Source organism: Paraburkholderia aspalathi (assembly GCF_900116445.1).
In the GTDB taxonomy this organism is placed as follows: domain Bacteria; phylum Pseudomonadota; class Gammaproteobacteria; order Burkholderiales; family Burkholderiaceae; genus Paraburkholderia; species Paraburkholderia aspalathi.
In genome coordinates, this window is the sequence record NZ_FPBH01000018.1 from 114,490 (window position 1) to 171,303 (window position 56,814).

Annotated in this window: 57 protein-coding genes and 1 tRNA gene (2 of these 58 cut by a window edge); 41 read left to right on the forward strand and 17 right to left on the reverse strand. The window is 62.3% G+C overall.

The genetic code is table 11. The features are described 5' to 3' along the window. From purD to upp, 3 genes are all read right to left on the reverse strand, one after another. On the reverse strand, positions 1–243 hold the start of the coding sequence (purD, locus tag BM438_RS25265) for a phosphoribosylamine--glycine ligase (protein ID WP_093639543.1). It extends 1,056 nt beyond the left edge of the window; 243 of the gene's 1,299 nt are visible here — the first part of the coding sequence; its start codon is at positions 241–243; the stop codon falls past the left edge of the window. A 239-nt stretch (positions 244–482) separates the two neighbouring features. After that, positions 483–1,211: a YebC/PmpR family DNA-binding transcriptional regulator gene (locus tag BM438_RS25270; protein ID WP_054035139.1), complete on the reverse strand. Its 729-nt coding sequence runs from the start codon at positions 1,209–1,211 to the stop codon at positions 483–485. Positions 1,212–1,652: 441 nt separating this feature from the next. Further along, positions 1,653–2,303 carry a uracil phosphoribosyltransferase gene (upp, locus tag BM438_RS25275; RefSeq protein WP_012432337.1) on the reverse strand — a complete coding sequence of 217 codons (651 nt, stop codon included), beginning with the start codon at positions 2,301–2,303 and terminating at the stop codon, positions 1,653–1,655. Between the two features lie 236 nt (positions 2,304–2,539). Here upp and BM438_RS25280 point away from each other — a divergent pair, with 236 nt between their 5' ends. The 15 genes from BM438_RS25280 to BM438_RS25350 all read left to right on the forward strand — a co-directional run bounded on the left by BM438_RS25280 (position 2,540) and on the right by BM438_RS25350 (position 18,385). Beyond that, positions 2,540–3,322, forward strand: a complete 783-nt coding sequence (locus BM438_RS25280) for an SDR family oxidoreductase (protein ID WP_093639546.1) — start codon at positions 2,540–2,542, stop codon at positions 3,320–3,322. Positions 3,323–3,398: 76 nt separating this feature from the next. Continuing rightward, positions 3,399–3,788, forward strand: a complete 390-nt coding sequence (locus BM438_RS25285; RefSeq protein WP_093639549.1) for a methylglyoxal synthase — start codon at positions 3,399–3,401, stop codon at positions 3,786–3,788. Positions 3,789–3,841: 53 nt separating this feature from the next. Continuing rightward, the gene (locus BM438_RS25290; protein WP_093639743.1) at positions 3,842–4,816 is read left to right on the forward strand and encodes a quinone oxidoreductase family protein; all 975 of its coding nucleotides are present in this window, start codon (positions 3,842–3,844) and stop codon (positions 4,814–4,816) included. 171 nt (positions 4,817–4,987) lie between these two features. Continuing rightward, positions 4,988–5,101 (forward strand): potassium ABC transporter ATPase, encoded by a 114-nt coding sequence (locus tag BM438_RS25295; RefSeq protein ID WP_093639552.1) that lies wholly within the window; start codon positions 4,988–4,990, stop codon positions 5,099–5,101. Next, on the forward strand, positions 5,098–5,190 hold the full coding sequence (gene kdpF / locus BM438_RS25300) for a K(+)-transporting ATPase subunit F (protein WP_007175651.1): 93 nt from the start codon (positions 5,098–5,100) through the stop codon (positions 5,188–5,190). Before BM438_RS25295 ends, kdpF begins: the two co-directional genes overlap by 4 nt. Beyond that, entirely contained in the window at positions 5,187–6,992 is a 1,806-nt protein-coding gene (kdpA, locus tag BM438_RS25305; RefSeq protein WP_093639555.1) for a potassium-transporting ATPase subunit KdpA, read from the forward strand. Before kdpF ends, kdpA begins: the two co-directional genes overlap by 4 nt. Positions 6,993–7,060: 68 nt before the next feature. Beyond that, the gene (kdpB, locus tag BM438_RS25310; protein WP_054034985.1) at positions 7,061–9,145 is read left to right on the forward strand and encodes a potassium-transporting ATPase subunit KdpB; all 2,085 of its coding nucleotides are present in this window, start codon (positions 7,061–7,063) and stop codon (positions 9,143–9,145) included. 30 nt (positions 9,146–9,175) lie between these two features. Next, positions 9,176–9,754: a potassium-transporting ATPase subunit KdpC gene (kdpC, locus tag BM438_RS25315; RefSeq protein ID WP_093639558.1), complete on the forward strand. Its 579-nt coding sequence runs from the start codon at positions 9,176–9,178 to the stop codon at positions 9,752–9,754. A 146-nt stretch (positions 9,755–9,900) separates the two neighbouring features. After that, positions 9,901–12,735 carry a DUF4118 domain-containing protein gene (locus BM438_RS25320; RefSeq protein WP_093639561.1) on the forward strand — a complete coding sequence of 945 codons (2,835 nt, stop codon included), beginning with the start codon at positions 9,901–9,903 and terminating at the stop codon, positions 12,733–12,735. Then, positions 12,728–13,426, forward strand: a complete 699-nt coding sequence (kdpE, locus tag BM438_RS25325) for a two-component system response regulator KdpE (RefSeq protein WP_093639564.1) — start codon at positions 12,728–12,730, stop codon at positions 13,424–13,426. Before BM438_RS25320 ends, kdpE begins: the two co-directional genes overlap by 8 nt. Before the next feature lie 154 nt (positions 13,427–13,580). Further along, the gene (sugE, locus tag BM438_RS25330; protein ID WP_093639567.1) at positions 13,581–13,901 is read left to right on the forward strand and encodes a quaternary ammonium compound efflux SMR transporter SugE; all 321 of its coding nucleotides are present in this window, start codon (positions 13,581–13,583) and stop codon (positions 13,899–13,901) included. Positions 13,902–14,160: 259 nt separating this feature from the next. Next, a complete protein-coding gene (locus BM438_RS25335; protein ID WP_093639570.1) occupies positions 14,161–14,772 on the forward strand; it encodes a DUF4126 domain-containing protein in 612 nt (203 codons plus the stop codon). Between the two features lie 56 nt (positions 14,773–14,828). Further along, positions 14,829–17,345, forward strand: a complete 2,517-nt coding sequence (locus BM438_RS25340) for an ABC transporter permease (protein WP_234486799.1) — start codon at positions 14,829–14,831, stop codon at positions 17,343–17,345. 28 nt (positions 17,346–17,373) lie between these two features. Further along, a complete protein-coding gene (locus BM438_RS25345; protein WP_093639573.1) occupies positions 17,374–17,787 on the forward strand; it encodes a group II truncated hemoglobin in 414 nt (137 codons plus the stop codon). Further along, complete coding sequence (locus BM438_RS25350) at positions 17,780–18,385, forward strand: DUF924 family protein (protein WP_093639576.1); 606 nt, start codon at positions 17,780–17,782, stop codon at positions 18,383–18,385. The genes BM438_RS25345 and BM438_RS25350 overlap by 8 nt, the downstream gene beginning before the upstream one ends. 52 nt (positions 18,386–18,437) lie before the next feature. Here the strand turns inward: BM438_RS25350 and BM438_RS25355 are convergent, their stop codons facing one another. From BM438_RS25355 to BM438_RS25405, 11 genes are all read right to left on the reverse strand, one after another. Further along, complete coding sequence (locus BM438_RS25355; RefSeq protein ID WP_093639579.1) at positions 18,438–20,384, reverse strand: ArnT family glycosyltransferase; 1,947 nt, start codon at positions 20,382–20,384, stop codon at positions 18,438–18,440. Between the two features lie 252 nt (positions 20,385–20,636). After that, positions 20,637–21,383 (reverse strand): SDR family oxidoreductase, encoded by a 747-nt coding sequence (locus BM438_RS25360; RefSeq protein WP_093639582.1) that lies wholly within the window; start codon positions 21,381–21,383, stop codon positions 20,637–20,639. An 84-nt stretch (positions 21,384–21,467) separates the two neighbouring features. Continuing rightward, positions 21,468–22,052 carry an LOG family protein gene (locus tag BM438_RS25365; RefSeq protein WP_093639586.1) on the reverse strand — a complete coding sequence of 195 codons (585 nt, stop codon included), beginning with the start codon at positions 22,050–22,052 and terminating at the stop codon, positions 21,468–21,470. A gap of 2 nt (positions 22,053–22,054) precedes the next feature. Continuing rightward, positions 22,055–22,780 (reverse strand): TetR/AcrR family transcriptional regulator, encoded by a 726-nt coding sequence (locus BM438_RS25370; protein WP_054034977.1) that lies wholly within the window; start codon positions 22,778–22,780, stop codon positions 22,055–22,057. Between the two features lie 233 nt (positions 22,781–23,013). Beyond that, positions 23,014–23,649, reverse strand: coding sequence for a diacylglycerol kinase (locus BM438_RS25375; protein ID WP_093639750.1), 636 nt, complete (start codon positions 23,647–23,649; stop codon positions 23,014–23,016). A 20-nt stretch (positions 23,650–23,669) separates the two neighbouring features. Then, a complete protein-coding gene (locus BM438_RS25380; protein ID WP_093639590.1) occupies positions 23,670–24,701 on the reverse strand; it encodes a glycosyltransferase family 4 protein in 1,032 nt (343 codons plus the stop codon). A 30-nt stretch (positions 24,702–24,731) separates the two neighbouring features. Continuing rightward, complete coding sequence (locus BM438_RS25385; protein WP_054034975.1) at positions 24,732–25,673, reverse strand: UDP-2,3-diacylglucosamine diphosphatase; 942 nt, start codon at positions 25,671–25,673, stop codon at positions 24,732–24,734. Positions 25,674–25,774: 101 nt separating this feature from the next. Next, positions 25,775–26,296, reverse strand: a complete 522-nt coding sequence (locus tag BM438_RS25390) for an RDD family protein (protein WP_093639593.1) — start codon at positions 26,294–26,296, stop codon at positions 25,775–25,777. Between the two features lie 13 nt (positions 26,297–26,309). After that, positions 26,310–27,068, reverse strand: a complete 759-nt coding sequence (locus tag BM438_RS25395) for a DUF3106 domain-containing protein (RefSeq protein ID WP_093639596.1) — start codon at positions 27,066–27,068, stop codon at positions 26,310–26,312. 16 nt (positions 27,069–27,084) lie between these two features. After that, on the reverse strand, positions 27,085–27,513 hold the full coding sequence (locus tag BM438_RS25400) for a DUF3619 family protein (RefSeq protein WP_054034972.1): 429 nt from the start codon (positions 27,511–27,513) through the stop codon (positions 27,085–27,087). Beyond that, positions 27,510–28,073 (reverse strand): RNA polymerase sigma factor, encoded by a 564-nt coding sequence (locus BM438_RS25405; RefSeq protein ID WP_054034971.1) that lies wholly within the window; start codon positions 28,071–28,073, stop codon positions 27,510–27,512. Before BM438_RS25405 ends, BM438_RS25400 begins: the two co-directional genes overlap by 4 nt. Positions 28,074–28,436: 363 nt before the next feature. Between BM438_RS25405 and BM438_RS25410 the strand changes: the two genes are divergently transcribed. From BM438_RS25410 to BM438_RS25435, 6 genes are all read left to right on the forward strand, one after another. Next, positions 28,437–30,200 (forward strand): acetolactate synthase 3 catalytic subunit, encoded by a 1,764-nt coding sequence (locus BM438_RS25410; protein WP_054034970.1) that lies wholly within the window; start codon positions 28,437–28,439, stop codon positions 30,198–30,200. Positions 30,201–30,312: 112 nt separating this feature from the next. Then, positions 30,313–30,804, forward strand: coding sequence for an acetolactate synthase small subunit (ilvN, locus tag BM438_RS25415; protein ID WP_011487482.1), 492 nt, complete (start codon positions 30,313–30,315; stop codon positions 30,802–30,804). Positions 30,805–30,935: 131 nt separating this feature from the next. Further along, positions 30,936–31,952, forward strand: a complete 1,017-nt coding sequence (gene ilvC / locus BM438_RS25420) for a ketol-acid reductoisomerase (RefSeq protein ID WP_012432364.1) — start codon at positions 30,936–30,938, stop codon at positions 31,950–31,952. Positions 31,953–32,086: 134 nt separating this feature from the next. After that, the gene (locus BM438_RS25425) at positions 32,087–32,725 is read left to right on the forward strand and encodes a phosphatidylserine decarboxylase (protein ID WP_093639600.1); all 639 of its coding nucleotides are present in this window, start codon (positions 32,087–32,089) and stop codon (positions 32,723–32,725) included. Positions 32,726–32,749: 24 nt separating this feature from the next. Then, positions 32,750–33,619 carry a CDP-diacylglycerol--serine O-phosphatidyltransferase gene (gene pssA, locus BM438_RS25430; protein ID WP_093639603.1) on the forward strand — a complete coding sequence of 290 codons (870 nt, stop codon included), beginning with the start codon at positions 32,750–32,752 and terminating at the stop codon, positions 33,617–33,619. 367 nt (positions 33,620–33,986) lie between these two features. After that, positions 33,987–35,534, forward strand: coding sequence for a 2-isopropylmalate synthase (locus BM438_RS25435; protein WP_054034966.1), 1,548 nt, complete (start codon positions 33,987–33,989; stop codon positions 35,532–35,534). 133 nt (positions 35,535–35,667) lie between these two features. On the opposite strand, the gene BM438_RS25440 is transcribed toward BM438_RS25435, so the two are convergent. The 3 genes from BM438_RS25440 to BM438_RS25450 form a co-directional block, all read right to left on the reverse strand. After that, positions 35,668–37,248 carry a SulP family inorganic anion transporter gene (locus BM438_RS25440; protein WP_093639606.1) on the reverse strand — a complete coding sequence of 527 codons (1,581 nt, stop codon included), beginning with the start codon at positions 37,246–37,248 and terminating at the stop codon, positions 35,668–35,670. Positions 37,249–37,336: 88 nt separating this feature from the next. Continuing rightward, positions 37,337–37,972, reverse strand: a complete 636-nt coding sequence (locus tag BM438_RS25445) for a carbonic anhydrase (protein ID WP_093639609.1) — start codon at positions 37,970–37,972, stop codon at positions 37,337–37,339. A gap of 230 nt (positions 37,973–38,202) precedes the next feature. Further along, the gene (locus tag BM438_RS25450) at positions 38,203–38,766 is read right to left on the reverse strand and encodes a hypothetical protein (RefSeq protein WP_093639612.1); all 564 of its coding nucleotides are present in this window, start codon (positions 38,764–38,766) and stop codon (positions 38,203–38,205) included. On the opposite strand from BM438_RS25450, the gene BM438_RS45890 reads away from it, so the two are divergent. From BM438_RS45890 to nuoL, 20 genes are all read left to right on the forward strand, one after another. Beyond that, on the forward strand, positions 38,765–38,953 hold the full coding sequence (locus tag BM438_RS45890) for a hypothetical protein (RefSeq protein WP_208620705.1): 189 nt from the start codon (positions 38,765–38,767) through the stop codon (positions 38,951–38,953). The genes BM438_RS25450 and BM438_RS45890 overlap by 2 nt on opposite strands. Continuing rightward, positions 38,950–40,272: a branched-chain amino acid ABC transporter substrate-binding protein gene (locus BM438_RS25455; RefSeq protein ID WP_093639615.1), complete on the forward strand. Its 1,323-nt coding sequence runs from the start codon at positions 38,950–38,952 to the stop codon at positions 40,270–40,272. The genes BM438_RS45890 and BM438_RS25455 overlap by 4 nt, the downstream gene beginning before the upstream one ends. Positions 40,273–40,466: 194 nt before the next feature. Then, complete coding sequence (rpsO, locus tag BM438_RS25460; RefSeq protein WP_011487489.1) at positions 40,467–40,739, forward strand: 30S ribosomal protein S15; 273 nt, start codon at positions 40,467–40,469, stop codon at positions 40,737–40,739. 338 nt (positions 40,740–41,077) lie between these two features. Next, a complete protein-coding gene (pnp, locus tag BM438_RS25465; RefSeq protein WP_208620706.1) occupies positions 41,078–43,225 on the forward strand; it encodes a polyribonucleotide nucleotidyltransferase in 2,148 nt (715 codons plus the stop codon). 194 nt (positions 43,226–43,419) lie between these two features. After that, positions 43,420–44,436, forward strand: coding sequence for an NAD(P)H-quinone oxidoreductase (locus BM438_RS25470; RefSeq protein WP_093639621.1), 1,017 nt, complete (start codon positions 43,420–43,422; stop codon positions 44,434–44,436). Positions 44,437–44,562: 126 nt separating this feature from the next. After that, positions 44,563–45,342 (forward strand): triose-phosphate isomerase, encoded by a 780-nt coding sequence (tpiA, locus tag BM438_RS25475; RefSeq protein ID WP_093639624.1) that lies wholly within the window; start codon positions 44,563–44,565, stop codon positions 45,340–45,342. 82 nt (positions 45,343–45,424) lie between these two features. Next, a complete protein-coding gene (gene secG / locus BM438_RS25480) occupies positions 45,425–45,802 on the forward strand; it encodes a preprotein translocase subunit SecG (RefSeq protein WP_054034962.1) in 378 nt (125 codons plus the stop codon). A gap of 113 nt (positions 45,803–45,915) precedes the next feature. After that, positions 45,916–46,000: transfer RNA gene (locus tag BM438_RS25485), tRNA-Leu, on the forward strand. Positions 46,001–46,160: 160 nt separating this feature from the next. Continuing rightward, positions 46,161–46,520 carry an NADH-quinone oxidoreductase subunit A gene (locus BM438_RS25490; protein ID WP_007175615.1) on the forward strand — a complete coding sequence of 120 codons (360 nt, stop codon included), beginning with the start codon at positions 46,161–46,163 and terminating at the stop codon, positions 46,518–46,520. A 63-nt stretch (positions 46,521–46,583) separates the two neighbouring features. After that, positions 46,584–47,063 (forward strand): NuoB/complex I 20 kDa subunit family protein, encoded by a 480-nt coding sequence (locus tag BM438_RS25495; protein WP_006052903.1) that lies wholly within the window; start codon positions 46,584–46,586, stop codon positions 47,061–47,063. 21 nt (positions 47,064–47,084) lie between these two features. After that, complete coding sequence (locus tag BM438_RS25500) at positions 47,085–47,687, forward strand: NADH-quinone oxidoreductase subunit C (RefSeq protein ID WP_093639627.1); 603 nt, start codon at positions 47,085–47,087, stop codon at positions 47,685–47,687. A gap of 9 nt (positions 47,688–47,696) precedes the next feature. Next, a complete protein-coding gene (locus BM438_RS25505) occupies positions 47,697–48,950 on the forward strand; it encodes an NADH-quinone oxidoreductase subunit D (RefSeq protein ID WP_093639630.1) in 1,254 nt (417 codons plus the stop codon). Between the two features lie 131 nt (positions 48,951–49,081). Further along, positions 49,082–49,567 (forward strand): NADH-quinone oxidoreductase subunit NuoE, encoded by a 486-nt coding sequence (gene nuoE / locus BM438_RS25510; protein WP_054034960.1) that lies wholly within the window; start codon positions 49,082–49,084, stop codon positions 49,565–49,567. Next, complete coding sequence (gene nuoF, locus BM438_RS25515) at positions 49,564–50,892, forward strand: NADH-quinone oxidoreductase subunit NuoF (RefSeq protein ID WP_093639633.1); 1,329 nt, start codon at positions 49,564–49,566, stop codon at positions 50,890–50,892. The genes nuoE and nuoF overlap by 4 nt, the downstream gene beginning before the upstream one ends. Before the next feature lie 110 nt (positions 50,893–51,002). Beyond that, entirely contained in the window at positions 51,003–53,336 is a 2,334-nt protein-coding gene (gene nuoG / locus BM438_RS25520; RefSeq protein ID WP_093639637.1) for an NADH-quinone oxidoreductase subunit NuoG, read from the forward strand. Further along, positions 53,337–54,401, forward strand: a complete 1,065-nt coding sequence (gene nuoH / locus BM438_RS25525; protein WP_054034958.1) for an NADH-quinone oxidoreductase subunit NuoH — start codon at positions 53,337–53,339, stop codon at positions 54,399–54,401. Between the two features lie 15 nt (positions 54,402–54,416). After that, on the forward strand, positions 54,417–54,905 hold the full coding sequence (nuoI, locus tag BM438_RS25530; protein WP_054034957.1) for an NADH-quinone oxidoreductase subunit NuoI: 489 nt from the start codon (positions 54,417–54,419) through the stop codon (positions 54,903–54,905). Positions 54,906–55,119: 214 nt separating this feature from the next. Continuing rightward, positions 55,120–55,797: an NADH-quinone oxidoreductase subunit J gene (locus BM438_RS25535; RefSeq protein WP_093639640.1), complete on the forward strand. Its 678-nt coding sequence runs from the start codon at positions 55,120–55,122 to the stop codon at positions 55,795–55,797. A 20-nt stretch (positions 55,798–55,817) separates the two neighbouring features. Further along, positions 55,818–56,123, forward strand: coding sequence for an NADH-quinone oxidoreductase subunit NuoK (nuoK, locus tag BM438_RS25540; protein WP_013339863.1), 306 nt, complete (start codon positions 55,818–55,820; stop codon positions 56,121–56,123). A 17-nt stretch (positions 56,124–56,140) separates the two neighbouring features. Continuing rightward, positions 56,141–56,814 carry the 5' portion of an NADH-quinone oxidoreductase subunit L gene (nuoL, locus tag BM438_RS25545; protein WP_093639643.1) on the forward strand. 1,399 nt of this gene lie beyond the right edge of the window, so the window shows 674 of its 2,073 coding nt (coding positions 1–674); the start codon lies at positions 56,141–56,143; the stop codon falls past the right edge of the window.

A 56,814-nucleotide genomic window follows, 5' to 3' on the forward strand; every position in this document is an offset into this window, starting at 1 on the left:
CAGATTGACGATGCCCGCGGCGAGCGGCCCTTCCGGTCCGACCAGCGTGAACGCGATCTGTTCTTTCTCGACGAAATCGGCGAGTTCGGCCGGATCGGTGATGTCGATGTTGCGCAGACGCTCGTCCTGGGCGGTGCCGCCATTGCCGGGCGCAACGTAGACGAGCTGAACCCGCGGCGATTGCGCGAGCTTCCATGCCAGCGCATGTTCGCGACCGCCGGAACCGACGACGAGTAACTTCATGTGAATCCCCGAGACTTAAAAACCATAAACGGCTGAAGCATCACGCCCAGCCGTGGAAAAACAGCGAGGTTTGCAATGGGCCCGCAGCCAGGTAGCGGCGCAGGGCACATAGCGAACCCGGGTGGTGGCGGTGCGGAAGGCCCCAACCAACGCCCGCTCTGCAGCAACGCGAGTGCTAACCGGCGGCGCGGGCGTGTGGTTCGCTGCAGAGCCACGCGCCATGTGCCGCCGGGACACGCTCATTCGTCGGCGATCGCGGCGTTTGTATAGACTTCCTGCACGTCGTCCAGACTCTCCAGCGCGTCGAGCAGCTTCTGCATCTTCACCGCGTCGTCGCCCGTGAATTCGACTTCCGTCTGAGGTTTCATCGTCACCTCGGCCAACTCGGCCTTGAAGCCCGCGGCTTCGAGCGCGGTCTTCACCTTCGGGAAATCGTTCGGCGGGCACAGCACTTCGATACTGCCGTCTTCGTTCGTGACGACGTCTTCAGCGCCAGCTTCGAGCGCGGCTTCCATCAGCTTGTCTTCCGGCGTGCCGGGCGCGAACAGGAACTGGCCGACGTGATCGAACATGAACGACACCGAGCCGTCCGTGCCCATGTTGCCGCCGTTCTTCGAGAACGCGTGACGCACGTCCGCCACCGTACGGGTGCGGTTGTCGGTCATGGTGTCCACGATCACTGCCGCGCCGCCGATGCCGTAGCCTTCGTAGCGGATTTCTTCGTAGTTTGCGCCATCGACACCGCCCACACCGCGCTGGATCGCACGGTTGACGTTATCTTTCGGCATGTTGGCGTCGTACGCCTTTTCGACGGCGAGCCGCAGACGCGGATTCGAGTCGATGTCGCCGCCACCCATGCGGGCCGCTACCTGAATTTCCTTGATGAGCCGCGTCCAGACCTTGCCGCGCTTGGCGTCTGCCGCTGCTTTTTTATGCTTGATGTTGGCCCATTTCGAATGACCCGCCATACTTTTCTCCGTCGCGCGCGCCAGTGGGGCGCACGCATAGTGCAATTGTCGTTGCGATGTCGGGCGCGCGGCGCTGCTGATTGCGGCCTTGCGCCTCGATGTCAAACCGCTCGGCGCCGGACCGCCCGGTGTCAGGCTTTCCTCAGCTTGATCGCGCCCGGCCGGACCCGGCTAGCGGGACCAAAGGTCGGCAGCGCGGTTGGGGCGGGGCAGGACGGTCAGCGGGCGGCTCAGCGGCGCCCCAGGTGCGCCGGTCCCGGCAGACCCGGCGTAAAGGCGTGATGCACCGCGTGGCAGTGCAAGTCGAGCCGCTCTTTGAGCGGATTCGAATTTTATCACGGCGCAGGGGTGCGGCAGAGGAGAGCGTAGTCGGAAATCACGGGGAAACTGCGCGGTGGCGGCGCGTTGCGCGCGCCGCCCGCTGCTTTCTTCAGTCCGCTGTCAGTTTTTCGTGCCGAACAGGCGGTCGCCGGCGTCGCCGAGACCCGGCACGATATACGCGTGTTCGTTCAGGTGCGAATCGAGCGACGCCACGTACAGTTTGACGTCCGGATGCGCGTCCTGGAACACCTGCACGCCTTCCGGCGCGGCCACCAGCGCGAGGAACATGATGTTCTCGCCGGCCACGTTGCGGCGCTTGAGCACGTCCACCGCATGCACGGCCGAGTAGCCGGTCGCGACCATCGGGTCGCACAGAATGAACACGCGGTCTTCCAGATCCGGCAGGCGCACCAGATACTCGACCGGGCGATGGTCTTCGGCGCGATACACGCCGATGTGGCCCACGCGCGCCGACGGCACCAGCTCCAGCAAGCCGTCCGACATGCCGATGCCGGCACGCAGCACCGGCACGATCGCCAGTTTCTTGCCGGCGATCACCGGCGCGTCGATCTCGACCAGCGGCGTGGTGAGGCGGCGCGTGGTCATTGGCAGATTGCGGGTGATCTCGTAGCCCATCAGCAGCGTGATCTCGCGCAGCAGTTCGCGGAACGTGCGAGTCGAGGTGTCCCGGTCGCGCATATGCGACAGCTTGTGCTGGATCAGCGGGTGATCGAGGATGAAAAGATTGGGAAAACGGCTGTCCTGGGTCATGGCGGGGGCGCAAGCGGCGGCTAGAGGGATCGGTTTGGCGCTCCGCACGGCCTGAAACCGGCAGGCGGGCGCGCCACGGCGCAAGTTTACCGAAAGAGTGGCGCCGGAAGATACCGGAGATTGCAGTGGCCCGGCGCAGTCCGGCACCGATTCTTCTAGAATCGGGGGATTCTTTGCCACGATTGGGCAACCGCGGGACCATCCCCGCGCCACGAGTACGTCATGAGGATAGGCACATGGACATGGGAATCGCAGGACGCACCGCGCTCGTTTGCGCGGCCAGCAAGGGTCTGGGGCGCGGCTGCGCGGAAGCACTGGCAGCCGAAGGCGTCAACCTGACGATCGTCGCGCGCACGGCTGAGACGCTGGAGGCGACCGCCGCCGAGATTCGCAACCAGAGCGGCGTCGAAGTGAAAACGGTGGCGTGCGACATCACCACGCCCGAAGGGCGCGCCGCGGCGCTTGCCGCCTGTCCGCAGCCGGACATTCTGGTTAACAACGCGGGCGGCCCGCCGCCGGGCGACTTCCGCAACTTCACGCACGAAGACTGGATTCGCGCGCTGGAGAGCAACATGCTGACGCCGATCGAGCTGATCCGCGCGACCATCGACGGGATGAGCGAGCGTGGCTTTGGGCGCATCGTCAACATCACGAGCTCGGCGGTCAAGGCGCCGATCGATGTGCTCGGTCTCTCTAACGGTGCGCGCTCGGGGTTGACCGGTTTCATTGCGGGACTGGCGCGCAGCAAGGTGGCTGCCTCAGGCGTGACGATCAACAGCCTGTTGCCGGGCCTGTTCGACACCGACCGCATCGCCACCACCTTTGCGGCGCAAGCCAACGCGCAACACATTTCCGTCGACGATGCGCGTAAGCAGCGCATGAAGACGATCCCCGCCGGCCGTTTCGGCACGCGTGAGGAATTTGGCCGCGCCTGTGCGTTCCTGTGCAGCGTGCATGCCGGCTACATCACCGGGCAGAACTGGCTGATGGACGGCGGCGCTTACCCCGGTACGTTCTGAGCGCGTACGTTCTGACGCACCAGCAGCACCTTCACTACAACAACGACAATCACAACGGTTTCAGGAGTCTTACGTCATGAGCACCCGCATTGCGCTGATCGCGCACGATCACAAGAAAGACGACATCGTCAAACTGGCCGGCGAATACGTCGATACGCTCAGGCGCTGCGAGATCGTCGCGACCGGTACGACCGGCACGCGCATTGGCGACGCGCATGGTCTCACGGTCGAGCGCATGTTGTCCGGCCCGCACGGCGGCGACCTGCAGATCGGCGCGCAGCTTGCGGAAGGGCGGGTGGACATGGTGATCTTCCTGCGCGACCCGATGACGCCGCAGCCGCACGAACCGGATATCAATGCGCTGGTGCGTGCCTGCGACGTTCACAACATTCCATGCGCCACCAATATTTCGACCGCGCGAATGATTCTCGACGTGCTGACCTTGCGACTCACGCAGCGGGTCTAGGCGAACGCGGTGGTGTTTCAAGATCGAACGAAACCACAAACCAGGGAGACATGATGGTCAAAGCAATCCGATTCGACAAAACCGGCGGCCCGGAGGTGATGAAATGGGTCGACGTCGAAGTGGGCGAGCCGGTCGCGGGCGAGATCCGCATCAAACAGACTGCGGTCGGGCTGAACTATATCGACGTGTATTTCCGCAAGGGCTTGTACCCATTGCCGTTGCCGGGTGGACTCGGGATGGAAGCGGCGGGTGAAGTCACGGCGGTCGGCCCTGGCGTGACCGGCTTCAAAACGGGAGATCGCGTAGCCTACGTGGCGCGCCCGCCTGGCGCATACGCCCAGGAGCGTGTGTTGCCGGCGGCGCTAGCCGTCAAGGTGCCGGACGCGTTGAGCGACGAGCAGGCAGCCTCCGTGATGCTGCAAGGGCTGACCGCGCAATACCTGCTGCGCCGCACGTATCCGGTGAAGGCCGGCGACACGATCCTGATTCAGGCCGCGGCCGGTGGCGTCGGTCTGCTGGTTTGCCAGTGGGCGAAGGCGCTCGGCGCCACGGTGATCGGCACGGTCGGTTCCGACGAGAAAGCCGAAATCGCCAAAGCACACGGTTGCGATCACCCCATCGTCTATACGCGCGAAAACTTCACCAAGCGCGTGCGCGAGATCACCAATGGCGCGGGGGTGCCGGTGGTGTACGACTCGATCGGCAACGACACGTTTACGGCTTCGCTCGATTGCCTCGCACCGCTTGGCATGTTCGTGAGCTTCGGCAATGCCTCGGGACCGTTGCCGCCGATCGATTCGTCGGAATTCGCCGGACGCGGTTCGCTGTTCTTTACGCGCCCTACGCTCTTCACGTATATCGCCAAACGCAGCGATTACGAGGCGATGTCCTCGGAGCTGTTCGACGTACTGGTGTCGGGCAAGGTGAAGGCGAGCATCAATCAGCGCTATGCGCTGGCTGATGTCGGGCAGGCGCATGCGGATCTCGAAGGGCGCCGCACCACCGGTTCAACGGTTCTGCTGCCGTAAACGCGAAAGACCTCAAACCCATACCCAGCGGGTCAAGGCCGTTCCATCTCCCGATGGAACGGCCTTTTCCGTTTACGCGATTTTTACATTCCATCTCAGATCTTTGACCAGCCCTTTACGCGGATCGGCATAACGTTGCACCTATCCAAAGTCCGTGAATGGGGAATAGAAATGGATGTGCTGTATGTCGGGGGGATGGTGCTGTTTTTCGCGCTGACCTTTGGGTTGATTGCCGGCTGCGAGAAGTTGATGCAGTTCCGGCGTGGCCAGGGAGCTCGCTCATGACCTGGATTCTCTGGTTGTCTGGTGCGGCGACCGCGCTGCTGTTTGTGTACCTGGTCTATGCGCTCTTGCGCGCGGAGGACATTGAATGAACTCGAACAATGTCCTGCAAGCGGGTTTCTTCATCGTCGTGCTGCTGGCTGCCGCGGTGCCGATGTCCCGTTATCTGAGCAATGTGATGGACGGCAGCTCGCGCGTGGTCCGCTTCGGCGGTCCTATCGAACGTTTGCTGTATCGCATCGCGGGCGTCGATCCGTCGGCGGAAATGGGCTGGAAGCACTACGCCATCGCCACGATCGCGTTCAACGCGCTCGGCACGCTGTTTCTTTACCTGTTGCTGCGCGTACAAGGCTGGTTGCCGGGCAACCCGCAGCAGTTCGGCCCGATGACGGTCGACGGCGCGTTCAATACAGCTGTCAGCTTCGTGACCAACACGAACTGGCAGGATTACACGCCTGAGCAAACCGTTGGCTATCTCGCGCAGATGCTCGGCTTCACCGTGCAGAATTTCTTCTCGGCCGCCACCGGCATCGTGGTGGTGATCGCGCTGATTCGCGGCTTTGCGCGTCACACCGCGCAAACCATCGGCAACTTCTGGGTCGACCTGACGCGTGTAACGCTCTACGTGTTGCTGCCGATGTCGGCGATCATCGCTGCGATCCTGATGAGCCAGGGCGTGATCCAGAACTTCAAGTCGTATGAGGACGTGCCGACGTTGCAAACCACGACGTACGCCGCCCCGAAGCTCGATGCACAAGGCAATCCGGTGAAGGACGCCAAGGGCAATGCGGTGACGGTCGATATGCCGGTGAAGACGCAGACCATCGCGATGGGCCCGGTTGCTTCGCAGGAAGCGATCAAGATGCTCGGCACCAACGGTGGCGGCTTCTTTAACGGCAACTCGGCGCATCCGTACGAAAACCCGACGCCGTTCTCGAACTTCGTCCAGATCTTCTCGATCCTGATCATTCCGGCGGCATTGGCACTCGTATTCGGCCGCATGATCATGGACCGCAAGCAAGGCGTGGCCGTGCTCGCGGCAATGACGATCGCTTTCGGCGTATGCGTGTTCGGCGAAATCGGCGCCGAGCAATCGGGTAATCCGGCGTTGACCGCGTTGCACGTCGATCAATCGGCGAATGCGATGCAGTCGGGCGGTAACGCGGAAGGCAAGGAAACGCGCTTCGGTATCGCGCAGTCGGGCATCTTCACGGTGGCGACCACGGCGGCTTCGTGCGGCGCGGTAGCGAATACGCACGACTCGTTGACGCCGATCGGCGGCCTCTATCCGATGCTGCTGATGCAACTCGGCGAAGTGATCTTCGGCGGCGTGGGTTCCGGTATGTACGGCATGCTCGTGTTCGCACTGCTGGCCGTGTTCGTGGCAGGCCTGATGATCGGCCGTACGCCTGAATACGTCGGCAAGAAGATCGAAGCGTACGAGATGAAGATGGTGTCGATCGTGGTGCTGCTCACGCCGCTGCTGGTGCTGGTGGGCACGTCGATCGCGGTGCTCAGCGACGCTGGCAAGGCCGGCATTCTGAACCCCGGCGCGCACGGCTTCTCCGAAATCCTCTACGCGTTCAGCTCGGCTGCGAATAACAACGGCAGCGCATTTGCCGGCCTGACGGTCAGCACGCCGTTCTACAACTGGCTCACGGCTATTGCGATGTGGTTCGGCCGCTTCGGCACGATCATTCCGGTGCTGGCAATTGCCGGTTCGCTGGCTTCGAAAAAGCGCATCGGTGTGACCGGCGGCACGCTGCCGACTCATGGCCCGCTGTTCGTCGTGCTGCTGCTCGGCACGGTGCTGCTGGTCGGCGCGCTGACTTATGTGCCTGCGCTTGCGCTCGGACCTGGTGTCGAACATCTGATGATGATGGGTGCCCATTGAGGCGGCCCATTGAGATGACACCAGCGACCAATGAGTGAACAGGCGCAAACGGGAAATTCGAGGATTCAATGACTGAACATAATGCAACCAGGTCCATGTTCGACCCGGCGCTGCTGCGCCCGGCGATCGTGGACTCCTTCAAGAAGCTCACGCCGCGCACGCAGTTCCGTAACCCGGTGATGTTCTGCGTGTACGTCGGCAGTATTCTGACGACCATTCTGTGGATCGCCGCGCTCGGCGGTCAGGCCGAGGCGCCCGCGGGCTTCATTCTCGCGGTCACCTTGTGGCTGTGGTTCACGGTGCTGTTCGCGAACTTCGCGGAAGCGCTTGCCGAAGGTCGTTCCAAGGCCCAGGCAGCGTCGCTGCGCAGCGCGAAGAAAGACGTGATGGCCAAGAAGCTCAACGAGCCGCATCCGAAGTCGCCGATCCGTATTCTGACGGCGTCCGATCTGCGTAAAGGCGACGTTGTGCTGGTCGAAACCGGCGACGTGATTCCGGCTGACGGCGAAGTGATCGACGGTGTTGCGTCGGTCGACGAATCGGCGATCACGGGCGAATCCGCACCGGTGATCCGCGAGTCGGGCGGCGATTTTTCGTCGGTGACGGGCGGCACGCGCGTGCTGTCGGACTGGATCGTCGTGCGTGTCACGGCGAATCCGGGCGAAGCCTTCCTCGACCGCATGATCGCGATGGTCGAAGGCGCGAAGCGTCAGAAGACGCCGAACGAAATCGCACTGACGATTCTGCTGGTCGCGCTGACCATCGTGATGTTGCTGGCCACCGCCACGCTGCTGCCGTTCTCGATGTTCTCCGTCGAAGCTGCAAAAGCGGGTCACGTGGTCACGATTACCGCGCTGGTCGCGCTGCTGGTGTGTCTGATTCCGACCACCATCGGCGGGCTGTTGTCGGCGATCGGTGTGGCCGGTATGAGCCGCATGATGCAGGCCAACGTGATCGCCACCTCGGGCCGTGCTGTTGAAGCCGCAGGTGACGTCGACGTGCTGTTGCTCGACAAGACCGGCACGATCACGCTCGGTAACCGCCAGGCATCGCAGTTCGTGCCGGCGCCGGGCTTGACCGAAGAAGCACTGGCGGACGCCGCCCAGCTTTCGTCGCTCGCTGACGAAACGCCGGAAGGCCGCAGCATCGTCGTGCTGGCGAAGCAGCGCTTCAATATCCGTCAACGCGATATGGCTTCGCTGAAGGCAGAATTCCTCGCCTTCACCGCGCAAACGCGGATGAGCGGTGTCGATCTGCCGGGCCGTGAAATCCGCAAGGGCGCGGCCGACGCAGTGAAGAACTACGTCGAAGCAAACGGCGGCCGTTTCCCGAACGAAGTCAGCACGGCAGTGGCCGAAGTCGCACGCCGCGGCAGCACGCCGCTGGTGGTCGCCGAGAAAGGCGAGCAGGGCGCACGCGTGCTCGGCGTGATCGAGCTGAAGGACGTGGTGAAGGGCGGCATCAAGGAGCGCTTTGCCGAACTGCGCAAGATGGGTATCAAGACCATCATGGTGACGGGCGACAACCGCCTGACCGCAGCAGCGATTGCAGCAGAAGCCGGTGTGGACGATTTCCTCGCCGAAGCCACGCCGGAAGCCAAGCTCGCCACGATCCGTTCGCACCAGGCCGAAGGCCGTCTGGTGGCGATGACCGGCGACGGCACCAACGACGCCCCGGCGCTGGCACAGGCCGACGTCGCGGTGGCGATGAACACCGGCACGCAGGCAGCGAAAGAAGCCGGCAACATGGTCGACCTCGATTCGAATCCGACCAAGCTGATCGAGATCGTCGAAATCGGCAAACAGATGCTGATGACGCGCGGCTCGCTCACCACGTTCTCGATTGCGAACGACGTGGCGAAGTACTTCGCGATCATCCCGGCGGCGTTCGCGACCACGTATCCGGCACTGAACGCGCTGAACGTGATGCATCTGGCCACGCCGGCCTCGGCGATCATGTCCGCGGTGATTTTCAACGCGCTGATCATCGTGCTGTTGATTCCGCTGGCGCTCAAGGGCGTGCGTTATCGCGCGCTGGGTGCGGCGATTCTGCTGCGCCGCAATCTGCTGATCTATGGTTTGGGCGGGATCATCGTGCCGTTCATCGGCATCAAGCTGATCGATATGGTGCTGGCCGCGTTCGGCTGGGTTTGAGCAGCGGCTGTTTAAGAGGAATTACTCATCATGAAAAATCTGTTCCGTCCGTTAATCGTGATCTTCGCGGTGCTGACCGCAGTCACCGGCCTCGCTTATCCCGCCGTGATGACCGCGGTCGGTCAGGCGGCCTTCAACAACCAGGCCAACGGCAGCATGCTCGAGAAGGACGGCAAGGTGGTCGGCTCGAAGCTGATCGGCCAGCAGTTCGATGCGCCGCAGTACTTCTGGGGCCGTCTGTCGGCCACCAGCCCGATGCCGTACAACCCGCAGGGCTCGAGCGGTTCGAATCTCGGACCGACCAACCCGGCGCTGCTCGATGAGGTCAAAGGCCGCATCGACGCGTTGAAGGCTGCCGGCACGGATATGTCGAAGCCGGTGCCGGTCGATCTGGTGACGTCCTCGGGCAGCGGTCTCGATCCTGAGATCAGCCCGGCGGCTGCCGCGTATCAGATCGAACGCGTTGCCAAAGCGCGCAAGCTTGCCGCCAACGATGTGCAGGCACTGGTCGATCGTTATACGAGCGGCCGCCAGTTCGGCATTTTCGGTGAGCCGCGCGTGAACGTGCTGCAACTGAATCTGGCGCTCGATGAGATGAAACAAGGTTGAGCGTCGCTGACGTCGAAAAGCGTCGATGATGGCTATGCTTCAAGGAGGCGGCGTCCATGCGGGGCCGCCTTCGCCATTTGCGGCGCGGCCGCTGCCGTGCCACCATGCAGGCACTATCGCTCGCCTTACTATGAAAACCATTGAGCATGAACCGCCCCGATCCTGATGAACTGCTCGACAAGCTGCAACGTGACGAAGAAAAGCGTCAGCGAGGCAGGCTGAAGATTTTCTTCGGCGCGTCGGCGGGCGTCGGCAAAACTTATGCGATGTTGCAGGCCGCGCGGCGCCGTGCCGATGAAGGCGCGGACGTGGTGGTCGGCATTGCCGAAACGCATGGCCGCAGCGAAACCGCTGCGCTGCTCGAAGGCCTCGACGTGCTGCCGCTCGCGCATATCGAATATCGCGGCCGCAAGCTCGGCGAGTTCGACCTCGACGCCGCGCTCGCCCGCAAACCGCAACTGATTCTCGTCGACGAACTCGCGCATTCGAATGTGCAGGGCGCCCGGCATCTGAAGCGCTGGCAGGACGTCTACGAACTGCTCGATGCGGGCATCGACGTCTACACCACAGTCAATGTCCAGCACCTCGAAAGCCTGAACGACGTGGTCGGCCAGATCACCGGCATCCGCGTCTGGGAGACGGTGCCCGACCGCGTGTTCGATCGCGCTGACGAAGTCACGCTGGTCGACCTGCCCGCCGAAGAACTGCTCGACCGGATGCGCGACGGCAAGGTGTATTTGCCGCAGCAGGCCGAGCGCGCGGTGCGCAACTTCTTTCGCAAGGGCAACCTGATCGCGCTACGCGAGCTGGCATTGCGCCGCACCGCCGACCGCGTCGATGCGCAGATGCGGGAATATCGCGCCGATCGTTCGATCCAGCGGATCTGGCAGGCGCGGGAGCGCTTGCTGGTGTGCGTCGGCCCTGGCCCGGAAGCACCGATGCTGGTGCGCGCGGCGGCGCGTCTCGCTGCCAGCCTGAAGGCCGACTGGATCGCCGTTTATGTGGAAACGCCCGCGCTGCAGCGCTTGCCCGACGCGCGCCGCGAACGCACGCTTAATGCCTTGAAGCTCGCCGCCGAACTCGGCGCTGAAACTGCGACGCTCGCCGGCACCGATGCGGTCGCGGCGCTGATCGGTTACGCGCAGGCTCGCAACGTCTCGAAGCTGGTGGCCGGCGCATCGGCGCGCACCGGTCTCAAGCGCTGGCTGCGCCGGCCGCTCGGTGAACGTATCGCCGAACGCGCGGGCGATCTCGATCTCACGCTGATCCGCGCGTCGTCGGAACGTGATGGCGCTGAACATCGCCGCTTGCTGAACACCACCGCCAACGCGTGGCGCGAGGCGTTGAGCACGGCGCGCGAACGCCGTTCGCCGCCGCGCGCCTACGGCATCGCGCTGGCGATTTGTGCGGCCATTACGCTGCTGTCGAGCCAGTTGATCGACCATATCGATCTGACCAACCTCGTCATGCTGTATCTGCTCGGCGTGATCTTCACGGCCGTGAAGCTGGGGCGCGGGCCGGGCGTCGTGCTGTCGTTCATGAGCGTGGCCGCGTTCGATTTCTTCTTCGTGCCGCCGCGCATGTCGTTGTCGGTGTCCGATACGCAGTATCTGCTGACCTTCTTCGGCATGCTGCTGACGTCGCTCGTCATCAGCCATCTCACGTCGAGCTTGCGCCGCGAGGCGAGTGTTGCGCGGCGTCGGGAGCAACGCACCGGCGCGATGTATGCGATGGCGCGTGAGCTGGCGGCGGCGCTCACCATGGAGCAGATCGTCGGCATCGGCAGCCGGCATGTGAGCGAAGTGTTCGGCGCGCGCGTCGCGATTCTGTTGCCGGACAGCGCCGATCAGGTGAAGCAGAAGATCGAGGACCCGGACGCTACGATCACGCTCGAAGGCGAGATGCTCGATATCGACGTCGGCCAATGGGTCTACGACCAGCAGAAGCCTGCCGGACAAGGCACCGATACGCTGCCGGCCGCCGCCGCGCTGTATCTGCCGCTGAAGGCGCCGATGCGCACGCGTGGCGTGCTCGCCGTCGTGATGCGCGATGAGCGGGAGCTCGATGTGCCCGAGCAGCAACGCATGCTCGACGCGTTCGCCGCGCAAATCGCGCTGGCCCTTGAGCGTGTGCACTATGTCGACATCGCACGCGATGCGCTCGTCAATATGGAATCCGAACGCTTGCGCAATTCGCTCCTCTCGGCGATATCGCACGACCTGCGTACGCCATTGACGACGATCGTCGGCTTCTCGTCGATGCTGGCGCAATCGCGCGAGGCGCATCCTGATGCGCAACCGGGCGACGATCTTGTCGAAGCCATTCACGAAGAAGCGCTGCGCATGACCGGCATCGTCACCAATCTGCTCGACATGGCGCGCTTGCAAGCCGGCAGCCTGCAATTGAATCAGCAGTGGACGCTCCTCGAAGAAACGGTGGGCGCCGCGTTGCGGGCCTGCAAGCGCGTGCTGGCCAATCATCCCGTACAGGTGAAGCTGCCCGCGGATTTGCCGTTGCTGCATCTCGATGCGGTGCTGATGGAGCGGCTCTTCTCGAACCTGTTCGAGAACGCGGCCAAATACACACTGCCAGACACGCCCCTGACGATCAGCGCGCAACGTCTCGACGCGGACGGCAAATCGTTCGTACGCGTCGCCGTCGACGATAACGGACCGGGTCTGCCGACCGGCATGGAAGCGCGTGTGTTCGAGAAATTCACGCGCGGCGAGAAAGAGTCGGCCAAGCCGGGCATCGGCCTTGGCCTCGCGATTTGCCGCGCAATTGTGGAAGCGCACGGCGGTACAATCGGCGCGCTCAATCGGATGTCCGCGGACGGCCGTGTCGAAGGCGCGCGCTTCTGGTTCACGCTGCCGGTGGAAACGCCGCCCGAGGCACCGGATGCGCTGGAAGACGAAGGCGCCGATGCCTTGCCGGACCACGATTTAACTCTTAACCCGCGTTCCAAGCCTAGCCATGAGTGACCCGAGCATCACAGTCGTCCTGATTGAAGACGAAAAGCAGATTCGCCGCTTCGTGCGAACCGCGCTGGAAGGCGAGGGCATCGTTGTGCACGACGCCGAGACCGGCAAGCAAGGTCTCGTTGAAGCCGCGACGCGTAAGCCCGATCTCGTCATCGTCGATCTCGGCCTGCCCGACACCGACGGTCTCGACGTGATTCGCGAGCTGCGTGGCTGGAGCGAGTTGCCGGTCATCGTGCTGTCGGCGCGCACCCAGGAAACCGAGAAAGTCGCCGCGCTCGATGCCGGTGCGGATGACTACCTCACCAAGCCGTTCGGCGTTTCGGAACTGCTGGCGCGGATCCGAGCGCATATGCGGCGGCGCAATCAGGGCGGCGCGAATGAATCGCCGGTGGTGCGCTTTGGCGCGGTGACGGTCGATCTGGCCTTGCGTCAGGTGAGCCGCGACGGCGTGGCCGTCCATCTCACGCCGATCGAATACCGCCTGCTCGCGACACTAGTGCGCCACGCCGGCCGCGTGTTGACACACCGGCAATTGCTGCGCGACGTGTGGGGGCCGTCGCATGTGGAGAGCCACCACTATCTGCGTATTTACATGGCGCATCTGCGCGGGAAACTGGAGCGCGACCCGGCGCAGCCGGAGCATATCGTCACGGAAACGGGCGTGGGATACCGGCTGGTGGGCGCGGTTTGAACCTGCCCGAGGCGTCCGCCGCGGCCCTTGCGCGCCCTTGCGGCTTGTCGCCGCAGCAAGGCGGCGGCCTATTTTGATATAATTACAGTTCGTAAGGACGACCTTGCGCACTGCTACAAACGGGGACGGCCCCATCTGACCATGGAGCTGTCTCATGTCCTGGATTCTTCTGTTGATTGCCGGTTTGCTTGAAGTCGCATGGGCGGCCGGTCTCAAAACCTCCGACGGTTTCACCCGGCTCTGGCCGTCCGTGTTCACGATCGTGACCGCGCTCGGCAGCTTCGTTCTGCTCGCCATGGCGATGCGCCAACTGCCGCTCGGCACGGCCTACGCCGTGTGGACGGGGATCGGCGCGGTCGGCGCATTCATCTTCGGCATCGTCATGATGGGCGAGGCCCTGACGGTCGCGCGGGTCGCGAGCGCTGCGCTGATCGTGATCGGATTGATCGGTTTGAAGCTGTCATCGGGGCATTGAGCCCTGTTGGCGGGCCCGAATATCGTGTCCGCGTGCGCTCGAACCGTGCCCCCATACCCTGCCGTTAGAGTCCGCCATTTGTTAGTCACTCTGCGTTCTGCGAATTAACGTGGCTATAATGAGATCGAATCCAACCTGAATTTGCCCGCGGCCTATTTGGCGCGGCCGGCTTGGCGCGGGTCTGACGACTTCGGTGCGGCTGCTCCCTTTCCAATGCCCGTCGAAGCGCCCGGCACGCACAGCGCGCCTGGAGGCGGCCATGCTTGAATCACTTTCGCTCGCTGCGGGCCTCTCATGGGGCAGCGGTCTGCGCCTCTATCTGACAGTCCTGCTGGCCGGCGTGTTCGCACGTCTCGGCTTCATCCATCTCCCCGACACGCTGTCCGCGCTGTCTTCACCGTGGGTCATCGGTGTCGCCGGTGTGCTGACGGTCACCGAATTTCTCGCCGACAAAATCCCCGCGTTCGATTCCCTATGGGACGCGGTCCATACCTTTATCCGCATTCCCGCCGGCGCCGTGCTGGCGGCCGGCGCGCTCGGCCATGCCGATCCCGCGCTGCTGACGGTCGCCGCGCTCGCAGGCGGCACGCTGGCGGGCACCGCGCATCTGGCCAAAGCGGGTACGCGCGCGCTAATCAATCTGTCGCCGGAACCAGTGTCGAATGTCGTGACCTCGACCGCTGAAGACGGTCTCGTGTTCGGTGGCATGCTGCTCGCGCTGTTCGTGCCGCTTGTGTTCCTTGTGTTGATGGTGGGCTTCCTGATGCTGGCCGCCTGGGCGTTGCCGCGTCTGTGGCGCGGGGTGCAGGGCGGTTTTCGCGGGATGGCGACGCACATGGTGTCGCGCTTTGCCAGGAGCAGGCACGATTGAGCGATACGGGACGCGGGGTAACGGCGCACGCCAAGGCAGCGCGCCGGTTGGGCAGTATGGATCTGTTGCGCCAGGCTATCCGCATGACGGCACGCGACTGGCGCGCCGGCGAATTGACGATGCTGCTGCTGGCGCTGGTGCTGGCCGTCGCGGCGCTGTCGAGTGTCGGCTTTCTGGCTGACCGTTTGCATCAGGGGCTCGAGCGCGATGCGCGGCGCATGATCGCCGCTGATTTCATCGTTCGCGCCGATCATCCGGTCGATCCGCAGTTCGCGCAGCAAGCCGGCGCGCTCGGTCTGAACACCGCCAGCACGGCGATCTTTCCCAGCATGATCAACTCGACCGGCGCGCAGCCGGTCTCGCGGCTAGCCGCTATCAAGGCGGTGTCGCCGGGTTATCCGTTGCGCGGCGCGTTGCGGATTGCTTCGGCGCCGGGCGCGGCGGACCATCCTACCCAATCGATTCCCGCGCCTGGCACGGTATGGGTCGATCAGGCACTGCTCGACGCGCTGAAGCTGCATGTCGGCGATACCGTGAAGGTCGGGTCCCGCAGCTTCACGATCGCTGCAGTGATTACGCGCGAACTCGACCGCGGCTTCTCGTTCGTCAATTTTTCTCCGCGCTTGATGCTGCGTGCCGACGATGTCCCGTCGACCGGCCTCATCACCTTCGGCAGCCGCGTGACTTATCGCTTGCTGGTGGCGGGTTCGGATGCGTCGGTGGCGCGCTTCGCGCAATTCGCGCATGACAAGGTGGACGGCGGCAAGATGCGCGGCGTTGCGCTCGAGTCGTTGCAGGACGGCCAGCCGCAAGTGCGTCAGACGCTCGACCGCGCGAGTCACTTCCTCACGCTGGTCTCGCTGCTCACCGCGTTGCTCGCGGCGGTGGCGATCGCCATGGCCGCGCATCGGTATATGCGCCGGCATCTGGATGGCTGCGCGGCGATGCGCTGTCTGGGTGTCAGTCAGGCCACGCTGCGCACGCTGTTCACGCTTGAATTCGTAGGGCTGGGTTTGATTGGTGGCGCGCTCGGCGTGGCGCTCGGTTACCTGGGCCACATGGCGTTGCTGACGTGGCTCGGCAGTCTGATCGACGTCGTGCTGCCGTACCCAACTGCATGGCCCGCGCTCGAAGGTATCGCAGCCGGTCTCGTGTTGTTGCTTGGGTTTGCGTTGCCGCCGCTGTTGCCGCTGACACGCGTGCCGCCGGTGCGCGTGCTGCGCCGCGAATGGGGCGAAGCGGGGCGCACTGCCTGGGCCGCTTACGCGCTCGGTATCGTGCTGTTCGCCGCACTCCTGATCGTCGCCGCGGGCGAGTTGAAGCTTGGTGGCATTGTGGCGGGCGGCTTCGCCGGCGGACTGCTGGTATTCGCGTGCATCGCGCGACTGGCGTTGTGGGGCGCGTCGCGTGTTGTGCGCAGCGAGCGCGTGAATGCGGGCATCGGCTGGCGCTACGCGCTGGCGTCGCTTGAGCGGCGTAGTGGCGCGAGCGCGCTGCAGATCACCGCGCTCGGCATCGGCCTGATGTGCCTGTTGCTGATTGCGATGACGCGTAACGACCTCGTGGCCGGCTGGCGCAAATCGACGCCGCCCGATGCGCCGAATGAATTCATCATCGATATCCAGCCCGACCAGCGCGACGCCGTCACGCAGTATCTGGGCGCGCACGGCGTGCCCGGCACGGTGCTCGCGCCGATGGTGCGCGGCCGCTTGATTGCGATCAACGGCAAGCCGGTCAATCCGGATTCGTTCAAGGGCGACGATGCGAGGCGTCTCGTCGACCGCGAATTCAATCTGTCGTACACCACCGAGCTGCCCGACGATAACCGTCTCTCTGCCGGCACATGGTATGGCGACACGAAGACGCCGCAGATTTCGATCGAGCAGGGGCTCGCGAAGCTGATCAACGTGAAGCCCGGCGATACACTGCGCTTCGACGTGACGGGTCTGCAGATCGATGCGCCGGTGACGAGTGTGCGCAAGCTCGACTGGGGTTCGTTCAAGGTCAACTTTTTCGTGCTGATGCCGCCGGCCGCCTTGCAGGATTTCCCGGCGACGTTCATCACGAGCTTCCATTTACCGCCCGACAAGCAATCGACCATCGACGGTTTGATCGCCGCCTATCCGAACCTCACGGCAATCGACACCGGTCCGATTCTGGCGCAGGTGCAGCGTGTCCTGCAGCAGGTGATCGGCGCGGTGCAGTTCCTGTTCGCGTTCACGCTGGCGGCCGGCGTGCTGGTGCTCTACGCGGCGCTTGCCGGCACCCGCGACGAGCGTATGCGAGAATCCGCGCTGCTTCGCGCGCTGGGGGCCTCGCATCGCCAGGTGCGCGCGGTGCAGGTCGCCGAGTTCGTGGCGGTTGGTGCGCTCGCCGGCTTGATGGCGGCGCTCGGTGCACAGGTGATCGGCTGGCAACTGGCGACGCGCGTGTTCGAGTTTTATCTGGCGTTCGATCCGTGGTTGTTGCCGGCGGGTATCGCAGCCGGCATCGCCTGCGCGGGCGTGGGTGGCTGGCTCAGCTTGCGGCATGTGCTGGCGCGGCCCGCGTTGCAATCGCTGCGAGATGCGTGATTTTTCTTTCCTGTTTTTGTGATTGGGTATGAGCGATCTTAACGACGAAGTGTCCACGGCACAGCCGACGGCCTTCGAACTGGTGGGCGGTGAAGCGCGCGTGCGCGAACTGGTCGACCGGTTTTATGACTTGATGGATCTCGAAGCGGAATTCGCCGGGATTCGCGCCTTGCATCCCGAGTCGCTCGATGGCTCGCGCGACAAGTTCTTCTGGTTTTTGTGCGGATGGATGGGCGGCCCCGATCATTACATCAGCCGCTTCGGCCATCCACGGCTGCGCGCCAGACATATGCCGTTTCCGATCGCGTCCAGCGAGCGGGATCAGTGGCTTCGCTGCATGGCATGGGCGATGGAAGACGTTGGGCTCTCGGAGGTGTTGAGGGAGCGCTTGCTGGCGTCGTTCTTCGAGACCGCGGACTGGATGCGCAATCGCAATGGTTGAGCGGGTAGCGGAGCCGGAAGCAGCAGAGGCGCGGGCGGTCCTGGAGTGCTGGTTCGGCGCTCCGAATACGCCCACCTTCGGTGAGGCGCGCAAGCTCTGGTTCTCCCGCGACGCAGCCTTTGACGCGATGCTGCTGGAACGCTTCGGGGCACTGATCGATGCGGCGCGCGCAGGGTCCCTCGACAGCTGGACGGAGACTCCGCTCGGCGCGTTAGCGCTGGTCATCGTGCTGGATCAGTTTTCGCGCAATTGCCACCGCAACACACCGCGCGCTTTCGCCGCCGATCATCACGCGCTGCGCATCGCGCAACAGATGATTGCAAGCGGCGCCGATCTCCTGTTGCCGACCGTGCATCACCGCGCATTCGCGTACCTGCCGTTCGAACACGACGAAACGCTTGCCAGCCAGCACGAATCGCTGCGCCTGTTCAAGCAGCTGAAGGCGGAGCCGGGTGGTGCGTCCTACTATTCCTCCGCGGTCAGGCACGCCAGAATCATCGAACGGTTCGGACGCTTTCCCCATCGCAATGCGGTACTTGAGCGCCTGTCGACGGATGAAGAAAAGGCCTTCCTGAAAGAGCCCGGCTCGTCGTTCTAGGCATGACGACAACGCGCAGGCGCAGTTCGGGCGTGCCATGCGCTGCCACGTGCTACTCGCCGCGCGTGGGCATTGCCGGCGTCCGCACGAATACTCGCAACAACTCGTCGGTGTCGCCTGGGCGCGCACCCGACCAGAACAGCCGCCAATCGCCTGCCGGCGCGCGCGGATTGTCACGGCGGCCCTGCTGGATCAGCCACGTACACTCGGTCGCCGCGGGATTCGTTGTCGGTTGATGCTCGATGCCGGTGTAGTAGTACAGCATCGGCGCTTCGGATTCGCCGAGATCCATACTCGCCATGCAATCCCCATCGTTCCACTCGATATTCATCCTGGCGCCGAGGTTTTCGAACACGGAGCGGTAGCTCTTCCCGTAGTCGAGCCACGGCAGCAGCAGTGTGCTCACCAAGCCCCACGCGAGGATCGCACCTGCACACCAGCTCAACACACCGCGCCATTTGCCGGTGTATTTGAAGACCGGCAGGAGCCACAGCCAGCCGAGCGTCATCAGCAGCGCGGCTGCGATCAGCCCGGGCTTGACCGGCAGCACCCAGTCGAGCGGTAACCAACGGCCGAGCCGGTGCAGCGACGCATGCGTGTTAGCCGGATCGCTCATGATCGACCAGATGATCCACGCGAGCGCGGCCGTGCTGCCGAACAGCACACGGCTCGCCATGTCCCAGCCTGCGTGCAGACGCCGCGGCAGCTTTTCGATGCCTTGCATCGTCACGAGGGCGAGCGGGGCGATGAACGGCAGGATGTACAGTTCGCGCACGGTTGCCGAGCTTTGCAGTACGGCGAACCCGGTGCCCGCGAAGATCACCGGCAGAGCGACACGCGGATCGCGCCAGCGGCGCCATCCGCCGCCGGCGAGCGCGGCCAGGGCAAGTGGCACCACCGGAAAGCCGACGGTCAGCACGGTGCGCAGCACGAACCAACGGCTTTCGTTTTCAGAGCCGAGTTCCGCGACCGAAAAGCCGAAGAAGCGGCCGATGTTGTTGTCCCACAGCCAGACCTTGAAGAGCGCTTCGGAGCGCAGATAGAAACAGATCGGCCAGATCAGCGCGAAGGGCGCGCAGACCAGCGCGGCGATACCGAGCGCGCCCGCAAAGCTGCGCGTGCGGCAGGCGGGATACAGCACCAGCACCGCGACGGTGGTGGCGCCGAACACGAGCGGCACGAACAGGCCCTTGGCCAACAATGACACGCCCACACCCGCACCGAACATCGCCGCGCCGCTGAGAATCGCGTGGCGCCGACGGCGTGCATCGCCCCTTAGCAGGCGCGCTTCGTCGCGCAGATGCACGAGGACGAGTTCGAATAGGCCGCAAAAGCCGATTGCGGCGCCGGCCATCAGCGCGACGTCGGTCATCATGTCGTGCACGTGCTTGATGACGACGAGCGTGCTCGCGAACAAGGCCAGCGTGCCGATCACGCGGATATCGAACCAGCTCGAGGCAGCCACCGCACGGCGGGCGACGCGTGCCGTGTAGTAGACGGTTAGGCCAGCGAAGAGCGCGCTCGCGAGGCGTGCGGCGTCATGCAAGGGCAGGTAGCGGCCGAACATCCACGCTAGGCCTGCGGCGACCCAGTCGTAGATCGGCGGCTTTTCGACGAACGGCTGGCCGGCGTTGGTCGGCACGACCAGATCGCCGGTGTCGAGCATGTGCTGAATGATCCCGAACGTGTAGGTCTCGTCCTGCTTCCAGGGCTCGTGGCCCAGAGTGCCAGGCAGGAGCCACGCGCACAGGATCGCCAGCGCGGCCAGCCACATCAACGGACGAGCCGCCGTGAGCGCGCGCAAGCGCCGGGCGCCGCGCGAAGCGGGAGCGGCCGGATCCGTGGGGCCGGCAGCGGCGGGCCTTGCGGGCGCTGCGGCTTCGGTCGCGTGTGCCGAGCCGGGATGCGTGTCCGGAGCGCCGTCGGCAGGGCCGGCCGGCGCTGGCGTCGCAATCGCGACCTTCCCCGCGCGCCGGGGCGCGGATGGCTTTTCGAACATTGGAATCTCTGATCGCGGTACGCGGCGACTTGGGCCGCGGACTTATGCTTTGGCTATGCGTCGCATGCGGTTGCATACGAACGCTGCGATTGTAGTCCCAGTTTATTACGGCAGATTACAGAAAAGGTGTGGAATAGGGTGTTCAGCCGAACGAATTGAGCCGATTCCTCGTCAGATTGACGGGAATGGAATGTGGGGAAAGGGGATTGCGGCCGTGCGAAGCCACCGGCCGCGGGAACAGACGAGCGGTATTCAGCGTCCGCCGGCGACGTCGAGCAATGCGCCCGTCACGTACGAGGCAGCGTCGCTTAGCAACCAGACGATCGACTCGGCGACTTCGTCGGCGTGGCCGGGGCGGCCTAGCGGCGTGGTCGCGCCGAGTTGGGCGGCGCGTTCGGGCTTGCCGCCGCTGGCGTGGATTTCGGTATCGATCAGGCCAGGGCGCACTGCGTTCACGCGCACGCCCTGCGGACCGAGTTCCTTGGCGAGGCCGATCGTCATGGTGTCGACGGCGCCTTTCGAGCCGGCATAGTCGACGTATTCGTTCGGCGAACCCAAACGCGAGGCCGCCGACGAGATGTTCACGATCACGCCACCCGCGCCGCCGCGCGTGGTCGACATGCGGCGCGCGGCTTCGCGTGCGCAGAGATACGCGCCAAGCACATTGACGTCGAACATGCGCTTCAGGCGCGCGAGGTCCATATCCGCGAGCTGGCTCGAAGGCGCGACGATCCCGGCATTGTTGACGAGCGCATCGAGCCGGCCGAACTTTTGCTGGAGCGCGTCGAACATCGCTATCACATCGGCTTCATTGGCGACGTCGCCGGCAATCGGAAGTGCCTGGCCGCCGGCGCGTTCCACTTCAGCAGCGGTGTCCTGCGCGGCCGCGAGATTCCGCGCGTAATTCACGCCGACCGACCAGCCGCGTGCGCCCAGCAAACGCGCGGTTGCGCGGCCAATGCCGCGGCTCCCACCGGTGATCAGAACGGTTTTCGTCATTTCAACCTCATCATTCGGGCAGGGGCCGTGGGAGCGTGCGGCGGGTGTTCGTTCAGACAGTCGGAGAAGCGTGGCAGGCGATGATCAAACAGCGTCGCGTTTGACAGCCCATTTGTCGCTGACGGGCGGCTTGTAGCGTTGCAGCTTGTCGATCAGCGCGACCGGATCGGACTCCCTTTGCAGGATGTCGAAATAGGTCTGCCGCATGAAGCCTTCGTCTACCGTGTGCTTGAGGAGGGCGATCAGCGGATCGTAGAAGCCGTCGATGTTCAGCACTGCCACCGGCTTCTGGTGATAGCCGAGCTGCGCCCACGTATAGACCTCGAAGAGCTCTTCGAGCGTACCCACGCCGCCCGGCATCGCGACGAACGCGTCGGACAGGTCGGCCATCATCTTCTTGCGATGATGCATGTCGGGCACCACGTGCAACTCGGTCAGCCCGTTATGGCCGACTTCCTTATTGACCAGCAACTCGGGAATCACGCCGATTGCACGACCGCCTTCGGCCATCACCGTATCGGCGATCACGCCCATCAGGCCGACCTTGCCGCCGCCATAGACCAGCGCGAGATCGGCCTGCACCAGCGCACGGCCGAAGGCGCGCGCGGCTTCGGCGTACAAGGGTCTGGCTCCGTCGGAGGAGCCGCAATACACGCACACCGACTTCATACTCAAACGTCCTTCGGTTCGTTGCGGGGCGCGGCGCCTTCCTTGGGCGGCAGGTAGTCGTAGAACTCGCGCTTGGGCAGCTTGCCCGAGACGAGGTCGTCGAAAATCTGCCGCGAGCGGCCGCGCAGATAAGGCGCCATCAGCGAGACGATTTGCACGCTCACCTGATGCAGTTCCGCGCGAATCGTTTCCTGCTCGTTGTACTTGCGCGGGTTCATCACGAACTGATACGACAGCCAGTACGTGCCGATTACGCCGACGTTGGTGGCGATCACGTGCAGTTCTTCGGGCGTGGCGACCATTTCGCCGTCGGCCACGAGTTGCTCGCAGAACTGGCTTGCAAAGCGCACCTTGTGGCTGATGATCTGCTTGAAGTGTGTCTCGAGCGTGCGGTTGCGCGCCAGCAGATCGTTCAGATCGCGATACAGGAAGCGATAGCGCCACGTGAAATCGACCATGTACTGCAGGTACGACCACATCTCGTCGATCGTCGCGCGGTGGTCGTCGGGAAAGCGCAGACGCTTTTCGATCTCCTGCTCGAACTGGCTGAAGATGCTGTTGATGATGTCGTCTTTGTTGCGGAAGTGGTAGTACAGATTGCCTGGACTGATTTCCATTTCCTCGGCGATCGTCGTTGTTGTGACGTTCGGCTCGCCGATTTCGTTGAACAGCTTCAACGATAGTTCGAGTATCCGTTCGCGGGTGCGGCGGGGAGGTTTGGCTTCCATGTCGTCCGGCCCTGGTTACGCCGGGCTGGGCGCGTGGCGGCTTGCCGCTTTAGCGTGATCCACCCGGACGTGGTTGGTATTTTTGATTGAGCGTCTCAACGGTTTCCCGAGAAGACTATCGGACGATTATAAACCGACCGTTCTTATACCAAACGGATACTCAGGGTTTTCATTCTTTGGGACACCGGGAAAGGGCATCAGGCGGTGCTTCGGGGTGAATTCCACAGCCACGCTCAGAGCCACGCTTTGACCCAATGAACGACAAGCGGCCCGACGATCAGTCCCCATGTCATCACACACATGCCGAGCGCGACCATGACCGCCGCGCTGCCGAGATCCTTGGCACGACGCGACAACTCGTGGCGCTCGAGCGAAATCCGGTCGATGGCCGCCTCGACGCTCGAATTGAGCAATTCGACGATCAGCACCAGCAGCACCGAGCCGAGCAGCAATACACGCGACACGGGATCGACCGGCACCAGCACGCCGCACGGAATCAGAATCGCGGCGAGCGTGAGCTCCTGGCGAAACGCGCTTTCCTCGCGGATCGCCACGCGAAATCCGGCCAGCGAATTTTTCATCGCGTGCCACGCGCGGGTCACGCCGCGATTGCCCTTGTATGGATTAAAGGGAAGCGGTGCGAATGGATCGTCGGGGCTGAGCGGTTCGTTGTGCGGCTCGCTCTCGGGGTTCGCGAGACCCTCACGGCTTGCACCGTTCATGCCGTGAAAACCATTCGCGTGATCGACATGATTCGGCGTGCCGTGCTCGCTCACGTCGTCGAACGGCTCGATGCCGGCGGCCTCGGTGTCGACAGCGCGCAGCGCGCCTTTCGACGCGCGTGCGGCGGTGGAGTTTCGGGTTCGCATAAACGGCTCGGCGCGTCGCTTCACGCGGCGGCGCTTTCCTCGCTATACGACGTGCGCGGCAGCGGCTTCAAATGTGCCGCGAACTGCTCCGACGCGGCTGCCCACGAGAAGCGTTCGGCCCAGGCGCGCGCATGGCTGCGCTCGATCTTCAGCGCTTCGAGGCAAGCCTCGCGCAAGTCCTCATGCATGGCGCCCGCGCCGCCGTCGCCGAGCACGTCGATCGGGCCGGTTACCGGATACGCCGCGACCGGCGTGCCGCAGGCCAGTGCTTCGAGCAGCACGAGCCCGAACGTATCGGTGCGGCTCGGGAATACGAATACGTCGGCGGCCGCGTAGACCTTGGCCAGTTCGGCTTGCGTCAGCACGCCCAGGTAATTCGCTTGCGGATAGCGCGATTTCAGTTCGGCGAGCGCCGGGCCTTCGCCGGCCACCCACTTCGAGCCGGGCAGATCGAGCTTGAGAAACGCCTCGACGTTCTTCTCGACTGCTACACGTCCCACGTACAGAAAGATCGGCCGCGCGGTGTTGAGCACCTTCGAGTCCATCTGGTGAAAGATGTCGAGGTCGACGCCGCGAGTCCACAACACCACATTGGTGAAACCGAATTTTTCGAGGTCGGCCTTGACCACGGGCGTGGGCGCCATTACCGCCAGCGACGCCTTGTGGAACCAGTGCAGAAACTTGTAGGTGGCCGCGATCGGAATGCCGAAGCGCGCCTGCACGTATTCGGGAAAGCGCGTGTGATAAGCGGTTGTGAACGGCAGCTTGTGCTTGATCGCGTAGGCGCGTGCGGCCATGCCGAGCGGGCCTTCGGTGGCGATGTGCAGCGCGTCGGGCGCGAATTCGTCAATGCGCTGATGGAGCTTGCGACGCGGCAGCAGCGACAGGCGAATCTCCGGATAGGTCGGGCACGGAATCGTCTTGAATTCGAGCGGCGTCAGCAGATCGACCTGGTGGCCGAGCGCGGTGAGTTCGCGCGTGGTGTTCTTCAGCGTGCGCACGACGCCATTGACCTGCGGTTCCCATGCATCGGTGACGATCATGATCTTCATCGGTTTAGGCCCAATAGAAGTGGAGAGGGACTACGCGGTCGCCCGGGCCTTTTGCACGCCGACTTCCGGTGCGCGCATCACGGTCCAGTAGATCACCTTGAGTTCGCCTTCATACGTCTCGACGAGTGCGGACAGGCTTTCGACCCAATCGCCGTCGTTGCAATACAGCACACCGTCGATGTCGCGGATTTCGGCTTTGTGAATGTGCCCGCAGACCACGCCGTCGCAACCGCGGCGGCGCGCTTCGTCGGTCATCACGCGCTCGAACGACGAAATGAAATTCACCGCGTTCTTCACCTGATGCTTCAGGTATTGCGACAGCGACCAGTACGGAAAGCCGAGCCGGCTGCGGATCCGGTTGAACCAGCGGTTCAGGATCAGGATCATCGTGTAGAGCGTGTCGCCGAGATAGGCGAGCCACTTCGCGTGCTGGATCACGCCGTCGAACAGATCGCCGTGCACAATCCACAGGCGCTTGCCGGCGAGCGTCGTGTGGAACGCTTCGCCGCGCACGTGGATGTCGCCGAACGCGAGGTCGCAGAACTGGCGCGCGGCTTCGTCGTGATTGCCCGGCACGTAGATGACCTGGGTGCCTTTGCGTGCTTTACGCAGCACCTTCTGCACGACGTCGTTGTGCGCCTGCGGCCAGTACCAGCCTTTTTTCAACTGCCAGCCGTCGATGATGTCGCCCACGAGGTACAGGTATTCCGACTCGTTGTGACGCAGGAAGTCGAGCAGATACGGCGCCTGACAACCGCTCGAGCCGAGGTGGATGTCGGACAGCCAGATGGTGCGATAGCGGTGTGGTTCGGCGTGGTCGTCGTCGTGATGGCTGGCTTGCGCGTCGAGCGGCAGTGACGGCACAGGCAACGGCAAGCCGTGGCTAGGGTTGGGTTCCGGGCGGAACGCGACAGGGTCGACGCTCGGGCCGGTCTGGCGGAACAGGGAAGTCGCGGACGTTTTGGGGTCCATGGCTCACGCGTCGAGTTGCGGTGCCCGTATTGCGCCAGTCGCGCGTGACCGTGCCGTGACAGTCACGAGAAGTTCTTATTACTGTGGCGGGAGAGGGAGGGTCAGCGCTCGACGCTGATCACGCGTGTTCCGGCGAGGCGGTCGTGCAGGAATTGACGTTGCGAATCGAAACGGCCGGTGGCGGCCCACAGCACGAACCAGATCGCGGCGATCACCAGCGTCTGTGGTACAGAGAGGCCCAGCAACGGATGCAGCGCGAGCGGCGGCAAAAACCACAGCCACGCCAGCACGTAACGAACGATCGCCCGGCCCGTGGACAACGGCGCGCCGTTAGCGGCGACGACGCGCAGGCGCCAGGTTTTCATCGGCAGCGTCTGGCCGCTGTGGGTCCAGAACCAGACGAAATACAGACCGACCACGAGGCCGATCCACGCGGCGAGCAGGTTGTGATGGGTGAGACCGTTGCGCTGCTGCGTCAACGTGCTGAACAGATAGCCGGCGATGAACACGACGCCAAACAGGATCACCGCTTCGTAGAGCAGTGCGGCAAGGCGCCGGCGAACGGTGGGCGCGTTGCCGGATGATTCGGCGGGCAGTGTCGAGGTGGCGAGCGGCTGGGACACAGTGGGGCGCGGATCAGGAGCCGTTGAAGATCGAAGGCGCCTCGGCCGGCGAAACCGGCACCGGCGTGGCGGGCACGAAGCTGCCCGCAGCGGGAATCGCCGGCGTGACGGCCGGGCTCGGCAATGCAGCTGCCGCCGCGGCACTCGCCGCTGCGGCACCGCTCGCGCCGTGCTCGCGGGCATTGACCAGACGGTCGAGGCCCTTGATCTCGGTCTTGCCGGACGGCGGTGCGCTCACGACGCTCGGGCGCCGCTTACGCTCGCTCGCGGCGAGCCGCTCCTTCTGCTCTTCCGGCAATTGCTGATAAGTCTTCCACGCGTTCTGGCGGGTTTCGCGCGGCAACTCCTTCGACACCTGGTAGTTTTCGCGGGCAACGCGCCGCTGATCGGGTGTCATGCGCACCCATTCAGTCATTCGGTCATGCAGGCGTTTTTGCGCATCAGGCGATAACTTCGGATAACGCGCGGCGATCTTGATCCATTTTCGCTTGCGTTCGTCGCTGAAGGAATCCCATACGCCCGCGAACGGCGCGAGCGCAAGGTGCTCGGCCGAGCTCAGGCGCGACCATGCCAACGGGCTATTGTTGCCGGACAGGCCCGGCAGTTCGACGGCGAGCGTTGGCGCGGGCGCCTTGGCGGTTGCGTTGCCGCCCGCGGCAGGCGCACTGGCGGTCGACGGGCTCGGATAAAAGCGCGGATACGTCGCGGCAAACGACACGAGGGCCGCGATCGCGCATCCGAAAACAACGGCCAAGCCGCGCTTGTAACTCACCCGAAGAATCTCCCGCTCAGTGGGCGCGTGATAGGTACGCGTTGAAACCGTGATCGAGATAGGCATTGAGCGGCAAGTCGTCGCTTAGCATGGCTGCATCGATATCGGCGAGTTCGGCGGTGCGTTGCTGGTCTTCCCAGTAGGCGATGCCCACGAGGCTGACGACCAGCGCGACGAGCGGCCACGCGAGCGCAAAGCGGCGCAGCGGCGAGCGGCGGCGCTGCGGCATCTCGACCTGCGGCATCCCGGAGGGCATGCCGGCACCGGCGAAGGCGGGTACGAACACCGGCGCGCTCACGGTCTCGGGCTTCTTGCGAGCGAGCGCGGCACGGCGCGCCACAGCGAGCCGGTCGACGGTGGCGGGCGGAATACTGGCGGCGGTTTCGTCGAGCGCGCGGCGCACCTGGCGGGCGAACTCGAGTTCTTTGGTTTCTAGGGAGCTCATAGCGTGATTCCTTTAGCCTTGAGCGCTTGCGCCAGCGTGTGGGTGGCCCGCGAGCAGTGTGTTTTCACACTGCCTTCGGAGCAGCCCATCGCGGCGGCAGTCTCGGCGACATCCATATCTTCCCAATAACGCATGAGAAACGCCTCCCGTTGACGTGCCGGTAACTTTTGGATCTCGTCGTCGATTAACTGTAAGACTTGTTCGCGTTCGAGTTTCTGTTCGTTGCTTTCTGAGCCCGCTGAACCTTGCTGCGCCTCGAATGTTTCGAGTGGGTCGAATTCGTCGTCGTCGGCGTTGCCGAGCGAGGAGAACAGACTAACCCAAGTATTGCGCACTTTGGCACGACGGAAATAGTCGTGCATCGCATTCTGGAGAATACGCTGAAACAGGAGCGGAAGTTCGGCGGCCGGACGGTCGCCGTATTTTTCGGCGAGCTTGATCATCGCGTCCTGCACGATATCGAGCGAGGCGTCGTCGTCCCGCACGGCGTAGACCGTCTGCTTGAATGCGCGCCTTTCGACGCCCGCCAGAAAATCGGCGAGTTCCTTGTCTGATGCCATCCGTTTGGGGGTCGGCGCAGCGTGCGTGCGCGTAATCGGTCGAAAAATGTCGTAAAACTCGCGGATGCTAACAAACTTTCGCTCCGCTGGGGCGAAACCTGTCCTACCTTGCATCTCTATAACACGGTCTCGGTCGTTTTTGACCCATTGTGGGATTCAGCGGCAGGCCGCCAGGGCAATATTTGCTTGACCGCGCGAACATCTGCAGATATCTTCGCTGGTTCGCAACATAAGTGACTTGTCTCAATTGAGGTGTGGCCCAAGAAGCTCACCTGTCAACTGGACGCGCCGCTTGAACCCGAGCCACAAGCCCGGCAGAGAGCACCCGATCAATTTTTTGCCGAAAATTCGAAAGGTGAATAAATGAATATGCCCAGCGCGGAATTCTCCACGTCGGATACGACCCCCCATCCTGAAGCTGACTCTATCGGCGCCACCGTGCTCATGCGCGCTTTGGCCGACGAAGACGTCGAGTTTGTGTGGGGCTATCCCGGCGGCTCGGTACTCTACATTTACGACGAGCTGTACAAGCAGGACAAATTCCAGCACATCCTCGTGCGCCACGAACAAGCCGCAGTCCACGCCGCCGACGCCTATGCGCGTTCCACCGGCAAAGTGGGTGTGTGCCTCGTGACCTCCGGCCCCGGCGTTACCAATGCGGTGACCGGCATCGCCACGGCCTACATGGATTCGATCCCGATGGTGATCATCAGCGGCCAGGTGCCGACTGCTGCGATCGGTCAGGATGCGTTCCAGGAGTGCGATACGGTCGGCATCACGCGTCCCTGCGTGAAGCACAACTTCCTCGTGAAGGACGTGCGCGACCTCGCGGCTACCGTCAAGAAAGCTTTCTACATCGCCCGTACCGGCCGTCCCGGCCCGGTGCTGATCGACATTCCGAAAGACGTGTCGAAGATGCCGTGCCAGTACGAACCGCTCAAGACCGTTTCGCTGCGCTCGTACAACCCGGTCACGAAAGGTCACTCCGGCCAGATTCGCAAGGCTGTGGCCTTGTTGCTGTCGGCCAAGCGTCCGTATATCTACACCGGTGGCGGCATCATTCTCGCGGATGCGTCGCGTGAGCTGAACCAGTTCGCCGATCTGCTCGGTTATCCGATCACCAATACGTTGATGGGTCTGGGCGGCTACCGCGCGAGCGACAAGAAATTCCTCGGCATGCTCGGCATGCACGGCACGTACGAAGCCAACATGGCGATGCAGCACTGCGACGTGCTGATCGCGATCGGCGCGCGCTTCGACGACCGTGTGATCGGCGATCCGGCGCACTTCGCATCGCGCCCGCGCAAGATCATCCATATCGACATCGATCCTTCTTCCATCTCCAAGCGCGTCAAGGTCGACATTCCGATCGTCGGCGACGTGAAGGAAGTGCTGAAGGAGCTGATCGAGCAGTTGCAAACGGCCGAGCATGGCCCTGACACCGCGGCGCTCGCCGACTGGTGGAAGGACATCGAAGCCTGGCGCGCCAAAGACTGCCTGAAGTTCGATCGCAAGAGCGACATCATCAAGCCGCAGTACGTGGTGGAAAAGGCGTGGGAACTGACCGACGGCAATGCCTTCGTGTGTTCCGACGTCGGCCAGCACCAGATGTGGGCGGCGCAGTTCTATCGCTTCAACAAGCCGCGCCGCTGGATCAATTCCGGTGGCCTCGGCACGATGGGCTTCGGCCTGCCGGCGGCGATGGGCGTGAAGATGGCGCACCCGGACGACGACGTGCTCTGTATCACGGGCGAAGGCTCGATCCAGATGTGTATCCAGGAACTCTCGACCTGCAAGCAGTACGAGACGCCCATCAAGATCATTTCGCTGAACAACCGCTATCTGGGCATGGTGCGCCAGTGGCAGCAGATCGAATACAGCAAGCGCTATTCGCATTCGTACATGGATGCGCTGCCGGATTTCGTGAAGCTCGCCGAGGCGTACGGCCATGTCGGCATGCGTATCGAACGTACGGCCGATGTCGAGCCGGCGCTGAAGGAGGCGCTGCGCCTGAAAGATCGCACGGTGTTTCTCGATTTCCAGACCGATCCGACCGAAAACGTCTGGCCGATGGTCCAGGCCGGCAAGGGCATCACTGAGATGCTCATGGGTTCGGAAGATCTATAACGACGGTTTTTAGCGTTGGCTTCGTCATGCGCGCCTTCAAAAAGGGCGAAGGCGGACGAAGCGGCGCGAAACCGCTCGCATACATCGACAAAACATCTGGAAGAAGCGAAACATGAGACACATTATTTCTGTCCTGCTGGAAAACGAACCGGGCGCGTTATCACGCGTGGTGGGGCTGTTCTCGGCACGCGGCTACAACATTGAAACCTTGACGGTGGCTCCGACCGAAGACCGTTCGCTGTCGCGCATGACCATCGTCTCCATTGGCTCGGACGACGTGATCGAACAGATCACGAAGCATCTGAACCGCCTGATCGAGGTGGTGAAAGTGGTCGACCTTACCGAGGGCGCCCACATCGAACGCGAGCTGATGTTGATCAAGGTAAGGGCGGTCGGCAAGGAACGTGAGGAAATGAAACGGATGTCGGATATTTTCCGCGGCCGGATCATCGACGTCACAGAAAAGACCTACACGATCGAACTGACGGGCGCGAGCGACAAGCTCGATGCCTTCATTGAAGGGATCGACGCGACTGCGATTCTCGAAACCGTCCGTACGGGCAGTTCGGGCATCGGCCGCGGCGAGCGCATTCTGAAGGTTTGACGCGCGCTTATCGACGATTCGCTAACGTTTCGATCGGGGCCGGGCAGTGCCTTCAAGAGCCCGGCCAAGCAACACACCATTCGCAGTATTTGTATTTCACTGATTTCACCGAATTTAGCCAAGGAACCGACATGAAAGTTTTCTACGACAAGGACGCCGACCTCTCCCTCATCAAGGGTAAGCAAGTCACCATCATCGGCTATGGCTCGCAAGGCCATGCTCACGCGCTGAACCTGAAGGAAAGCGGCGTGAATATCACGGTCGGTCTGCGCAAGGGCGGCGCATCGTGGAGCAAGGCTGAGAACGCCGGCCTGCAAGTCAAGGAAGTGGCGGAAGCCGTCAAGGGCGCGGACGTCGTCATGATGCTGCTGCCGGACGAGCAGATCGCTGAAGTCTACGCAAAGGAAGTGCACGCCAACATCAAGCAAGGCGCAGCGCTCGCCTTCGCACACGGCTTCAACGTGCACTACGGTCAGGTGATCCCGCGTGCTGACCTCGACGTGATCATGATCGCGCCGAAGGCACCGGGCCACACGGTTCGCGGTACGTACTCGCAAGGTGGCGGCGTGCCCCACCTGATCGCCGTTGCACAAGACAAGTCGGGCGCAGCACGTGACATCGCGCTGTCGTACGCAGCAGCGAACGGCGGCGGCCGTGCCGGTATCATCGAAACGAACTTCCGCGAAGAAACGGAAACCGACCTGTTCGGCGAACAAGCCGTGCTGTGCGGCGGTACGGTCGACCTGATCAAGGCCGGCTTCGAAACGCTGGTGGAAGCGGGTTACGCGCCGGAAATGGCGTACTTCGAATGCCTGCACGAACTGAAGCTGATCGTCGACCTGATCTACGAAGGCGGCATCGCGAACATGAACTACTCGATCTCGAACAACGCCGAATACGGCGAGTACGTGACGGGTCCGCGTATCGTGACGGCTGAAACGAAGAAGGCGATGAAGGCCGTGCTGACGGACATTCAGACCGGTGAGTACGCAAAGAGCTTCATCATCGAAAACAAGGCTGGCGCACCGACGCTGCAATCGCGTCGCCGTCTGACGGCCGAGCACCAGATCGAAACGGTGGGTGCCAAGCTGCGTTCGATGATGCCGTGGATCGCCGCGAACAAGCTGGTCGACCAGTCGAAGAACTAAGAAGCCAGTTTTATCGCATCTGACCGGCGCGGCGCCTCGTCGCAGCAGCCGGTAATGCAAAAAGCCGTCCAAGGGTGCTGAACCCTGGGCGGCTTTTGCTATCCTACGGTTTTACAAAAATACAGAAGCCATCCATGAATTACCCTCATCCGATCATCGCGCGAGAAGGCTGGCCGTTCATCGCCATCGCGGCCGTCGTTGCATTACTGGTTCATGCCTTCGCGGGATTCGGCTTTGCATGGCTGTTCTGGCTGATCCTGATCTTCGTCGTGCAGTTTTTCCGCGATCCTGCGCGCCCGATTCCGACTCAGGCGAATGCCGTACTGTGCCCGGCCGACGGCCGTATCGTCGCAGTCGAGACAGCGCATGATCCGTATGCCAACCGTGAAGCGCTGAAGATCAGCGTGTTCATGAACGTTTTCAATGTCCATTCGCAGCGCTCACCGGTGGACGGTGCGATCTCCAAGGTCGAATATTTCCCGGGCGCGTATCTGAATGCCGCTGTGGATAAGGCTTCGCTCGAAAACGAGCGCAATGCGGTGGTGATCCAAATGGCCGGCGGCCAGACGGTGACGTCGGTGCAGATCGCCGGTCTGATTGCGCGGCGCATTCTTTGCTACGTACGCTCAGGTGAGCCGCTCACGCGTGGCCAGCGTTATGGATTTATCCGTTTTGGCTCGCGTGTCGACGTGTACCTGCCGGTTGGCAGCCGTCCGCGTGTGTCGATCGGTGAGAAGGTTTCCGCGTCGTCCACGATCCTCGCTGAACTATAAAGCGGCACCAAGGAGGTTTTCCGAATGGCCGCATTCAAACCGCGTCGACCCCGCAACAGCGGGCAGCTCCCGCGCCCGTTCCGCCGTAACAAGCCGATCGTGGCGGAGACAGGCGCAGTCGAGAGTCGGCGCGCTCAGCGTCAGCAGTTTCTGAGGAAACGCGGCATTTACCTGCTGCCGAACGCGTTTACCACCGCCGCGCTCTTTTGCGGCTTCTTCGCGGTGGTGCAGGCGATGAACGTGCGCTTCGAAATCGCGGCAATCGCGATCTTCGTGGCGATGGTGCTGGACGGCATGGACGGACGGGTCGCCCGCATGACGCATACGCAAAGCGCGTTCGGCGAACAGTTCGACAGCCTCTCGGACATGGTCTCGTTCGGTGTGGCGCCGGCGCTTGTGATGTACGAGTGGATTCTGAAAGATCTCGGCCGCTGGGGCTGGCTCGCGGCGTTCGTCTACTGTTCGGGGGCGGCGTTGCGTCTCGCGCGCTTCAACGCGAACATCGGTGTGGTCGACAAGCGCTTCTTCCAGGGTATGCCGAGCCCAGCGGCCGCGGCGCTGATCGCCGGTTTCGTGTGGCTCGCCACCGACAACCGCGTGCCGCTCAAGCTGGTGTGGCTGCCGTGGGTCGCTTTCGTGCTGACCATCTACGCCGGTGTGACGATGGTGTCGAACGCTCCGTTCTACAGCGGCAAGGCGCTCGATGTGCGGCACCGCGTGCCGTTCGGCGTGATTCTGCTCGTGGTGGTGGCGTTCGTGCTGGTGTCGTCCGATCCGCCGCTGATGCTGTTCGGCCTGTTCGTGCTGTACGGTCTGTCGGGCTATGTGTTCTGGGGCTATCAGGCGCTGCGGGGCAGGGCGAATCCGGCTCGGTCCGTGGCGCGGGACAGGTAACGGCGCAGCTTCGTTACATGAGCGTGAAATGAGAAAACGGCAGTCTTCGCAGGCTGCCGTTTTTCGTTGTCGAGCCCGTCCGGCGGCGCGCGGCAGGCAGGTCCGACGCCAATTGCACGGCGACAGGAATGCCGCTATAGTCGTTGGATAAATGCGTTCAGGTTCCCATTTGAGCTGCAGCACGAGCCTCAACAAGCTGGTGCGCCGCGGGTGCGCTAGTGCTGGCGCATCTAGCGCGCTGATCGCTTATCGTTTTCCGCCCTCCGTCTGCCTCGTCTGCGGCTTTTAGCGTCGCCAACGGTGGCGCAAAACGCCCGAATTCCAATATCCGATCCCCACAATTGAACGACTCCTCAGGAGACCCGACATGGCCGACAAACTGATCATATTCGACACCACGTTGCGTGACGGCGAGCAATCGCCCGGCGCGTCGATGACGAAAGAAGAAAAAATCCGCATCGCAAAGCAGCTCGAACGGATGAAGGTGGACGTGATCGAAGCGGGCTTCGCGGCCAGTTCGAATGGCGACTTCGATTCGATCCACACCATCGCGGGCCTGATCAAGGACAGCACGATCTGCTCGCTGGCCCGTGCGAACGACAAAGACATTCAACGCGCTGCTGACGCACTCAAGCCGGCCGATCATTTCCGCATCCACACGTTCATCGCAACGTCGCCGCTGCATATGGAAAAGAAGCTGCGCATGACGCCGGATCAGGTGTTCGAACAGGCGAAGCTGGCGGTGCGTTTCGCCCGCAAGTTCACGGACGACGTCGAGTTTTCGCCGGAAGACGGCAGCCGTTCGGACATGGATTTCCTGTGCCGCGTGCTGGAAGCGGTCATTGCGGAAGGCGCCACCACCATCAACATTGCGGACACGGTCGGCTATGGCGTGCCGGAGTTGTACGGCCAGCTCGTGAAGACGCTGCGCGAGCGGATTCCGAACTCGCATAAGGCGGTGTTCTCGGTGCATTGCCATAACGACCTCGGCATGGCGGTGGCGAACTCGCTGGCTGGTGTGCAGATCGGCGGCGCGCGTCAGGTCGAGTGCACGATCAACGGTCTCGGCGAGCGTGCAGGTAATACGTCGCTCGAAGAAATCGTGATGGCGGTGAAGACGCGCAAGGATTACTTCGGCCTTGAAATCGGTCTCGATACCACGCAGATCGTGCCGGCTTCGAAGCTGGTGTCGCAGATCACCGGTTTCGTCGTGCAGCCGAACAAGGCGGTGGTTGGTGCGAACGCGTTTGCGCACGCATCCGGCATCCACCAGGACGGCGTGCTGAAAGCGCGCGACACGTACGAAATCATGCGTGCCGAAGACGTGGGCTGGAGCGCGAACAAGATCGTGCTGGGCAAGTTGTCGGGCCGTAATGCGTTCAAGCAGCGTTTGCAGGAACTGGGTATCGCGCTCGATAGCGAAGGCGAATTGAACACGGCGTTCGCACGCTTCAAGGAATTGGCCGACCGCAAGTCGGAAATCTTCGACGAAGACATCATCGCGATCGTCACTGAGGAATCGGCAGAAGCACAGGAGAAGGAGCACTACAAGTTCCTGTCGTTGTCGCAGCATTCGGAAACCGGTGAGCAGCCGCACGCGAAGATCGTGTTCTCGGTCGAAGGCAAGGAAGTGACCGGGGAAGCACGTGGCAACGGTCCCGTGGATGCCACGCTCAATGCGATCGAAACGGAAGTGGGCAGCGGTTCGGAGTTGCTGCTGTACTCGGTGAATGCCATTACAACCGGTACGCAGGCGCAAGGCGAAGTGACCGTGCGGCTGTCCAGGAGCGGGCGCATCGTCAACGGTGTGGGCACCGATCCGGATATCGTCGCGGCTTCCGCGAAGGCGTATATCTCGGCGCTGAACAAGCTGCATTCGAACTTCGATAAGTTGAATCCGCAACGTTCGGAGTGATGGAAGCAGGCGCGCTGATTGCGTGCCCGCTGAACCGGATTGTCAAGAAGCCCTGTGCTCCCAAAAGCACAGGGCTTCTTGCTTTTGTGGTGTCTCCTCCTCGAGTGTCGCGCTGAAGTACCGCGCGCTGAAACTACTCCGCAGCCGCACGCCGCATCGACCACCCGCGCGCCGCGCGTGCCTGCGCCTGGACCTGATGCCGCACTTCGACTGCGATCTCGCGGCGCGGCGCATCGGCGACAAACGTATCCAGCAGTTCGCGCACATCGTGATCGACGAAATCGGCACGCGTTGCGTCGACGATCAAGGTCGCGCCGTCGGGAATCTGCTGCAGGTAGTGCTTGAGCGGCACCTTGCCGAGAAACGACACGTCCTTGCGAAACGACAGCAGGTAGTGATCGCCGTGCTGCGCGAGCACGATTGGGCTACGCAGGTTCGCATACAGCGCGAGCAGCACGCTGCACAGAATGCCGAGCACGATGCCGATCAGCAGATCGGTGGCGAGTACGCCGACCAGCGTGACGATGAACGGCGCAAACGGCGCGAAACCCTGCTTGGCGATGGCGACGAACAACGACGGTTTGGCGAGCTTCACGCCGGTGAAGATAAGAATCGCCGCGAGGCACGCAAGCGGAATCAGGTTGATGACGCTGGTGAGCGCGAACACGCTGAGCAGCAGCAACACGCCATGAATGATCGCGGACAGCCGGCTTTGAGCGCCCGCATGCACATTGGCGGAGCTGCGCACGATGACCGAGGTGATCGGCAGGCCGCCGATCGCGCCGGCGATCAGGTTACCCACGCCCTGTGCCTTCAATTCGCGATCCGGCGGCGCGGCACGTCGGGCGGGATCGATCTGCTCGACCGCTTCAAGGCTCAGCAGCGTTTCGAGACTCGCGACGATCGCCAATGTAATGGCGACGCGCCAGACATCAGGATTGACCAGTTGCGCGAAGTGTGGCCCGAAGTCGGCCCATTGGAGCGCGACTTGCAACGCAGCGAACGACTCGAGCGACGGCAGCGCGACACGATGCTCGGCGGGCGGCGCGAGCGACGGGGCGAGCAACCCGAGCAGCAGCGTCGCGCCGATGCCCAGCAGCACCACCGCGAGCGGTGCGGGTACAAGGCGCACCAGCGCAAAGCGACGTAACGCGCGCGTTTCCCAGCCCACCAGAATCGCGAGCGACAGCAAAGTGATCACGCAGGCCGCGAGTGATATCGAGCCGAACGGCGTCGATACGCTGCCGGCCATATGGGCAGCGGCTTGCGATCCGGCCGACGCATTCGCGCCGGATAGCCCAAGCGCGAGCGGAAACTGCTTGACGATCAGCAGCACGCCGATCGCCGCAAGCATGCCCTTGATCACGGGCGATGGCACATAGGCCGCAAATCTGCCGGCCTTCAGCATGCCGAATCCGAATTGAATCGCGCCGGACAGCAATACGGCCAGCAGGAACGCGGAGAAGCTGCCGAGTTGCGCGATTCCGTCGACGACGATCACGACGAGGCCCGCCGCGGGCCCGCTGACGCTCAGCCGCGAACCGCTCAGCACGGCCACCACCAGGCCGCCGACGATGCCCGATACAAGCCCGGCAAATGGCTCGACGCCCGAGGCGTTGGCGATGCCCAGACATAGCGGCAGCGCCACCAGAAAAACGACCGTGCCAGCCAGCAGATCGCGCTGAAACGTGGAAAAGAAAGCTCGAAGGTTCATGGTGTCGGTGCAGTAGTGGGTGGAGCCCTGTGTGCTGCGAAGGCAAAGGCGAAGGCCATGCTGCGGCCGGTTTCATAAGAGCTGCGCACTAGGCGGCGCTATGGGCGGCTGTTGTGCAGGTCATCGCGTCGTCGGCTTCGTAGCCGGACGTGAGTACCTTGATGCGCCCGTCCTCGAGCGCGAAGATCCAGCCGTGAACGAGGGGTGCCGGGTCAGCATCGCGCACGATCGCACTCGCGCGTAACTGGCGCACTTGCTCGAGCACGTTCAACTCTGCGAGGCGGTCGATACGCTCACGCTCGCTTGCGTGACTCCGGAGTTCGTTGCCATGCGCCTTTGCCAACGCGCACAGAGGTGCGATCCGTCGATTCACATGCGGCAACGTCGGTTCCGGCGGCAGCAGGGCGGCGCGCACACCACCGCAGCCATAGTGCCCGCAGACGATCACGTGCCCCACCTTCAGCACGCGCACCGCGTATTCGAGGACGCTCGCGGTGTTGTCGTCGTCGGGATGAAAAAGGTTGGCGATGTTGCGGTGAACGAACAGATCGCCGGGCTCGCAATGCGTGATGGTTTCTGCGGGCACGCGGCTGTCCGAGCAGCCGACCCACAGCACATGCGGATTCTGGCCTCGCACCAGATCACGGAAAAATTCGGGGTTGCGCGCGGCGGTTTCATACGCCCATGCGACGTTGGCGACCAGCAGGCGTTTCGGACGGTTCATCGATAGTGGCTCCGTAAGTAGGGCGCACAGACTCGTCGCCGACACCACGGCTGTGCCCGGACGGCGCAGCGGGTGCAATCGGTACTGAATCAATGCTTACGAAAACCTTTCTATCAAAAAATAAATCTGCTGTGCGCGAAATAAAATTCGTGGGCATGCGCAATAAATAAAAAAAAGCCGCCTGAAAAGGCGGCTTGGCAAATCCATGCGCAATGGGTTCGAGCGAGCGCTCAGAACAGGCTGCGGCGATCCGGGTCGTGCAAGGGATCAGGCGTTTTTTGCGTGAGCCGCACGATGCCCTGGTCGTCGAAATAGAAGCTGTACATCATGTACCAGACGTTGTCTTCCAGATAGCGATACGTCCAGACCTCGCGCTTCATCAACGGGAAGTACGACGTTTCGACGGGGCGGCCGAAGTTCACCAGCACGTCGCTCTTCGTCCACTTGCCGATCTCCGCCCGGTAGAACTCGTTGGGCTGAAGCACCTGACGCACGGTGACGATCTTGCCGGATGCGTCGATGTCGGCGGCGGTAGTGGTTTCGCCCATTGGCTGGGTCGGCCACATCAGCCGCTTGCCGCCGTTGGGCAGATCGTAGCTTTCACGCGGCGCGCCAAGGCGGGCGACGATGGTCGATTCGTCCGCGCCTTGTTGGTATTGCTGCCATGGCTGCACGCAGCCGGCGAGCGTAGCCGTGAGCGCGAGTGCGCCCAGGCAGACGAGCGCGGCGTGGCGCAGGCGTGCTGCGGGCGGCGCTTCGATCGACGCCGCCGTGGATGGGTGGCGGTTGAACATGAATTCCTCCGATGGCATTTGTGCAGCGGTTTTTATCATCGAGACACAATATTTTGACACGGGCGGCGGCAAAAAATTTGCGCTTCGTACAAGCCCCACTGTAATTACGATAACGGCTTTGCCGGCTTGCTTATTCCATCTGGAACGCCCTATGATCCGCGCTTCGACGAATCCAGCGGGGCAATGACGATGGCGAAGTGGCAACGGGCGGCAGCAGCGGCAGTCGTGGCGCTGGCAGCGATTTCGATGGCCGCGGCGGCGCTCGCCGCGGGAGAAACGGTGCCGGGTCCGGCAAGCAAGCCGGTCAATAAGCCGATGGGTGCACCGATCCAGTTGGCGCTGATCGAAGGCATGTCCGGCCCCTTCGCGAATGCGGGCGCGGCGGTGGAGCGCAATCTGCGCTTCGGTGTCGAGCAGGTGAATGCGGAAGGCGGCGTCAAGCTCGCCGACGGCGCGCATCCGCTCGAACTGGTGGTGCTCGACAGCAAGGGCAGTGCCGAGGAGGCGCTCGTGCAATTGCGCGCGGCCGCCGACCGCCACATCGGCTACATCATGCAGGGCAATAGCTCGGCGGTCGCCGCGGCGCTGATCGGCGCGATCGAGAAACAGAACAGCCGCGAACCGGGCAACCGCGAGCTGTTCCTCAATTATTCCGCCGACGATCCGGCCTTGACCAACGCCAATTGCAGTTTCTGGCACTTTCGCTTCGACGCACACGCAGGCATGCGCATGGATGCGTTGGCTGATGTGATCCAGCGCGACAAAGCGGTGAAGAAGGTCTATCTGCTGAATCAGGATTACAGTTTCGGCCACGACGTCAGCAGCCTCGCGCGTTCGACCCTGGCGACCAAGCGCCCCGATATTGCGGTTGTCGGCGACGAATTTCATCCGATTGGCCGCGTGAAGGACTTCGCGCCCTACATCGCGAAGATCCGCGCGAGCGGCGCGGATGCGGTGATCACCGGCAACTGGGGCAACGACCTGACGCTTCTGGTCAAGGCGGCACGCGAACAGGGCCTGGACACCCGGTTTTACACCTTCTACGGCAACAGCCTCGGGGCGCCTGCCGCGTTGGGCGACGCCGGCGTCAAACACGTGATCGCGGTGGCCGACTGGCACCCGAACGCCGGCGGCGCGGCCTCCGACGCCTGGTACGCGGCGTTTCGCGCCCGTTTCCCGGCTGCACAAGACGACTACCCGGTGCTGCGCATGCCGCTGATGATCGAGACCTTGGCCGTGGCGATGAACCGCGCCGGCAGTGCCGACCCGACGGCGGTCGCCCGGGCGTTGGAGGGCATCAAGTTCGACAACGGCTTCCACGCCTCCTGGATGCGCGCCGACGACCATCAGCTGATCCAGCCCCTTTACGTGATGGAAATGGACAAGGCCGGCACGCCGGGCGTCAAGTTCGACAACGAAGGTTCGGGCTATGGGTTCCGCACGGTGCTGGCTTTGCCGCCCGAACGGACTGTGCCGTCAACGGTATGCAAGATGAAACGGCCGTAAAACAGCCCCTGAACAAACCCGGGCCGGCCACGATCCCGCCCGGCACAGCAGGGTTCGCGGCCGGATCGGGCTGTGCTACAATACGCGTCCCGTTGTGAGGCATGGCTGCAAATGATTGCAGATATGCGCCCACGGGTAACCCACGGCACGGCCTTTCTTCCGTGACCGCCTGTCTAGTTCTCAAGGAAATCGACATGTCCGCAGTTGAAACAAGCAAGAAGTCCGAAGTCGTTGCGCAATTCGCACGCGCAGCTAACGACACCGGCTCCCCCGAAGTTCAGGTCGCGCTGCTCACGACCCGCATCAACGAACTGACCGTTCACTTCAAGGCACACACGAAGGATCACCACAGCCGCCGCGGTCTGCTGCGCATGGTGAGCCGCCGTCGTAAGCTGCTCGACTACCTGAAGGGTAAGGACGCGGATCGTTACCGCGCACTGATCGAGAAGCTGGGTCTGCGTAAGTAATCGGCCAGTCGTTCAGCAAGATGCCTGTGTCAGTTCCACTGATACAGGCATTTTGTTTTTGCACGGTGCGCTTCATGTGATGTGCACCGCCTGCCGGTCGCGGTAGCGTGACGATTCATGCGGCGCCTAGCAGGAAAACAGCAGTAAGAAAAGCAGCAAAAAGCAGAAATACGGCCGGGCTTCAGGGCAGAGCTTTGTGTCATTCCAGCGGTTCGCGCGCGTACATAACGTAGGGCGTGGTTCTCTGGAATGGCATAACACTACTCTTCCCCTGTGGCGCCGGTCCTGGCGTTGCCGCGCCGCTTCTGGTCCGCGCGGCATAACGAAGAGGAAAAGCAATGACTATGTTCAATAAGATCGTCAAAGAATTTCAGTGGGGCCAACATAAGGTTCGCCTCGAAACGGGCGAAATCGCTCGTCAGGCGAGCGGTGCGGTGATCGTCGATGTCGAAGACACCGTTGTGCTGGCTACTGTGGTCGGCGCCAAGACCGCCAAGCCGGGTCAGGACTTCTTCCCGCTGACCGTCGATTACCTCGAAAAGACCTACGCTGCAGGCAAGATCCCCGGTGGTTTCTTCCGCCGCGAAGGCCGTCCGTCGGAAGGCGAAACGCTGATTTCGCGCCTGATCGACCGTCCGCTGCGTCCGCTGTTCCCGGAAGGCTTCTACAACGAAGTCCAGGTCGTGATCCACGTCCTGTCGCTGAACCCCGAAATTCCCGCTGACATCCCCGCGCTGATCGGCGCGTCGGCGGCGCTCGCTATTTCCGGTCTGCCGTTCAACGGCCCGGTCGGCGCAGCACGCGTGGCCTACATCAACAACGAATACGTGTTGAACCCGACGCGTCCGCAAATGAAGGAATCGGCGCTCGACCTGATCGTTGCGGGTACGGAACGCGCGGTGCTGATGGTGGAATCGGAAGCACAACAACTGACCGAAGAAGTGATGCTCGGTGCAGTGGTGTTCGGTCACGAACAAATGCAGGTCGCGATCGACGTAATCCACGAGCTGGTTCGCGAAGGCGGCAAGCCGGAATGGGACTGGAAGCCGGCCGCCAAGAATGAGCCGCTGATCGCACGCGTGTCGGAACTGGCGCAAGCCGATCTGCTCGCCGCTTATCAGATCCGCGACAAGCAAGCCCGTTCGACCAAGCTGAAGGAAGTCTATGCAGCGACGTCGGCCAAGCTGGAAGAAGAAGCAGCGGCAGCCGGCACGGTTGCAGCAGACAAGGCTAGCGTCGGCAATGTGCTGTTCGACATCGAAGCGAAGATCGTCCGTACCCAGATCCTGAACGGCGAGCCGCGTATCGACGGCCGTGACACGCGCACCGTGCGCCCGATCGAAATCCGTACCGGCGTGCTGCCGCGTACGCACGGCTCGGCACTGTTCACGCGTGGCGAAACGCAGGCTCTGGTTGTCGCAACGCTGGGCACCAAGGGCGACGAGCAGAACATCGACGCGCTCGAAGGCGAGTACCGCGAACGCTTCATGCTCCACTACAACATGCCTCCGTTCGCGACCGGCGAAACGGGTCGCGTCGGTTCGCCGAAGCGCCGTGAAATCGGTCACGGCCGTCTGGCCAAGCGCGCGCTGGCTGCGTGCCTGCCGAGCGCCGACGAATTCGGCTACTCGATCCGCGTCGTGTCGGAAATCACCGAATCGAACGGTTCGTCGTCGATGGCTTCGGTGTGCGGCGGCTGCCTCGCACTGATGGACGCCGGCGTGCCGATGAAGGCGCACGTCGCCGGCATCGCGATGGGCCTGATCCTGGAAGGCAACAAGTTTGCCGTGCTGACCGACATCCTCGGCGACGAAGATCACCTCGGCGACATGGACTTCAAGGTGGCGGGTACCGAGCAAGGCGTGACTGCGCTGCAGATGGACATCAAGATCCAGGGCATCACCAAGGAAATCATGCAGGTCGCTCTCGCGCAAGCGAAGGAAGGCCGTATGCACATCCTCGGCAAGATGACCTCGGCTGTGTCGGGCGCGAACACGGTGCTGTCGGACTACGCACCGCGCATGATCACCATCAAGATCAATCCGGAAAAGATCCGCGACGTGATCGGCAAGGGTGGTTCGGTGATCCGCGCGCTGACGGAAGAAACCGGCACGACGATCGATATTTCGGACGACGGCGTCGTCACCATCGCCAGCACCAGCAGCGAAGGGATGGCCGAAGCGAAGAAGCGTATCGAGAACATCACGCTGGAAGTCGAAGTGGGCCAAGTGTACGAAGGCACCGTGCTCAAGCTGCTGGACTTCGGTGCGATCGTGAACATCCTGCCGGGCAAGGATGGTCTGCTGCACATCTCCGAAATCGCCAATGAGCGTATCAAGGACATCAACGACTACCTGAAGGATGGCCAGCAGGTGAAGGTCAAGGTCATCCAGACGGACGAAAAGGGCCGCGTGCGTTTGTCGGCCAAGGCGTTGCTGAACGACGCCGCAAACGGCGCGCCGCAAGGCGAACCGACGCCGCAGTAATGCGGTAGCAGGGCGACGGCCGGCAGCGCGAATGCGCGCCGGCCGTTTTTCATGAAGGGCGCAGGGTGGATTGCGTTGTCGGCAAGCAGGTGCGAACCGGCGCAAACGGGTACTCTCTCTAAGCGAGGCATGTTGCCTCGGCTCAGACGATTTCCGACGGTAGGCAACGCAATCCAATCTTGGAGTTGACGCAGATGAAAGCGATCGAAATCACCGAATTTGGCGCGCCGGAAGTCCTCAAGCTGGCGGAGCGGCCCACGCCGCAGCCGAAAGCGGGCGAGGTGCTGATCAAGGTGGCGGCATCAGGCATCAACCGTCCGGACGTATTTCAGCGCAAGGGTGGCTATGCGCCGCCACCGGGTGCGTCGGACCTGCCGGGGCTGGAAGTGGCGGGTGAGGTCGTCGGCGGCACCATCGACGAGAAGAACAATCCGTTCGGTCTGAAAATCGGCGATCGCGTGTGCGCGTTGCTTGCGGGCGGTGGCTATGCGGAATATGCGACCGCGCCGCTGTTGCAGTGCCTGCCGGTACCCGCCGGTTTGTCGGATGTCGAGGCGGCTTCGCTGCCGGAAACATTCTTCACGGTGTGGAGCAATGTGTTCGATCGTGCGCAGCTTGGCAAGGGCGAGGGCGCCCCGAACGAGACGCTGCTGGTGCAGGGCGGCTCGAGCGGCATCGGCGTGACGGCGATCCAGATTGCGCATGCGCTGGGTTTTCGCGTGTTCGCCACGGCCGGGTCGGACGAAAAGTGCCGCGCCTGCGAAGCGCTCGGCGCCGAACGGGCGATCAACTACAAGACTGAGGATTTCGTCGAAGTCATCAAGTCACTGACGAACGATCGTGGTGTCGACGTCGTTCTCGACATGGTGGCGGGCAGTTATGTGCCGCGCGAGCTGACCGCGCTGGCCGACGGCGGCCGCATCGTGCTGATCGCCTTGCTGGGCGGCGCGAAGGCCGAGCTGAATCTGAACGAAGTGCTGCGCCGCCGTCTGACGGTGACGGGTTCGACGTTGCGTCCGCGGCCGATCGAGTTCAAGGCGAAGATCGCCGCGCAGTTGAAAGAGCGCGTGTGGCCGCACCTCGAAGATGGCCGCATTAAGCCAGTGGTGCATCGTGTGTTTCCGGCAGCGCAAGCCGCCGAAGCGCACGCGCTGATGGAAAGCAGCACGCACGTCGGCAAGATCGTGCTGACTTGGGGTCAGGACGCTTGACACGGTTGGTTTGACCCGATCCACCCCACGCAGTAAAATTGCGCGTTTTGCGCACGCCGCATGAATACGAAAGGCGGGCTGTAAGCGCAAACCAAGTCCGCCGCCAATACACGAGACGACGAGACGATGTCGAAACAACGAGCCAAGCTGGTAGTCGGTAACTGGAAGATGCACGGGCGCCTCGCCGAGAATGCAACGCTGTTGCAGGCCGTGGCGCAAGGCGCGGGAGAATTGCCGGCTGATGTGCGCGTCGGTGTCTGTGTGCCGAGCCCTTACCTCGCGCAGACTCAATCGTTGCTGGAAGGCGGCAAGGTCGTGTGGGGCGTGCAGGATGTCTCCGCGTTCACGCATGGCGCCTATACCGGTGAAGTGGCGGCGCAGATGGTGGTGGATTTCGGCGCCACGCTTGCGATCGTCGGGCACTCGGAGCGCCGTGCTTACCATCGCGAAAGCGCAGAGCTGGTCGCGGTGAAGACACAGCGCGCACTGGAAGCAGGTTTGACCCCGATCGTGTGTGTCGGCGAAACGCTTGAAGAGCGTGAGGCTGGTTCGACGGAGCAGGTGGTCGGCGCGCAGCTGGATGAGGTGCTGGCGAAGCTGTCGGTAGCGGATGCGGCACGCATCGTCGTCGCGTACGAACCGGTCTGGGCGATTGGCACCGGCAAGAGCGCTACATCGGATCAGGCGCAGGCAGTGCATGCTTTCCTGCGTTCGCGTCTGGCGGCAAAGGGCGCGGCAGTGGCGGATGTGCCGGTGTTGTACGGCGGCAGTGTGAAGCCGGAGAACGCGGAAGAATTGTTCCGCGAGCCGGATATCGACGGTGGCCTGATCGGCGGCGCGTCGTTGAAAGACCAGGATTTCCTGGCGATCTGCAAAGCGGCGGCCGCGACGAGCGTCGCCGGTTAAGCAGGGCGCCTTGGCGAGGATGACCCAATCCCGCGCGGCACACTTTGTGTGGTGCGGTTAAATAAAGACTCAGGTGAGTGTGATGCTGTATTTGAAAACATTGATTATCGTCGTTCAGCTGTTGTCGGCACTCGGGGTCATTGGCCTTGTCTTGCTGCAGCACGGCAAAGGCGCCGATATGGGCGCTGCTTTCGGTAGCGGCGCGTCGGGCAGCCTGTTCGGCGCGACCGGTTCGGCAAACTTTTTGTCGCGTACCACGGCCGTCCTCGCAGCCGTGTTTTTTGTAACGACATTGACGCTGACGTACCTCGGCGCATATCGTGCGAAGCCGTCCGCAGGCTTGCTGGGCGCGGCTGTGACCGCGCCGGTCGCGGCTTCCGCGGCGGCCGCTCCGGCGGGTGGTTCGGCAGTGTTGCCGGCGTCGGCTGCGTCCGTCCCGGCTACGGATGTGCCGAAATAAATTTTTCGTTCAAAGTGCTTTTGTGCGTTGAACAAACTGTTTAGACCAGTTACAATCTAAGTCTTGAAGCGATTCGCGGGTTTTATAAGTTGTTTTCCCGGATTGCAGTTAGTGCCGACGTGGTGAAATTGGTAGACACGCTATCTTGAGGGGGTAGTGGCGAAAGCTGTGCGAGTTCGAGTCTCGCCGTCGGCACCAAATGTTATCTAATGCCAGCCGCTTGCTTCGCTTCGGCTGGCATTTTCACTTCTGACGCGCGGCTTGCGTTGGGCTTGCGGCATGTACGTTGCCGAAGTGATTTCGCGTCAGGAGTGCTATGCTCTTGGCGGCATTCAGAACCAACCGATAGAGGATAGTCTTGAACCTCGCAGCCTATTTCCCCGTCTTGTTGTTCCTCATTGTGGGCACCGGTTTAGGCGTAGCACTGGTCAGCATTGGCAAGATCCTCGGTCCCAACAAGCCCGATACCGAGAAAAACGCACCATACGAGTGCGGCTTCGAAGCATTCGAAGATGCGCGCATGAAGTTCGATGTGCGTTACTACCTCGTCGCCATTCTCTTCATCATTTTCGACCTTGAAACCGCGTTCCTGTTCCCGTGGGGCGTAGCCTTGCGCGACATCGGCTGGCCTGGCTTCATGGCGATGATGATTTTCCTGCTCGAATTCCTGTTGGGCTTTGCCTATATCTGGAAGAAGGGCGGCCTCGACTGGGAATGATGGATTAATCGCCGGTTTGCGTGGGTGGCCAAGGCTTGCCGCCCCGTCTGGAGTGGAAAGCAAATGAGTATCGAAGGGGTCTTGAAGGAAGGGTTTGTCACCACGACGGCTGACAAACTGATCAACTGGACGCGCACCGGCTCGTTGTGGCCGATGACGTTCGGTCTCGCGTGCTGCGCGGTCGAGATGATGCATGCGGGCGCTGCCCGTTATGACCTTGACCGTTTCGGCGTGGTGTTTCGTCCGAGTCCGCGTCAGTCGGACGTGATGATCGTCGCCGGCACGTTGTGCAACAAGATGGCGCCGGCTCTGCGCAAGGTCTACGATCAGATGGCCGAGCCGCGCTGGGTGATTTCGATGGGCTCGTGCGCGAACGGCGGCGGCTACTACCACTATTCCTATTCGGTGGTGCGCGGCTGCGATCGGATCGTGCCGGTCGACGTCTACGTGCCAGGTTGTCCGCCTACGGCGGAAGCGCTGGTGTATGGCGTGATCCAGCTGCAGGCCAAGATCCGCCGCACCAACACAATCGCCCGTCAATAAGGCCAACGCCTCCCCCACAATATGGCAAGCAAACTCGAGACCCTGAAAGCGAACCTCGAGGCGGCCTTTGGCGGCCTCCTGTTGAGCACCACCGAGGCAATCGGTGAGTTGACGATCGTCGTGAAGGCGAGCGACTACATCAATGTGGCAACGCGTCTGCGCGACGACCGCTCGCTCGGTTTCGAGCAACTGGTCGATCTATGCGGCGTCGACTATCAGACCTACGCCGATGGCGCCTATGACGGCCCGCGTTTTGCGGCCGTTCTGCATTTGTTGTCGGTGCAGAACAACTGGCGTCTGCGTCTGCGTGTATTCGCACCAGACGACGAAATGCCGATCGTCGCGTCAGTCGTCGATATCTGGAGTTCGGCCAACTGGTACGAACGCGAAGCATTCGACCTGTACGGCATCGTCTTCGAGGGTCACCCGGACCTGCGCCGCATCCTGACCGACTACGGTTTCATTGGTCACCCGTTCCGTAAAGATTTTCCTGTCTCCGGCTACGTCGAAATGCGTTACGACCCGGAAGAGAAGCGCGTCGTCTATCAGCCTGTGACGATCGAGCCGCGGGAAATCACGCCGCGCGTGATCCGCGAGGATCGCTATGGCGGTCTGAAACACTAAGAGAACGCCATGGCAGAGATCAAGAACTACACGCTCAACTTCGGTCCTCAGCACCCGGCCGCGCACGGTGTGCTGCGCCTCGTGCTCGAACTCGACGGCGAAGTCATTCAGCGCGCCGATCCGCACATCGGCCTCCTGCATCGCGCGACTGAAAAGCTCGCGGAAACCAAAACTTTCATCCAGTCCGTGCCGTACATGGACCGCCTCGACTACGTGTCGATGATGGTCAACGAGCACGGCTACGTGATGGCGATCGAAAAGCTGCTCGGCATCGAAGTGCCGATTCGCGCGCAGTACATCCGCGTGATGTTCGACGAAGTCACGCGAGTGCTGAACCACCTGATGTGGATCGGCGCACACGCACTCGACGTCGGCGCGATGGCGGTCTTCCTGTACGCGTTCCGCGAACGCGAAGACCTGATGGACGTGTACGAAGCGGTGTCCGGCGCACGGATGCATGCAGCTTACTACCGTCCGGGTGGCGTGTACCGCGATCTGCCTGACGCAATGCCGCAATACAAAGCTTCGAAGATCCGCAATGCGAAGGCATTGTCGAGGATGAACGAGAACCGTCAAGGTTCGCTGCTCGACTTCATTGACGATTTCTTCACGCGTTTCCCGAAGTGCGTCGACGAATACGAAACGCTGCTCACCGACAACCGGATCTGGAAGCAACGTCTGGTCGGTATCGGCGTGGTCAGCCCGGAGCGCGCGCTGAACCTCGGCATGACCGGCGCGATGTTGCGCGGCTCGGGTATCGAGTGGGATCTGCGCAAGAAGCAGCCGTACGAAGTCTACGACAAGCTCGATTTCGACATTCCGGTCGGCGTGAATGGCGACTGCTATGACCGATATCTGGTTCGCGTCGAAGAAATGCGCCAATCCACACGGATCGTGAAACAGTGCATTGAGTGGTTGCGCAAGAATCCAGGTCCGGTGATGGTCGACAATCACAAGGTTGCGCCGCCGTCGCGGGTCGGCATGAAGTCGAACATGGAAGATCTGATTCACCACTTCAAGCTCTTCACGGAAGGCTTCCATGTGCCGGAAGGCGAGGCATATGCCGCAGTCGAGCATCCGAAGGGCGAGTTCGGTATCTACCTGATCTCGGACGGCGCGAACAAGCCGTATCGCCTGAAAATTCGGGCGCCGGGCTACGCGCACCTGTCTACGCTCGACGAAATGGCGCGCGGTCACATGATCGCCGACGCTGTGACGATCATCGGTACGCAGGACATCGTGTTCGGCGAAGTCGATCGCTAGGACGTATTCATCAGCGCGCGTCTTCAGATTGCACCGAAGCGCGCGTCAAGCAAAGGAACGCCGGGTCTGTCGCAACATGCAACGCGCGACGGGTTTTCGTTCGGTAGGAATTGAAAGAGTCGTGTCTGAAAATGATCTCAGCTGAAGGCCTGAAAGAAATCGATCGTGCGATCGCGAAGTATCCCGCCGATCAGAAACAGTCCGCCGTGATGTCGGCGCTGGCTACTGCTCAGGAAGAGCATGGCTGGCTGTCGCCCGAACTCATGCAGTTCGTCGCGGACTATCTCGGCATGCCGGCGGTCGCCGTGCAGGAGGTGGCTACCTTCTACACGATGTATGAGACCTCGCCGGTCGGCAAATACAAGATCACGCTCTGCACGAACCTGCCGTGCCAGCTCGGCCCGGACGGCGGCTCAGACAGCGCCGCTGAATATCTGAAGCAGAAGCTCGGCATCGACTTCGGCGAAACCACGGCTGACGGCAAGTTCACCTTGAAAGAAGGTGAGTGCATGGGCTCGTGCGGCGATGCGCCGGTGATGCTGGTGAACAACCATCGCATGTGCAGCTTCATGAGCCGCGCGAAGATCGACCAGCTGCTCGAGGAACTTTCGAAATGACGTCTTTACACGATCGTCACATCAAACCGCTGATTCTCGCCGGCCTGAACGGCGACAACTGGCATCTCGAAGACTATGTGGCGCGCGGCGGTTACGCCCAGCTGCGCCGCATTCTGGAAGAAAAGATTCCGCCCGAGCAGGTGATCGCCGACGTCAAGGCGTCGGGTCTGCGCGGCCGTGGCGGTGCTGGCTTCCCGACCGGTCTGAAGTGGAGCTTCATGCCGCGTCAATTCCCGGGGCAAAAGTACCTCGTCTGCAATTCGGACGAAGGCGAACCGGGCACGTTCAAAGACCGCGACATCTTGCGTTTCAATCCGCACTCGCTGATTGAAGGCATGGCCATCGGCGCATACGCGATGGGCATCACGGTCGGCTACAACTATATCCACGGCGAAATCTGGGAAGTCTACAAGCTCTTCGAAGAAGCGCTGGAAGAAGCCCGTCGCGCCGGATTCCTTGGCGACAACATCATGGGTTCGGGCTTCTCGTTCGAACTGCATGCGCATCACGGTTACGGCGCCTACATTTGCGGCGAAGAGACAGCGCTGCTCGAATCGCTCGAGGGCAAAAAAGGCCAGCCGCGCTTCAAGCCCCCGTTCCCGGCGAGCTTCGGCGTGTACGGCAAGCCGACCACGATCAACAACACCGAGACGTTCGCTGCGGTGCCGTTCCTGCTCGCGATCGGTCCGCAGAATTACCTCGAAATCGGCAAGCCGAATAACGGCGGCACGAAGATTTTCTCGGTTGCAGGCGACGTCGAGCGTCCGGGCAACTATGAAGTCCCGCTCGGCACGCCGTTCGCCACGTTGATGGAACTGGCTGGCGGCATGCGCGGCGGCAAGAAGATCAAGGCCGTGATTCCTGGCGGCTCGTCGGCGCCGGTGATTCCGGGCGACATCATGATGCAGACCGACATGGACTACGACTCGATCGCCAAGGCTGGCTCGATGCTCGGCTCCGGTGCGGTCATCGTGATGGACGAGACGCGTTGCATGGTGCGTTCGCTGCTGCGTCTGTCGTACTTCTATTACGAAGAGTCGTGCGGTCAATGCACGCCGTGCCGCGAAGGCACCGGCTGGCTGTATCGCGTCGTGCATCGTATCGAACACGGGCTCGGCCGTCCGGAAGATCTGGATCTGCTGAACTCGGTCGCCGAGAACATCATGGGCCGCACGATTTGCGCGCTCGGCGATGCAGCGGCCATGCCGGTCCGCGGCATGCTCAAGCACTACTGGGACGAATTCGAATACCACGTCGCCCACAAGCATTGCCTCGTCGGCGGTCACGCCGGTGCGGCAGCGGCGTCAGAAACAGTGGCTGCCTAAGTACGCGAAATAGCGCACCAGAACACGTCATCCGCGGGATTCATCGCCTGAAACGGGCGCTGAACAGGGCGAACGATTGAGCGGTAACAGGTTAAGGAAGATTGACCATCATGGTTGAACTTGAAATAGACGGCAAGAAAGTAGAGGTGCCTGAAGGCAGCATGGTGATCCAGGCTGCGCATAAGGTCGACACGTACATTCCTCACTTCTGCTATCACAAGAAGCTGTCGATTGCGGCCAACTGCCGGATGTGTCTGGTCGATGTCGAAAAGATGCCGAAGGCCGTGCCTGCATGCGCCACGCCGGTGTCGGCAGGCATGATCGTGCGCACCAAGTCGGACAAGGCCGTGAAGGGCCAGCAAGCCGTGATGGAATTCCTGCTGATCAACCACCCGCTGGATTGCCCGATCTGCGATCAGGGTGGCGAGTGTCAGCTGCAGGATCTGGCGGTTGGTTACGGCAAGTCGTCGTCACGCTATAGCGAAGAAAAGCGCGTCGTGTTCCACAAAAACGTCGGTCCGCTGATCTCGATGGAAGAAATGTCGCGTTGCATTCACTGCACGCGTTGCGTCCGCTTCGGCCAGGAAGTTGCCGGCGTGATGGAACTCGGCATGCTGGGCCGCGGCGAGCACTCGGAAATCACGTCGTTCGTCGGCAAGACGGTCGACTCCGAACTGTCGGGCAACATGATCGATCTGTGCCCGGTGGGCGCGCTGACCAGCAAGCCGTTCCGCTACAGCGCCCGCACATGGGAACTGTCGCGCCGCAAGTCGGTGAGCCCGCACGATTCCGTCGGCGCAAACCTTGTGGTGCAAGTGAAGAACAATCGCGTGATGCGTGTTCTGCCGTTCGAAAACGAATCCATCAACGAATGCTGGATTTCGGACAAGGACCGCTTCTCGTACGAAGGTCTGAACAGCCCGGAACGTCTCACGCAGCCGATGCTCAAGCAAGGTGGCAAGTGGGTCGAGACCGACTGGCAATCCGCGCTTGAATACGTGGTCAAGGGTCTGAAGGGCATCAAGGGCGACCACGGCGCGAACGCGCTGGCCGCACTCGGCAGCGCCCACAGCACCGTTGAAGAACTGTTCCTGCTGAAGCAGCTGGCCCAGGCGGTCGGCACGCCTAACGTCGACTTCCGTCTGCGTCAGTCGGATTTCTCCGCGCCAGTGAACGGTTCGCCGTGGCTCGGTACGGCGATCGCCGATCTCTCGAACCTCGACGCCGCATTGGTGATCGGTTCGGATCTGCGCCGCGATCATCCGCTGTTTGCCGCGCGTCTGCGTCAAGCCGCCAAGAGCGGCACGAAGCTGACGTTGGTGCAGGCCACCAACGACGATGCGCTGATTCCGCAAGCGCAACGCGTGGTTGCCGCGCCGTCGGCATGGCTCGACGCACTGGCTGGCATCGCGGGCGCGGTGTCGGAAGCAAACGGCGTTGCACTGCCGGAAGCCTTCGCCGGAGCGCAGCCGACGGACGCCAACAAACAAATCGCGAAGTCGCTCGTCACCGGCGAACAGCGTGTGGTGTTGCTCGGCAACGGCGCGGTCCGTCATCCGGACTTCGCTGCGATTCACGCCGCGGCGCAATGGATTGCAGACGCGACTGGCGCAACGCTGGGTTTCCTCACGGAAGCGGCCAACACGGTCGGCGCGCATCTCGTGAACGCATTGCCGGGCGAGGGTGGTTTGAACGCTCGCGAAGTGTTCGAGCAACCGCGCAAGGGTTATGTGTTGCTGAACGTCGAACCGGAATTCGACACGGCCAATCCGGCGCAGGCTTTGGCCGCGCTGAAGCAGGCTGAAATGGTCGTCGTGATGTCGCCGTTCCAGATGGGCGTTGAATACGCTGACGTCCTGCTGCCGATCGCACCGTTCACGGAAACGGCCGGCACGTTCGTCAACGCCGAAGGTACCGTGCAGACGTTCAACGGCGTCGTGCGCCCGCTCGGCGACACGCGTCCGGCATGGAAGGTCTTGCGCGTCCTCGGCAGCCTGCTCGGCGTGCCGGGCTTCGAATTCGACACCTCGGAAGAAGTGCGCACGGCCGCTCTTGGCGATGGCGAGATCAAGTCGCGCCTGTCGAACAAGACGGGCGCCACGGTTGCACGCGGCAAGGCAGCGAAGGCAGCAGAAGGCAAGTTCGAGCGTATCGCCGATGTGCCGATCTACCACGCGGACTCGCTGGTACGTCGTGCCGAATCGCTGCATCTGACGGCGGCGGCGCGCGCAGCGAATTCGGCCGGTCTGCCAGCTGCGCTGTTCGACAAACTGGGTTTGAAGGAAGGCGACGCAGTGCGCGTGCGCCAGGGCGAGCAATCGGTGCAGTTGCCGGCCGTGCGCGACGCAAATCTTGCGGAGACGGTCGTCCGCGTATCGGCGGCTACGCCTGCCGGTGCAGCGCTGGGCAGCCTGTTCGGTGAACTGGTGGTGGAGAAGGCGTAAATGAGCTTGTTCGATACGATCAACTCGGGCGGCACCCAGCTTCTCGGTGTGGCATGGCCCACGGTGTGGGCACTGGTGCGCATCCTGGTGGTGGCCGTCGTGATCTTGCTGTGCGTGGCTTACCTGATTCTGTGGGAGCGCAAGCTGATCGGCTGGATGCACGTGCGTCTCGGTCCGAACCGCGTGGGCCCGGCAGGTTTGCTGCAGCCAATCGCCGACGTGCTGAAGCTGTTGCTGAAAGAAGTGATTCAGCCGGCTCAGGCGAGCCGCTGGATCTACATGATCGCGCCGATCATGGTGGTGGTGCCGGCCTTCGCGGTCTGGGCGGTGATTCCGTTCCAGGCAGGCGCGGTTCTCGGCGACATCAATGCAGGTCTGCTTTACGCGATGGCGATCTCGTCGGTCGGCGTGTACGGCGTGATTCTGGCGGGCTGGGCGTCGAACTCGAAATACGCGTTCCTCGGCGCCATGCGCGCGGCCGCTCAAATGGTCTCGTACGAAATTTCGATGGGCTTCGCGCTCGTCGTCGTGCTGATGACGGCGGGCAGTCTGAATCTGTCGGAGATCGTCGGTTCACAGGAACGCGGCATTTTCGCCAGCTACGGCCTGAACTTCCTGTCGTGGAACTGGCTGCCGCTCCTGCCGATGTTCGTCGTGTACTTCATCTCGGGCATCGCCGAAACGAACCGTCACCCGTTCGACGTGGTGGAAGGTGAGTCGGAAATCGTCGCGGGCCACATGATCGATTACTCGGGGATGGCGTTCGCGCTGTTCTTCCTCGCCGAGTACATCAACATGATCGTGATCTCGGCATTGGCTGCAACACTGTTCCTCGGCGGCTGGAGCGCACCGTTCGGCTTCCTGTCGTTTGTCCCGGGCATCGTATGGCTCGTCGCCAAGGTTTTCTTCCTGCTGTCGGTATTCATCTGGGCGCGTGCCACGTTCCCGCGCTATCGCTACGACCAGATCATGCGTCTGGGCTGGAAAATTTTCATTCCGGTTTGCGTGGTGTGGCTCATCGTGGTCGGCTTCTGGATCATGTCGCCGTTGAATATCTGGAAATAAAGGGCGGATGAACCCATGACCGCAATCCAAAACTTTTTCAAGACCTTCTTCCTGACGGAGCTGCTCAAAGGCCTCGCGCTGACCGGACGTTACACGTTCCAGCGCAAGGTGACGGTGCAGTTCCCGGAAGAGAAGACGCCGATTTCGCCGCGTTTCCGGGGCCTGCACGCGCTGCGCCGCTATGAAAACGGCGAAGAACGCTGCATCGCCTGCAAGCTGTGCGAAGCGGTGTGCCCGGCACTCGCCATCACGATCGAATCGGAAACCCGTGCGGATAACACGCGCCGCACGACGCGTTACGACATCGACCTGACCAAGTGCATCTTCTGCGGTTTCTGCGAAGAGAGCTGCCCGGTCGATTCGATCGTCGAGACGCACATTCTCGAATATCACGGCGAAAAGCGCGGCGACCTGTATTTCACGAAAGACATGTTGCTGGCCGTGGGCGATCGCTACGAAGCGGAGATCGCTGCGAGCAAGGCAGCCGACGCACCGTATCGTTGAAGCACTTCAGTTGAAGCGGTAATTGCGGCAAAAAGCGCGGCAATAAACGCGGCAGTAAATGCAGCAGTAACACGGCCTGTTGTCGGGCCGAGCGCTGCGGCCTGAGCGCCGCGGCACGGCGCACCTGTGCGGATGTTCTGGCGGTTTCGGCCGCTTTACCCGCCACGTGCCAAAGAACAATGCCTGACGATGGCCTAACGATGAACCGGTAATCATGGAATTCACGACCGTACTGTTCTACATCTTCGCGCTGCTCCTGGTGGTTTCAGGGCTGAAGGTGATCACCTCGCGCAACCCGGTTTCGTCCGCACTGTTTCTGGTGCTGGCGTTCTTCAACGCAGCCGCGATCTGGATGCTGCTGCAGGCCGAGTTCCTCGCGATCCTGCTGGTGCTGGTGTATGTCGGCGCGGTGATGGTGCTGTTCCTGTTCGTCGTGATGATGCTGGACATCAACATCGACGTGCTGCGCAAAGACTTCAAACGCTTTGTGCCAATGGCCACGCTGGTGGGCGCAATCATCGTGATCGAGACCGCGCTGATCCTGTGGCACGGCTACGGCGCGACCGCCACGGCGCTGCGCGACACCACGGCTGCCGCGAACGGTATGGCCGACTGGTCGAACACGCGTCTGATCGGCAAGGTCATCTACACCGACTACATCTTCGCGTTCGAAGTCGCCGGCCTCGTGCTGCTGGTGGCGATCATCGCGGCGATCGCGCTGACCACGAGCCACAAGAAAGACAGCAAGCGCCAGAACGTCAGCGAGCAGGTCAAGGTGCGTGCCCAGGACCGTGTGCGTATCGTGAAGATGGCATCTGAAAAGACCGCGGCAACTGTCGCGGCAGAAGAAGCCGCCGCAGCGGCCGACTCGGCACCTGCTAAAAACAGCTGAGCGGACAGGAGATAGAAATCATGTTGACCCTTGCTCATTACCTTGTCCTTGGCGCGATCCTGTTTGCGATCAGCGTCGTGGGCATTTTCCTGAACCGCCGCAACGTCATCATCATCCTAATGGCGATCGAACTGATGCTGCTGGCGGTGAACACCAATTTCGTCGCGTTCTCGCATTACCTCGGCGACGTGCATGGTCAGATCTTCGTCTTCTTCGTGCTGACGGTTGCAGCAGCTGAAGCGGCGATCGGCCTCGCAATTCTGGTGACCCTGTTCCGTAGCCTCGACACGATCAATGTCGAGGACCTCGATCAGCTCAAAGGTTAATTTCAGGTAAAGCGGTTATGTCAACGACACTCAATGAAAACCTGCTGCTGGCGATCCCGCTGGCACCGCTGGCCGGCTCCCTGATTGCGGGGCTGTTTGGGAAAGCGGTAGGGCGAGCGGGCGCGCATTCGGTCACGATCCTCGGCGTCGCGATCTCCTTCATCCTTTCGGCTATCGTCTTTTTCCAGGTGATGGACGGCGCGAGTTTCAACGCGACGGTCTATGACTGGATGCAGATCGGCCAGACGAAGTTCGAGATCGGCTTCCTGGTCGACTCGCTGACGGCAATGATGATGTGCGTGGTGACCTTCGTGTCGCTCATGGTGCACATCTACACGATCGGCTACATGGCCGACGACGACGGCTACCAGCGCTTCTTCTCGTACATCTCGCTGTTCACGTTCTCGATGTTGATGCTCGTGATGAGCAACAACTTCCTGCAGCTGTTCTTCGGCTGGGAGGCGGTGGGTCTGGTGTCGTACCTGCTGATCGGCTTCTACTTCACGCGTCCGACGGCGATCTACGCGAACATGAAGGCGTTCATCGTGAACCGCATCGGCGACTTCGGGTTCCTGCTCGGTATCGGCCTGCTGTTCGCATTCGCTGGTTCGATGAACTACGGCGACGTTTTCGCGAAGCGCACCGAACTTGCAGCATTGAGCTTCCCGGGTACGGACTGGGGTCTGCTGAC

Bases quoted from the DNA above. Each gene is read 5' to 3' on its own strand.
- BM438_RS25320 (WP_093639561.1), top strand. From the start codon at position 9,901: ATGAACCGCCCCGATCCTGATGAACTGCTCGACAAGCTGCAACGTGAC.
- BM438_RS25455 (WP_093639615.1), top strand. From the start codon at position 38,950: ATGACGATGGCGAAGTGGCAACGGGCGGCAGCAGCGGCAGTCGTGGCG.
- BM438_RS25440 (WP_093639606.1), bottom strand. From the start codon at position 37,248: ATGAACCTTCGAGCTTTCTTTTCCACGTTTCAGCGCGATCTGCTGGCT.
- BM438_RS25435 (WP_054034966.1), top strand. From the start codon at position 33,987: ATGGCCGACAAACTGATCATATTCGACACCACGTTGCGTGACGGCGAG.
- BM438_RS25340 (WP_234486799.1), top strand. From the start codon at position 14,829: ATGGATCTGTTGCGCCAGGCTATCCGCATGACGGCACGCGACTGGCGC.
- rpsO (WP_011487489.1), top strand. From the start codon at position 40,467: ATGTCCGCAGTTGAAACAAGCAAGAAGTCCGAAGTCGTTGCGCAATTC.
- nuoF (WP_093639633.1), top strand. From the start codon at position 49,564: ATGACGTCTTTACACGATCGTCACATCAAACCGCTGATTCTCGCCGGC.
- secG (WP_054034962.1), top strand. From the start codon at position 45,425: ATGCTGTATTTGAAAACATTGATTATCGTCGTTCAGCTGTTGTCGGCA.
- BM438_RS25335 (WP_093639570.1), top strand. From the start codon at position 14,161: ATGCTTGAATCACTTTCGCTCGCTGCGGGCCTCTCATGGGGCAGCGGT.
- BM438_RS25535 (WP_093639640.1), top strand. From the start codon at position 55,120: ATGGAATTCACGACCGTACTGTTCTACATCTTCGCGCTGCTCCTGGTG.
- kdpC (WP_093639558.1), top strand. From the start codon at position 9,176: ATGAAAAATCTGTTCCGTCCGTTAATCGTGATCTTCGCGGTGCTGACC.
- tpiA (WP_093639624.1), top strand. From the start codon at position 44,563: ATGTCGAAACAACGAGCCAAGCTGGTAGTCGGTAACTGGAAGATGCAC.
- upp (WP_012432337.1), bottom strand. From the start codon at position 2,303: ATGACCCAGGACAGCCGTTTTCCCAATCTTTTCATCCTCGATCACCCG.
- BM438_RS25410 (WP_054034970.1), top strand. From the start codon at position 28,437: ATGAATATGCCCAGCGCGGAATTCTCCACGTCGGATACGACCCCCCAT.
- BM438_RS25445 (WP_093639609.1), bottom strand. From the start codon at position 37,972: ATGAACCGTCCGAAACGCCTGCTGGTCGCCAACGTCGCATGGGCGTAT.
- BM438_RS25345 (WP_093639573.1), top strand. From the start codon at position 17,374: ATGAGCGATCTTAACGACGAAGTGTCCACGGCACAGCCGACGGCCTTC.
- ilvN (WP_011487482.1), top strand. From the start codon at position 30,313: ATGAGACACATTATTTCTGTCCTGCTGGAAAACGAACCGGGCGCGTTA.
- BM438_RS25285 (WP_093639549.1), top strand. From the start codon at position 3,399: ATGAGCACCCGCATTGCGCTGATCGCGCACGATCACAAGAAAGACGAC.
- nuoE (WP_054034960.1), top strand. From the start codon at position 49,082: ATGATCTCAGCTGAAGGCCTGAAAGAAATCGATCGTGCGATCGCGAAG.
- nuoH (WP_054034958.1), top strand. From the start codon at position 53,337: ATGAGCTTGTTCGATACGATCAACTCGGGCGGCACCCAGCTTCTCGGT.
- BM438_RS25400 (WP_054034972.1), bottom strand. From the start codon at position 27,513: ATGAGCTCCCTAGAAACCAAAGAACTCGAGTTCGCCCGCCAGGTGCGC.
- BM438_RS25425 (WP_093639600.1), top strand. From the start codon at position 32,087: ATGAATTACCCTCATCCGATCATCGCGCGAGAAGGCTGGCCGTTCATC.
- BM438_RS25495 (WP_006052903.1), top strand. From the start codon at position 46,584: ATGAGTATCGAAGGGGTCTTGAAGGAAGGGTTTGTCACCACGACGGCT.
- ilvC (WP_012432364.1), top strand. From the start codon at position 30,936: ATGAAAGTTTTCTACGACAAGGACGCCGACCTCTCCCTCATCAAGGGT.
- kdpB (WP_054034985.1), top strand. From the start codon at position 7,061: ATGACTGAACATAATGCAACCAGGTCCATGTTCGACCCGGCGCTGCTG.
- BM438_RS25355 (WP_093639579.1), bottom strand. From the start codon at position 20,384: ATGTTCGAAAAGCCATCCGCGCCCCGGCGCGCGGGGAAGGTCGCGATT.
- BM438_RS25505 (WP_093639630.1), top strand. From the start codon at position 47,697: ATGGCAGAGATCAAGAACTACACGCTCAACTTCGGTCCTCAGCACCCG.
- BM438_RS25295 (WP_093639552.1), top strand. From the start codon at position 4,988: ATGGATGTGCTGTATGTCGGGGGGATGGTGCTGTTTTTCGCGCTGACC.
- BM438_RS25500 (WP_093639627.1), top strand. From the start codon at position 47,085: ATGGCAAGCAAACTCGAGACCCTGAAAGCGAACCTCGAGGCGGCCTTT.
- BM438_RS25405 (WP_054034971.1), bottom strand. From the start codon at position 28,073: ATGGCATCAGACAAGGAACTCGCCGATTTTCTGGCGGGCGTCGAAAGG.
- kdpF (WP_007175651.1), top strand. From the start codon at position 5,098: ATGACCTGGATTCTCTGGTTGTCTGGTGCGGCGACCGCGCTGCTGTTT.
- BM438_RS25360 (WP_093639582.1), bottom strand. From the start codon at position 21,383: ATGACGAAAACCGTTCTGATCACCGGTGGGAGCCGCGGCATTGGCCGC.
- BM438_RS25470 (WP_093639621.1), top strand. From the start codon at position 43,420: ATGAAAGCGATCGAAATCACCGAATTTGGCGCGCCGGAAGTCCTCAAG.
- sugE (WP_093639567.1), top strand. From the start codon at position 13,581: ATGTCCTGGATTCTTCTGTTGATTGCCGGTTTGCTTGAAGTCGCATGG.
- BM438_RS25365 (WP_093639586.1), bottom strand. From the start codon at position 22,052: ATGAAGTCGGTGTGCGTGTATTGCGGCTCCTCCGACGGAGCCAGACCC.
- kdpE (WP_093639564.1), top strand. From the start codon at position 12,728: ATGAGTGACCCGAGCATCACAGTCGTCCTGATTGAAGACGAAAAGCAG.
- BM438_RS25380 (WP_093639590.1), bottom strand. From the start codon at position 24,701: ATGAAGATCATGATCGTCACCGATGCATGGGAACCGCAGGTCAATGGC.
- BM438_RS25350 (WP_093639576.1), top strand. From the start codon at position 17,780: ATGGTTGAGCGGGTAGCGGAGCCGGAAGCAGCAGAGGCGCGGGCGGTC.
- nuoK (WP_013339863.1), top strand. From the start codon at position 55,818: ATGTTGACCCTTGCTCATTACCTTGTCCTTGGCGCGATCCTGTTTGCG.
- BM438_RS25450 (WP_093639612.1), bottom strand. From the start codon at position 38,766: ATGTTCAACCGCCACCCATCCACGGCGGCGTCGATCGAAGCGCCGCCC.
- kdpA (WP_093639555.1), top strand. From the start codon at position 5,187: ATGAACTCGAACAATGTCCTGCAAGCGGGTTTCTTCATCGTCGTGCTG.
- BM438_RS25280 (WP_093639546.1), top strand. From the start codon at position 2,540: ATGGACATGGGAATCGCAGGACGCACCGCGCTCGTTTGCGCGGCCAGC.
- BM438_RS25385 (WP_054034975.1), bottom strand. From the start codon at position 25,673: ATGGACCCCAAAACGTCCGCGACTTCCCTGTTCCGCCAGACCGGCCCG.
- pnp (WP_208620706.1), top strand. From the start codon at position 41,078: ATGACTATGTTCAATAAGATCGTCAAAGAATTTCAGTGGGGCCAACAT.
- BM438_RS25375 (WP_093639750.1), bottom strand. From the start codon at position 23,649: ATGCGAACCCGAAACTCCACCGCCGCACGCGCGTCGAAAGGCGCGCTG.
- nuoI (WP_054034957.1), top strand. From the start codon at position 54,417: ATGACCGCAATCCAAAACTTTTTCAAGACCTTCTTCCTGACGGAGCTG.
- BM438_RS25370 (WP_054034977.1), bottom strand. From the start codon at position 22,780: ATGGAAGCCAAACCTCCCCGCCGCACCCGCGAACGGATACTCGAACTA.
- pssA (WP_093639603.1), top strand. From the start codon at position 32,750: ATGGCCGCATTCAAACCGCGTCGACCCCGCAACAGCGGGCAGCTCCCG.
- BM438_RS25290 (WP_093639743.1), top strand. From the start codon at position 3,842: ATGGTCAAAGCAATCCGATTCGACAAAACCGGCGGCCCGGAGGTGATG.
- BM438_RS25270 (WP_054035139.1), bottom strand. From the start codon at position 1,211: ATGGCGGGTCATTCGAAATGGGCCAACATCAAGCATAAAAAAGCAGCG.
- BM438_RS45890 (WP_208620705.1), top strand. From the start codon at position 38,765: ATGAATTCCTCCGATGGCATTTGTGCAGCGGTTTTTATCATCGAGACA.
- nuoG (WP_093639637.1), top strand. From the start codon at position 51,003: ATGGTTGAACTTGAAATAGACGGCAAGAAAGTAGAGGTGCCTGAAGGC.